This is a genomic window from Lelliottia sp. RWM.1, from assembly GCF_016859735.1.
Taxonomy (GTDB): Bacteria; Pseudomonadota; Gammaproteobacteria; order Enterobacterales; family Enterobacteriaceae; genus Enterobacter.
Genome location: NZ_WLVC01000002.1, coordinates 57,001 through 113,954 on the forward strand (window position 1 = coordinate 57,001; position 56,954 = coordinate 113,954).

Annotated in this window: 56 protein-coding genes and 2 tRNA genes (2 of these 58 only partly in view); 28 read left to right on the plus strand and 30 right to left on the minus strand. The window is 52.7% G+C overall.

The annotated features are described in order from the left end of the window. The 5 genes in view from ureC to ureG are tightly spaced (at most 9 nt apart) and all read left to right on the plus strand, a layout consistent with a single transcriptional unit that may run on beyond the window. On the plus strand, positions 1-1,523 hold the 3' portion of the coding sequence (ureC, locus tag GF617_RS02065) for an urease subunit alpha (protein WP_203450955.1). It extends 181 nt beyond the left edge of the window; the window shows 1,523 of its 1,704 coding nt (coding positions 182-1,704); the start codon falls outside the window, past its left edge; its stop codon occupies positions 1,521-1,523. A gap of 8 nt (positions 1,524-1,531) precedes the next feature. Further along, on the plus strand, positions 1,532-1,990 hold the full coding sequence (ureE, locus tag GF617_RS02070) for an urease accessory protein UreE (protein WP_203450956.1): 459 nt from the start codon (positions 1,532-1,534) through the stop codon (positions 1,988-1,990). A gap of 9 nt (positions 1,991-1,999) precedes the next feature. Next, positions 2,000-2,539 carry a HupE/UreJ family protein gene (locus tag GF617_RS02075; RefSeq protein WP_181620847.1) on the plus strand — a complete coding sequence of 180 codons (540 nt, stop codon included), beginning with the start codon at positions 2,000-2,002 and terminating at the stop codon, positions 2,537-2,539. After that, entirely contained in the window at positions 2,539-3,213 is a 675-nt protein-coding gene (locus GF617_RS02080; RefSeq protein WP_203450957.1) for an urease accessory protein UreF, read from the plus strand. The genes GF617_RS02075 and GF617_RS02080 overlap by 1 nt, the downstream gene beginning before the upstream one ends. Before the next feature lie 9 nt (positions 3,214-3,222). Next, positions 3,223-3,840 carry an urease accessory protein UreG gene (gene ureG, locus GF617_RS02085; RefSeq protein ID WP_181620849.1) on the plus strand — a complete coding sequence of 206 codons (618 nt, stop codon included), beginning with the start codon at positions 3,223-3,225 and terminating at the stop codon, positions 3,838-3,840. 39 nt (positions 3,841-3,879) lie between these two features. On the opposite strand, the gene tsaD is transcribed toward ureG, so the two are convergent. Continuing rightward, positions 3,880-4,893: a tRNA (adenosine(37)-N6)-threonylcarbamoyltransferase complex transferase subunit TsaD gene (tsaD, locus tag GF617_RS02090; RefSeq protein ID WP_203450958.1), complete on the minus strand. Its 1,014-nt coding sequence runs from the start codon at positions 4,891-4,893 to the stop codon at positions 3,880-3,882. Positions 4,894-5,129: 236 nt separating this feature from the next. Between tsaD and rpsU the strand changes: the two genes are divergently transcribed. The 5 genes from rpsU (at position 5,130) to GF617_RS02115 (ending at position 12,548) form a co-directional block, all read left to right on the plus strand. Beyond that, positions 5,130-5,345 carry a 30S ribosomal protein S21 gene (gene rpsU, locus GF617_RS02095; protein ID WP_001144069.1) on the plus strand — a complete coding sequence of 72 codons (216 nt, stop codon included), beginning with the start codon at positions 5,130-5,132 and terminating at the stop codon, positions 5,343-5,345. A gap of 115 nt (positions 5,346-5,460) precedes the next feature. Continuing rightward, on the plus strand, positions 5,461-7,206 hold the full coding sequence (gene dnaG / locus GF617_RS02100) for a DNA primase (RefSeq protein ID WP_181620851.1): 1,746 nt from the start codon (positions 5,461-5,463) through the stop codon (positions 7,204-7,206). A 263-nt stretch (positions 7,207-7,469) separates the two neighbouring features. Further along, positions 7,470-9,317 carry an RNA polymerase sigma factor RpoD gene (gene rpoD / locus GF617_RS02105; RefSeq protein WP_181620852.1) on the plus strand — a complete coding sequence of 616 codons (1,848 nt, stop codon included), beginning with the start codon at positions 7,470-7,472 and terminating at the stop codon, positions 9,315-9,317. 164 nt (positions 9,318-9,481) lie between these two features. Beyond that, the gene (locus tag GF617_RS02110) at positions 9,482-10,540 is read left to right on the plus strand and encodes a YncE family protein (protein WP_203450959.1); all 1,059 of its coding nucleotides are present in this window, start codon (positions 9,482-9,484) and stop codon (positions 10,538-10,540) included. A 10-nt stretch (positions 10,541-10,550) separates the two neighbouring features. Further along, positions 10,551-12,548 carry a TonB-dependent receptor domain-containing protein gene (locus GF617_RS02115; RefSeq protein WP_203450960.1) on the plus strand — a complete coding sequence of 666 codons (1,998 nt, stop codon included), beginning with the start codon at positions 10,551-10,553 and terminating at the stop codon, positions 12,546-12,548. 30 nt (positions 12,549-12,578) lie between these two features. Here GF617_RS02115 and mug read toward each other — a convergent pair whose 3' ends face one another. Further along, on the minus strand, positions 12,579-13,085 hold the full coding sequence (mug, locus tag GF617_RS02120) for a G/U mismatch-specific DNA glycosylase (RefSeq protein WP_203450961.1): 507 nt from the start codon (positions 13,083-13,085) through the stop codon (positions 12,579-12,581). Positions 13,086-13,210: 125 nt separating this feature from the next. Between mug and GF617_RS02125 the strand changes: the two genes are divergently transcribed. After that, positions 13,211-13,286: transfer RNA gene (locus tag GF617_RS02125), tRNA-Ile, on the plus strand. Between the two features lie 367 nt (positions 13,287-13,653). On the opposite strand, the gene GF617_RS02130 is transcribed toward GF617_RS02125, so the two are convergent. From GF617_RS02130 to GF617_RS02180, 11 genes are all read right to left on the minus strand, one after another. Further along, entirely contained in the window at positions 13,654-16,518 is a 2,865-nt protein-coding gene (locus GF617_RS02130) for a phage tail tape measure protein (protein ID WP_203450962.1), read from the minus strand. After that, the gene (locus GF617_RS02135; RefSeq protein ID WP_048994105.1) at positions 16,511-16,630 is read right to left on the minus strand and encodes a GpE family phage tail protein; all 120 of its coding nucleotides are present in this window, start codon (positions 16,628-16,630) and stop codon (positions 16,511-16,513) included. Before GF617_RS02135 ends, GF617_RS02130 begins: the two co-directional genes overlap by 8 nt. 14 nt (positions 16,631-16,644) lie before the next feature. After that, complete coding sequence (locus GF617_RS02140; protein ID WP_045330926.1) at positions 16,645-16,956, minus strand: phage tail assembly protein; 312 nt, start codon at positions 16,954-16,956, stop codon at positions 16,645-16,647. A gap of 367 nt (positions 16,957-17,323) precedes the next feature. After that, the gene (locus GF617_RS02145) at positions 17,324-17,596 is read right to left on the minus strand and encodes an ogr/Delta-like zinc finger family protein (protein ID WP_203450963.1); all 273 of its coding nucleotides are present in this window, start codon (positions 17,594-17,596) and stop codon (positions 17,324-17,326) included. A gap of 5 nt (positions 17,597-17,601) precedes the next feature. Next, positions 17,602-18,153 (minus strand): phage polarity suppression protein, encoded by a 552-nt coding sequence (locus tag GF617_RS02150; RefSeq protein ID WP_203450964.1) that lies wholly within the window; start codon positions 18,151-18,153, stop codon positions 17,602-17,604. After that, the gene (locus GF617_RS02155) at positions 18,150-18,893 is read right to left on the minus strand and encodes a septation initiation protein (protein WP_203450965.1); all 744 of its coding nucleotides are present in this window, start codon (positions 18,891-18,893) and stop codon (positions 18,150-18,152) included. Before GF617_RS02155 ends, GF617_RS02150 begins: the two co-directional genes overlap by 4 nt. Before the next feature lie 400 nt (positions 18,894-19,293). Continuing rightward, entirely contained in the window at positions 19,294-21,966 is a 2,673-nt protein-coding gene (locus GF617_RS02160; RefSeq protein WP_203450966.1) for a TOPRIM and DUF927 domain-containing protein, read from the minus strand. Continuing rightward, entirely contained in the window at positions 21,963-22,346 is a 384-nt protein-coding gene (locus tag GF617_RS02165; protein ID WP_001075583.1) for a DUF5375 family protein, read from the minus strand. The genes GF617_RS02160 and GF617_RS02165 overlap by 4 nt, the downstream gene beginning before the upstream one ends. Then, the gene (locus GF617_RS02170) at positions 22,343-22,627 is read right to left on the minus strand and encodes a hypothetical protein (RefSeq protein ID WP_009309599.1); all 285 of its coding nucleotides are present in this window, start codon (positions 22,625-22,627) and stop codon (positions 22,343-22,345) included. Before GF617_RS02170 ends, GF617_RS02165 begins: the two co-directional genes overlap by 4 nt. Positions 22,628-22,658: 31 nt before the next feature. Then, positions 22,659-23,018 (minus strand): hypothetical protein, encoded by a 360-nt coding sequence (locus tag GF617_RS02175; RefSeq protein WP_203450967.1) that lies wholly within the window; start codon positions 23,016-23,018, stop codon positions 22,659-22,661. Continuing rightward, entirely contained in the window at positions 23,011-23,187 is a 177-nt protein-coding gene (locus GF617_RS02180; protein ID WP_203450968.1) for a host cell division inhibitor Icd-like protein, read from the minus strand. Before GF617_RS02180 ends, GF617_RS02175 begins: the two co-directional genes overlap by 8 nt. Before the next feature lie 175 nt (positions 23,188-23,362). On the opposite strand from GF617_RS02180, the gene GF617_RS02185 reads away from it, so the two are divergent. Further along, positions 23,363-23,539, plus strand: coding sequence for a YlcI/YnfO family protein (locus GF617_RS02185; RefSeq protein WP_203450969.1), 177 nt, complete (start codon positions 23,363-23,365; stop codon positions 23,537-23,539). Between the two features lie 30 nt (positions 23,540-23,569). Here the strand turns inward: GF617_RS02185 and GF617_RS02190 are convergent, their stop codons facing one another. The 3 genes from GF617_RS02190 to GF617_RS02200 form a co-directional block, all read right to left on the minus strand. Next, complete coding sequence (locus GF617_RS02190; protein ID WP_077064514.1) at positions 23,570-23,761, minus strand: helix-turn-helix domain-containing protein; 192 nt, start codon at positions 23,759-23,761, stop codon at positions 23,570-23,572. A 146-nt stretch (positions 23,762-23,907) separates the two neighbouring features. Continuing rightward, positions 23,908-24,522, minus strand: coding sequence for a hypothetical protein (locus GF617_RS02195; RefSeq protein ID WP_203450970.1), 615 nt, complete (start codon positions 24,520-24,522; stop codon positions 23,908-23,910). 164 nt (positions 24,523-24,686) lie between these two features. Further along, positions 24,687-26,087, minus strand: a complete 1,401-nt coding sequence (locus tag GF617_RS02200; RefSeq protein WP_203450971.1) for a site-specific integrase — start codon at positions 26,085-26,087, stop codon at positions 24,687-24,689. Positions 26,088-26,246: 159 nt separating this feature from the next. Here GF617_RS02200 and GF617_RS02205 point away from each other — a divergent pair. Beyond that, positions 26,247-26,323: transfer RNA gene (locus GF617_RS02205), tRNA-OTHER, on the plus strand. Between the two features lie 99 nt (positions 26,324-26,422). On the opposite strand, the gene GF617_RS02210 is transcribed toward GF617_RS02205, so the two are convergent. Next, positions 26,423-26,872: a hypothetical protein gene (locus GF617_RS02210; protein WP_203450972.1), complete on the minus strand. Its 450-nt coding sequence runs from the start codon at positions 26,870-26,872 to the stop codon at positions 26,423-26,425. Positions 26,873-27,109: 237 nt separating this feature from the next. On the opposite strand from GF617_RS02210, the gene GF617_RS02215 reads away from it, so the two are divergent. The 3 genes from GF617_RS02215 to GF617_RS02225 are packed head-to-tail and all read left to right on the plus strand — an operon-like array spanning position 27,110 to position 28,316. Further along, positions 27,110-27,592 (plus strand): Hcp family type VI secretion system effector, encoded by a 483-nt coding sequence (locus GF617_RS02215; protein WP_203450973.1) that lies wholly within the window; start codon positions 27,110-27,112, stop codon positions 27,590-27,592. Further along, positions 27,589-28,068 carry a DUF2778 domain-containing protein gene (locus tag GF617_RS02220; protein WP_181620857.1) on the plus strand — a complete coding sequence of 160 codons (480 nt, stop codon included), beginning with the start codon at positions 27,589-27,591 and terminating at the stop codon, positions 28,066-28,068. The genes GF617_RS02215 and GF617_RS02220 overlap by 4 nt, the downstream gene beginning before the upstream one ends. After that, the gene (locus GF617_RS02225) at positions 28,068-28,316 is read left to right on the plus strand and encodes a hypothetical protein (RefSeq protein ID WP_181620858.1); all 249 of its coding nucleotides are present in this window, start codon (positions 28,068-28,070) and stop codon (positions 28,314-28,316) included. The genes GF617_RS02220 and GF617_RS02225 overlap by 1 nt, the downstream gene beginning before the upstream one ends. 105 nt (positions 28,317-28,421) lie before the next feature. Here GF617_RS02225 and GF617_RS02230 read toward each other — a convergent pair whose 3' ends face one another. Continuing rightward, entirely contained in the window at positions 28,422-28,769 is a 348-nt protein-coding gene (locus GF617_RS02230; protein WP_181620859.1) for a hypothetical protein, read from the minus strand. 273 nt (positions 28,770-29,042) lie between these two features. Continuing rightward, complete coding sequence (locus GF617_RS27430) at positions 29,043-30,569, minus strand: sensor domain-containing diguanylate cyclase (protein WP_203450974.1); 1,527 nt, start codon at positions 30,567-30,569, stop codon at positions 29,043-29,045. Between the two features lie 423 nt (positions 30,570-30,992). Between GF617_RS27430 and GF617_RS02240 the strand changes: the two genes are divergently transcribed. Then, on the plus strand, positions 30,993-32,162 hold the full coding sequence (locus GF617_RS02240; RefSeq protein WP_203450975.1) for a DNA repair protein: 1,170 nt from the start codon (positions 30,993-30,995) through the stop codon (positions 32,160-32,162). Here GF617_RS02240 and GF617_RS02245 read toward each other — a convergent pair whose 3' ends face one another. Beyond that, a complete protein-coding gene (locus GF617_RS02245; RefSeq protein ID WP_203450976.1) occupies positions 32,163-32,927 on the minus strand; it encodes a siderophore-interacting protein in 765 nt (254 codons plus the stop codon). It lies immediately after the preceding gene. Positions 32,928-33,152: 225 nt separating this feature from the next. Between GF617_RS02245 and GF617_RS02250 the strand changes: the two genes are divergently transcribed. Further along, entirely contained in the window at positions 33,153-33,647 is a 495-nt protein-coding gene (locus GF617_RS02250) for a PadR family transcriptional regulator (protein WP_181620864.1), read from the plus strand. Here GF617_RS02250 and GF617_RS02255 read toward each other — a convergent pair. Together GF617_RS02255 and GF617_RS02260 are read right to left on the minus strand one after the other, a co-directional pair. Further along, a complete protein-coding gene (locus GF617_RS02255) occupies positions 33,644-35,203 on the minus strand; it encodes a methyl-accepting chemotaxis protein (protein WP_203450977.1) in 1,560 nt (519 codons plus the stop codon). The genes GF617_RS02250 and GF617_RS02255 overlap by 4 nt on opposite strands. Positions 35,204-35,541: 338 nt before the next feature. Further along, positions 35,542-37,062, minus strand: coding sequence for a PAS domain-containing methyl-accepting chemotaxis protein (locus GF617_RS02260; protein ID WP_203450978.1), 1,521 nt, complete (start codon positions 37,060-37,062; stop codon positions 35,542-35,544). 435 nt (positions 37,063-37,497) lie between these two features. Between GF617_RS02260 and ygjG the strand changes: the two genes are divergently transcribed. Continuing rightward, positions 37,498-38,877, plus strand: coding sequence for a putrescine aminotransferase (gene ygjG / locus GF617_RS02265; protein WP_181620867.1), 1,380 nt, complete (start codon positions 37,498-37,500; stop codon positions 38,875-38,877). A 31-nt stretch (positions 38,878-38,908) separates the two neighbouring features. Here ygjG and GF617_RS02270 read toward each other — a convergent pair whose 3' ends face one another. Further along, positions 38,909-39,511, minus strand: a complete 603-nt coding sequence (locus tag GF617_RS02270; protein WP_203450979.1) for an XRE family transcriptional regulator — start codon at positions 39,509-39,511, stop codon at positions 38,909-38,911. Positions 39,512-39,553: 42 nt separating this feature from the next. Between GF617_RS02270 and GF617_RS02275 the strand changes: the two genes are divergently transcribed. Continuing rightward, complete coding sequence (locus GF617_RS02275) at positions 39,554-40,240, plus strand: B3/4 domain-containing protein (RefSeq protein ID WP_203450980.1); 687 nt, start codon at positions 39,554-39,556, stop codon at positions 40,238-40,240. Positions 40,241-40,252: 12 nt separating this feature from the next. Continuing rightward, positions 40,253-41,101, plus strand: coding sequence for a dihydrodipicolinate synthase family protein (locus tag GF617_RS02280; protein WP_203450981.1), 849 nt, complete (start codon positions 40,253-40,255; stop codon positions 41,099-41,101). A 64-nt stretch (positions 41,102-41,165) separates the two neighbouring features. Here GF617_RS02280 and lsrG read toward each other — a convergent pair whose 3' ends face one another. Genes lsrG through lsrA form a run of 6 tightly spaced genes read right to left on the minus strand, consistent with a single transcriptional unit; the run spans position 41,166 to position 46,853 of the window. Further along, a complete protein-coding gene (gene lsrG, locus GF617_RS02285; RefSeq protein ID WP_181620869.1) occupies positions 41,166-41,459 on the minus strand; it encodes a (4S)-4-hydroxy-5-phosphonooxypentane-2,3-dione isomerase in 294 nt (97 codons plus the stop codon). After that, the gene (gene lsrF / locus GF617_RS02290; protein WP_181620870.1) at positions 41,456-42,343 is read right to left on the minus strand and encodes a 3-hydroxy-5-phosphonooxypentane-2,4-dione thiolase; all 888 of its coding nucleotides are present in this window, start codon (positions 42,341-42,343) and stop codon (positions 41,456-41,458) included. The genes lsrG and lsrF overlap by 4 nt, the downstream gene beginning before the upstream one ends. A gap of 11 nt (positions 42,344-42,354) precedes the next feature. After that, complete coding sequence (gene lsrB / locus GF617_RS02295) at positions 42,355-43,356, minus strand: autoinducer 2 ABC transporter substrate-binding protein LsrB (protein WP_203450982.1); 1,002 nt, start codon at positions 43,354-43,356, stop codon at positions 42,355-42,357. Further along, a complete protein-coding gene (lsrD, locus tag GF617_RS02300) occupies positions 43,353-44,336 on the minus strand; it encodes an autoinducer 2 ABC transporter permease LsrD (RefSeq protein ID WP_181620872.1) in 984 nt (327 codons plus the stop codon). Before lsrD ends, lsrB begins: the two co-directional genes overlap by 4 nt. 1 nt (position 44,337) lies before the next feature. Next, positions 44,338-45,369: an autoinducer 2 ABC transporter permease LsrC gene (gene lsrC, locus GF617_RS02305; protein ID WP_203450983.1), complete on the minus strand. Its 1,032-nt coding sequence runs from the start codon at positions 45,367-45,369 to the stop codon at positions 44,338-44,340. Then, positions 45,366-46,853, minus strand: coding sequence for an autoinducer 2 ABC transporter ATP-binding protein LsrA (gene lsrA, locus GF617_RS02310; RefSeq protein WP_181623840.1), 1,488 nt, complete (start codon positions 46,851-46,853; stop codon positions 45,366-45,368). The genes lsrC and lsrA overlap by 4 nt, the downstream gene beginning before the upstream one ends. 215 nt (positions 46,854-47,068) lie before the next feature. Between lsrA and lsrR the strand changes: the two genes are divergently transcribed. The 3 genes from lsrR (at position 47,069) to GF617_RS02325 (ending at position 51,883) form a co-directional block, all read left to right on the plus strand. Continuing rightward, positions 47,069-48,040 (plus strand): transcriptional regulator LsrR, encoded by a 972-nt coding sequence (gene lsrR, locus GF617_RS02315; RefSeq protein ID WP_181620874.1) that lies wholly within the window; start codon positions 47,069-47,071, stop codon positions 48,038-48,040. 32 nt (positions 48,041-48,072) lie between these two features. Beyond that, positions 48,073-49,692, plus strand: coding sequence for an autoinducer-2 kinase (lsrK, locus tag GF617_RS02320; RefSeq protein ID WP_181620875.1), 1,620 nt, complete (start codon positions 48,073-48,075; stop codon positions 49,690-49,692). 169 nt (positions 49,693-49,861) lie between these two features. Next, entirely contained in the window at positions 49,862-51,883 is a 2,022-nt protein-coding gene (locus GF617_RS02325; protein WP_203450984.1) for an NADPH-dependent 2,4-dienoyl-CoA reductase, read from the plus strand. Positions 51,884-51,996: 113 nt separating this feature from the next. Here the strand turns inward: GF617_RS02325 and rlmG are convergent, their stop codons facing one another. Continuing rightward, entirely contained in the window at positions 51,997-53,133 is a 1,137-nt protein-coding gene (gene rlmG / locus GF617_RS02330) for a 23S rRNA (guanine(1835)-N(2))-methyltransferase RlmG (protein ID WP_203450985.1), read from the minus strand. A gap of 85 nt (positions 53,134-53,218) precedes the next feature. Here rlmG and GF617_RS02335 point away from each other — a divergent pair, with 85 nt between their 5' ends. The 4 genes from GF617_RS02335 to sstT all read left to right on the plus strand — a co-directional run. Then, entirely contained in the window at positions 53,219-53,719 is a 501-nt protein-coding gene (locus GF617_RS02335; protein WP_203450986.1) for a YgjP-like metallopeptidase domain-containing protein, read from the plus strand. Positions 53,720-53,914: 195 nt separating this feature from the next. Next, entirely contained in the window at positions 53,915-54,901 is a 987-nt protein-coding gene (locus GF617_RS02340) for a Gfo/Idh/MocA family protein (protein ID WP_203450987.1), read from the plus strand. A 276-nt stretch (positions 54,902-55,177) separates the two neighbouring features. Continuing rightward, the gene (locus GF617_RS02345) at positions 55,178-56,143 is read left to right on the plus strand and encodes a TerC family protein (RefSeq protein ID WP_203450988.1); all 966 of its coding nucleotides are present in this window, start codon (positions 55,178-55,180) and stop codon (positions 56,141-56,143) included. Between the two features lie 237 nt (positions 56,144-56,380). After that, positions 56,381-56,954: the 5' portion of a serine/threonine transporter SstT gene (sstT, locus tag GF617_RS02350; RefSeq protein WP_181620881.1), read on the plus strand. 668 nt of this gene lie beyond the right edge of the window; the window shows 574 of its 1,242 coding nt (coding positions 1-574); it begins with the start codon at positions 56,381-56,383; its stop codon lies beyond the right edge, outside the window.

Genomic DNA, 56,954 nt, shown 5'->3' on the forward strand with positions numbered 1-56,954 from the left:
CCGCAGAAGAGTGCGTGGATCTGGTCCTGACCAACGCGTTGATCGTCGATCACTGGGGGATCGTGAAAGCGGATATCGGGGTGAAGAACGGGCGGATCTTTGCCGTCGGTAAAGCTGGAAACCCCGATATCCAACCCGGCGTGACGATCCCGATTGGCGCAGCAACGGAGGTGATCGCCGCTGAAGGCAAGATCGTCACCGCTGGTGGGATCGACACCCACATTCACTGGATCTGCCCACAGCAAGCCGAAGAAGCGCTGGTCTCTGGTGTCACCACCATGATTGGGGGAGGAACAGGCCCGGCTGCGGGCACGCACGCAACCACCTGCACACCGGGGCCCTGGTATATCGCCCGCATGCTACAGGCCGCCGACACCCTGCCCGTCAATATTGGATTTCTGGGGAAAGGCAACGGATCGAATCCTGATGCCTTGCGCGAACAAATCGCCGCGGGTGCTATCGGCCTGAAAATCCACGAGGACTGGGGCGCGACGCCTGCGGCAATCAACTGTTCACTGAACGTGGCTGACGAAATGGATATTCAGGTGGCCCTGCACAGCGACACGCTGAATGAATCCGGCTTTGTTGAAGATACGCTGGCGGCGATCGCGGGTCGCACCATTCACACGTTCCATACCGAAGGTGCGGGCGGCGGACATGCACCGGATATCATTACCGCCTGCGCGCACCCCAATATTCTTCCCTCGTCGACGAACCCGACACTGCCGTACACCGTCAACACTATCGATGAACATCTCGACATGTTGATGGTCTGTCACCATCTTGATCCCGATATTGCTGAAGATGTGGCCTTTGCTGAATCCCGTATTCGCCGGGAAACGATCGCCGCCGAAGATGTGTTGCACGATATCGGCGCGTTCTCGCTCACGTCATCAGACTCCCAGGCGATGGGCCGCGTGGGCGAAGTAATTATCCGCACCTGGCAGGTCGCACACCGGATGAAAGTCCAGCGAGGTATGTTACCGGAAGAGTCCGGTGAAAATGATAACGTCCGCGTAAAGCGCTATATCGCCAAATACACCATCAACCCTGCACTCACCCACGGTATTTCACATGAGGTCGGCTCCATTGAAGCGGGAAAGCTGGCGGATCTAGTGGTCTGGTCACCCGCATTTTTTGGTGTGAAACCTGCCACCATCGTCAAAGGTGGAATGATCGCCTGCGCGCCAATGGGTGATATCAACGCCTCTATCCCGACGCCGCAACCGGTGCATTATCGCCCGATGTTTGGCTCGCTGGGTGCTGCACGCCACGCCACGCGCCTGACGTTTGTCTCACAGGCTGCGGCAACCAATGGCATCCCCCAGCAACTGAACTTGCAGAGCGCCATTGCCGTGGTGAAAGGCTGTCGAACAGTAAAAAAAGCCGACATGATCCATAACGATCTACAGCCGAATATCACCGTGGATGCACAAACTTATGAGGTCCGTGTTGACGGACATCTGATCACCAGCGAGCCCGCAGATGTTCTGCCGATGGCTCAGCGCTATTTTCTGTTTTAGGAGCAACGATGATCACCTTAACGCAACGCCTTGACCATGCTCACCCCACGACCGCCAGCGTCACGCTGCCGATTGATGTCCGGGTAAAAAGTCGTGCCCGAGTGGAACTCAACGATGGCCGCGAAGCTGGGCTAATGCTGCCTCGCGGCTTGCTGCTGCGCGGCGGCGACCTTCTGGCGACGGAAGATGGCAGCGAGGTGATCGAAGTGATTGCTGCGCCGGAATCGGTCTCCGTCGTGCATTGCGCCGATCCCTGGTTGCTCGCCCGTGCCTGTTATCACCTGGGTAACCGCCACGTCCCGTTGCAAATCATGCCCGGTGAACTTCGCTACCACCACGATCACGTACTCGACGACATGCTGCGCCAGTTTGCCCTTGAGGTGACATTTGCCCACCTGCCGTTTGAACCCGAAGCGGGCGCTTACACCAGCGACGCTCATAGCCATTCTCACGCCCACTCACATTAAGGAACTCCTATGCGCACGTATTTACCGCTGTTACTGCTGGCTTTTTCCCTTCCGGCGCTCGCGCATCCTGGGCATGGCACAGACAGCTTTCAGGCTGGATTCCTCCATCCCCTGACCGGTTTTGATCATCTGTTAATGTTGACCGGCGCTGGCGTGCTTTCCGCATTAAGCGGGCGCAAGCTGCTGCTGCCCTTTGCCACCCTCGGCATGATGCTGGTTGGGGCGATTGCCGGCAGTCTGTTCGGTGGTTTTAGCGGCATGGAGATGCTGATCATCGCTTCGCTGGCTGTGTGTGGCGTGATGATGTTTAAGACCGAAAAACGGCTTTTATTGGCGGTCCCCGCACTGGCGATGTTCCACGGCTGGGCGCACGGTGTGGAGATGTCCGGCCACAATTTCTGGCTGTTTACCAGCGGTTTCATGCTCGCCAGTGCCACAGTGTTGTGCGCAAGTTTCGCCGCAGGATTACTGCTTCGCCGCCATGATGGCCTGCGCAAAATCTTCGGCGGTGGGCTGATTGTCTCAGCCTTGCTGGCGCTGATGAGCTAATGGAGCACACACGGCAGTGGCTGCGCTTGATGCAACTCTCCAGTAGCAGTTTGCCTGTCGGGTCTTTCACCTGGTCACAGGGGCTGGAATGGGCAGTAGAGGCTGGCTGGGTCACCAGCAGCGATGCGTTCAAACACTGGCAAATACAGCAGATGGATAACAGCTTTTTCTGCGTTGATCTGCCGCTGTTTATTCGTCTGTATCAGGCCTGTGAGCAAGACGATCTTGCGCGCGCAACACGCTGGACGGCATACGTCCTTGCCTGCCGGGAAACGCGCGAGCTACGCGAAGAAGAACGCAATCGCGCCGCCGCGTTTACACGCCTCATCAAAAGCTGGGAACCAGACTCACCCAAAGAGTGGCTACCGCTGTTTTCCCAAAGCCAGTTGTGCGGTATGGCGTGGCTCGGCGTGCGGTGGGGCATTGGCGCGCGCGAGCTGGCATTAAGCCTGGGCTATAGCTGGATTGAAAGCGCGGTGATGGCAGGCGTTAAACTGGTTCCTTTCGGGCAGCAGGCGGCGCAACAGCTCATTATTGAACTGAGCGACCATTTTTCCGCCGGTCTTGAACAGGCTTTTTTGCGCAGGGATGACGAACTCGGTGCAGCAACACCGCTTTCCGCCATCGCTTCTGCGCGACACGAAACACAATATTCACGGTTATTCCGTTCCTGAGGATGCACTATGGCTGATTACAAACACCCCTTGCGCGTTGGCGTGGGTGGCCCGGTAGGGTCGGGCAAGACCGCACTGCTGGAAGCGCTTTGCAAAGCAATGCGCGACACATATCACCTGGCAGTGGTAACGAACGATATCTACACCAAAGAGGATCAACGCATTCTGACGGAAGCGGGCGCACTGGCGCCAGAGCGTATTGTGGGCGTAGAAACCGGCGGATGCCCTCATACCGCGATCCGCGAAGATGCGTCGATGAACCTCGCAGCGGTCGAAGCACTCAGCGAGAAATTCGGTAATCTGGATCTGATTTTCGTTGAAAGCGGCGGGGACAACCTGAGCGCGACCTTCAGCCCGGAGCTGGCGGATCTGACAATCTACGTTATCGACGTCGCTGAAGGGGAGAAGATCCCACGCAAGGGCGGGCCGGGGATCACCAAATCAGATTTTCTGGTAATCAACAAAACCGATCTGGCCCCTTACGTCGGCGCGTCGCTGGAGGTAATGGAGCGCGACACTAATCGTATGCGCGGTGAACGGCCATGGACGTTTACCAACCTGAAAGTGGGTGATGGCCTCGCGACGATCATTGCGTTTCTGGAAGAGAAAGGGATGTTGCGGGTGTAGCCGAATAGACCCTCTCCCTTGTGGGGAGAGGGTGAGAGATTACGCCTCAGGAAGCTCCGCCAACGGCCAGCGTGGACGCACAGAAACGCTCAAATCAGCTCTCGCCTCTGCGTTCAAACGCACCATGCCTGCGTAAGCGATCATCGCTCCGTTATCGGTGCAAAATTCCGGACGCGCATAGAACACTTCGCCGCGACGTTTTTGCATCATCTCTGCCAGTTTCGCGCGCAACGTGCGGTTAGCACTGACACCACCGGCCATCACCAGGCGTTTAAAACCGGTCTGATCCAGGGCTCGTTTGCACTTGATCATCAGCGTATCCACCACCGCATCTTCAAAGGCGCGAGCGATGTCCGCACGGGTCTGATCGTCGTTATCATTGTTGCGGATAGTATTCGCAGCGAAGGTTTTCAGGCCAGAGAAGCTGAAATCCAGACCTGGACGATCGGTCATCGGACGTGGGAAAACAAAACGCCCTTCTGTTCCTTGTGCCGCCATTTTCGAGAGCATCGGGCCGCCGGGATAATCCAGCCCCAACAATTTGGCCGTTTTATCAAACGCTTCACCGGCCGCATCGTCGATAGACTCGCCCAGCAGCTCATATTTGCCAATCCCTGTCACACTGATCAACTGGGTATGGCCGCCAGAAACCAGCAGCGCGACAAACGGAAACTCAGGCGGATTATCTTCCAGCATCGGAGCCAGCAGATGCCCTTCCATATGGTGAACCGGGATCGCCGGAACATCCCACGCAAACGCCAGCGAACGTCCAACGGTTGCCCCAACCAGCAGAGCGCCCACCAGGCCAGGACCTGCGGTGTAGGCTACTGCATCAATATCTTTCGCCGTTAACCCGGCCTCTTTCAGCGCCGCCTGGATCAGCGGAACCGTTTTGCGCACATGGTCACGGGAGGCCAGTTCAGGCACAACACCGCCGTAGTCAGCATGTAATTTCACCTGACTATACAGTTGGTTGGCTAACAGCCCTTTTTCGTCGTCGTAAATGGCAATGCCGGTTTCATCGCAGGATGTTTCAATACCCAGTACACGCATGACTTATTTTACCTCGCTCTAATACCGCGCAGTGTAGGACCAATGCGGGTTGATGTAAAACTTTCCTCACCCCTGGTGCTCAGTTCGTGTATACTCCCTGTCCTTATAAAAGTCCCTTTCAAAATCACGTCGGTGCTTTACAAAGCAGCAGCAATTGCAGTAAAATTCCGCACCATTTTGAAATAAGCTGGCGTTGATGCCAGCGGCAAACCGAATTTATTAAAGGTGAGAGTTACATGCCGGTAATTAAAGTACGTGAAAACGAGCCGTTCGACGTAGCACTGCGTCGCTTCAAGCGTTCATGCGAGAAAGCAGGTGTTCTGGCTGAAGTTCGTCGTCGTGAGTTCTATGAAAAACCAACGACCGAACGTAAGCGCGCTAAAGCTTCAGCTGTGAAACGTCACGCGAAGAAACTGGCTCGCGAAAACGCACGCCGTACTCGTCTGTACTAATTGATTGAGGGCTTAAGTCCTCAATTACAGACAGAGTAATAGTCGTAAGGCCGTGCTTCCGGAAGGAATGCGCGGCTTATTTTCGTTTAAGAGTTACTAAAAATTCACGGGGCCTATGGCAGGACGAATCCCACGCGTATTCATCAATGACTTGCTGGCAAGAACCGACATCGTCGATCTCATCGACGCGCGGGTAAAGCTAAAAAAGCAAGGCAAGAATTACCATGCGTGCTGTCCATTCCATAACGAAAAAACCCCCTCTTTCACCGTGAATGGTGAAAAACAGTTTTACCATTGCTTCGGCTGTGGCGCACACGGTAATGCCGTCGATTTTTTAATGAACTACGACAAGCTCGAGTTCGTTGAAACCGTCGAAGAACTGGCGGCGATGCACAACCTTGAAGTGCCTTATGAAGCAGGCAGCGGCCCCAGTCAGATAGAGCGCCATCAACGGCAAACGCTGTATCAGTTAATGGATGGCCTGAATTCGTTTTACCAACAGTCTCTTAAGCAATCTGCTGCTGAGCCTGCGCGTCACTATCTGACCAAGCGCGGACTGAGCGACGACGTTATTGCGCGTTTCGCTATTGGATATGCACCACCCGGATGGGACAACGTCTTAAAACGTTTTGGTGGCAATAGCGAAGATCGTAAATCGTTGATCGACGCAGGTATGCTGGTCACCAACGACCAGGGACGAAGCTACGACCGCTTCCGTGAACGGGTGATGTTCCCCATTCGTGACAAGCGAGGCCGGGTGATTGGTTTTGGTGGACGCGTGCTGGGCGATGCCCTGCCGAAGTACCTCAACTCCCCGGAAACCGATATTTTTCATAAAGGCCGCCAGCTTTACGGTCTTTATGAAGCGCAACAGGATAACGCGGAACCTCAGCGTTTGCTGGTCGTCGAAGGGTATATGGATGTTGTTGCCCTGGCGCAATACGGCATTAATTACGCCGTCGCGTCGCTGGGAACCTCCACGACAGCCGATCATATCCAACTGCTGTTCAGGGTGACGAATAACGTTATCTGCTGTTACGACGGCGACCGGGCAGGCCGTGATGCCGCCTGGCGTGCGCTGGAAACGGCGCTTCCTTATATGACCGACGGGCGTCAGTTGCGCTTTATGTTCCTGCCCGATGGTGAAGACCCGGATACGCTGGTGCGTAAAGAGGGCAAAGCGGCGTTTGAAGCGCGGATGGAGCAGGCTCAGCCACTCTCCACGTTTTTGTTTAACAGCCTGATGCCGCAGGTAGATTTGAGTACACCGGATGGTCGCGCGCAGCTCAGTACGCTGGCACTGCCGCTCATCACTCAGGTCCCTGGTGAAACACTGCGTATTTATCTGCGCCAGGAACTCGGCAACAAGCTCGGTATTCTGGATGACAGTCAGCTTGAACGTTTAATGCCAAAACTGGCTGAAACAGGCGTGGTTCGCCCCGCGCCGCAGCTAAAACGCACAACCATGCGTATACTGATAGGGTTACTGGTACAAAACCCTGAGCTGGCACCACAAGTGCCACCGCTGGCAGGATTAAACCATGAAAAGCTGCCGGGACTTGGCTTATTTGCAGAACTGGTCAACACTTGTCTGTCTCAGCCAGGTCTGACCACCGGACAACTTTTAGAGCATTATCGCGGCACAAAAGAGTCCGCCACCCTTGAAAAACTGTCGATGTGGGACGATATAGCAGATAAAGATATCGCAGAAAAAACGTTCACCGACTCACTGAACCATATGTTTGATTCGATGCTTGAATTGCGCCAGGAAGAGTTGATTGCCCGCGAGCGCACACACGGTTTAAGCAGCGAAGAACGCCGGGAACTCTGGATGTTAAACCAGGAACTGGCGAAGAAATAAAAAGACAAAATCATTCACGTTGTACCAGGACAGCAAAAGAACGAATTTCCGGGAGTGTACATTAGCGCATGACCAGGATGACAAATCCGCCGGGACAACGTGAAGAATAAAGTATTTAACGGCTTAAGTGCCGAATATCGATCGGGAAGCCCCCGGCAGCCGCACTGAGAGGCAGCGGCACAAATATAAGTACGCCCTCGCTTTAAAGGTTGGCAGCAACACCGCCGACACCAATCAAACGAATTAAGTGTGGATACCGTCTTATGGAGCAAAACCCGCAGTCACAGCTGAAACTTCTTGTCCAACGCGGTAAGGAGCAAGGCTATCTGACCTATGCCGAGGTCAATGACCATCTGCCGGAAGATATCGTCGATTCAGACCAGATCGAAGACATCATCCAAATGATCAATGACATGGGCATTCAGGTGATGGAAGAAGCACCGGATGCCGATGATCTGTTGCTGGCCGAAAACTCCAACAACACTGACGAAGATGCGGAAGAAGCCGCTGCGCAGGTACTGTCCAGCGTAGAATCCGAAATTGGGCGCACGACAGACCCGGTTCGCATGTACATGCGTGAAATGGGTACGGTTGAACTGTTGACCCGCGAAGGCGAAATCGACATCGCTAAACGCATCGAAGACGGGATCAACCAGGTTCAGTGCTCTGTTGCTGAATACCCGGAAGCGATCACCTATCTTCTGGAGCAGTACGACCGCGTTGAAGCAGAAGAAGCGCGTCTGTCAGACCTGATCACTGGCTTTGTCGACCCGAACGCTGAAGAAGACATGGCGCCTACAGCGACTCACGTTGGTTCTGAACTGTCTCAGGAAGAGATGGATGACGACGAAGACGAAGACGAAGAAGACGGCGACGATGACAGCAGCGATGACGACAACAGCATCGATCCTGAACTGGCACGTGAGAAATTTGGCGAACTGCGTACTCAGTACGAACTCGCTCGCGACACGATTAAAGCCAAAGGCCGGAGCCACGCTGCTGCTCAGGAAGAGATCCTGAAGCTGTCTGAAGTGTTCAAACAGTTCCGTCTGGTTCCAAAACAGTTCGACTACCTGGTTAACAGCATGCGCGTGATGATGGATCGCGTGCGTACCCAGGAACGCATCATCATGAAACTGTGTGTTGAACAGTGCAAGATGCCGAAAAAGAACTTCATCACGCTGTTCACGGGTAACGAAACCAGTGAAACCTGGTTCAACGCTGCTGTCGCAATGAATAAGCCGTGGTCTGAAAAGCTGCTTGACGTTAAAGAAGACGTTCAGCGCGGCCTGATGAAACTGCAACAGATTGAAGAAGAAACCGGCCTGACCATCGAGCAGGTGAAAGACATCAACCGTCGTATGTCCATCGGTGAAGCGAAAGCCCGCCGTGCGAAGAAAGAGATGGTTGAAGCAAACTTACGTCTGGTTATCTCTATCGCCAAGAAATACACCAACCGTGGTCTGCAGTTCCTGGATCTGATTCAGGAAGGCAACATCGGTCTGATGAAAGCGGTAGATAAGTTCGAATACCGTCGTGGTTATAAATTCTCCACCTACGCGACATGGTGGATCCGTCAGGCGATCACCCGTTCTATCGCAGACCAGGCGCGCACCATCCGTATCCCGGTGCATATGATTGAGACCATCAACAAACTCAACCGTATCTCTCGCCAGATGCTGCAAGAGATGGGTCGCGAGCCAACGCCGGAAGAGCTGGCTGAACGTATGCTGATGCCGGAAGACAAGATCCGTAAAGTGCTGAAGATCGCCAAAGAGCCTATCTCCATGGAAACACCAATCGGTGATGATGAAGATTCGCATCTGGGTGATTTTATCGAGGATACGACCCTCGAACTGCCGCTGGACTCTGCCACCACCGAGAGCCTGCGTGCTGCGACGCACGACGTTCTGGCTGGCCTGACCGCGCGTGAAGCGAAAGTTCTGCGTATGCGTTTCGGTATTGATATGAATACCGACCACACGCTGGAAGAAGTGGGTAAACAGTTCGACGTTACCCGTGAGCGTATCCGTCAGATCGAAGCGAAGGCGCTGCGTAAACTGCGCCATCCAAGCCGCTCTGAAGTGCTGCGTAGCTTCCTCGACGACTAAAACTGTTCCGGTTCTGAAAAAGCTCCCTTTCGGGAGCTTTTTTTTTGGCATTTTCAGCCCACAGACAAAAATTGGTAGGGTAAATTATTAATAAATGAAATTGTAAATGATATTTATTTTCATTATCATTTTTCTTTTCGTAAACTACTGTAAAGAAAAATTACATGATCCCCTTAATTTTTAAGAATAAAACCCTCTGCGCACTCGCTATCTCCTTGACGCTTCACGCTGGTGCAACCTTCGCAAAAGAATTCTCAGAGAACCATTTCACGTCCCAGGCACTTGGTCATGGGGTTTACGAGCTGGCTTTTGATAAAAACCAAAAAGCGATCTATGCCGCATCAGCGCCCTCCTTTGATAAAGATAAAACAAGCGGAGAAGTCTTCCTGCTCGCGGCCGACTATCTCAAGATTAATGAGCGGATCGCAACTCAACGACGTCCCTTTGCAGTCGCGCTGGATGAACCCAATCATATCCTCTATCTGGGCAATGCGCTGGACGGCTCACTTACCCTGGTTGATACCCGCACCAACAAAGAAGTAAAAACAATCCAGTTGAGTAACGACGCCGATCCGAAGAATAAAGCACACGTCCGTGAAGTGGTCCTGGATAAGAAACACCAGCGCCTCTACGTGTCCGGTATTGGCAGTGAAGACAAAGGCATGCTGTGGATTGTCGATACCCAGAAACAGCAGGAAATGCATGCCCTCACGAAGATGGATCCCGTAGGTTTTGCGGTCGATGAGTCAGGTGACAAGGTTTACGCCGTCACCGGAAAAGGCGAGCTGATCACCCTGGATGGCAAAACGTCGCAGCTCCTCTCCCGCGTAAAAGTTGACCCTTCCGAGGCGAACCATTACTTCCTGAACATTGCCCTGAACACGGCCAAGGGCGTGGGCTTTATCGCGGATACCAACACGCCTGACGTGCTGGTTGTGCAACTCGACTCAGGCAAGCTTATCCATCGTATCAAGACACCTAACTCCATTGCCGCCATCTATAACCCTGCGCGCAACGAAGTGTATGTCACCCATCGCAATGCCCGTCAGATTAGTGTTATCGATGCGAACACCTACGGCCTGAAGCACACCATCAAAACAGCAGCTATGCCAAACAGCATGGCACTTTCTCCTGATAGCAAAACGCTTTATGTCAGCGTCAAACAGGACGAAAAAGCCAACCAGGCTGATTACGTGCTCAAACTCGATTTAACTCAATTCTGAGGATTGCTTTGTGATTAACCAGACACGTACGGCACTGGCGATTTCGCTCGCCCTTGCCAGCCTTCCGGCAGCTGTTTTCGCCGAAGACAAAACACCTGCAAATGAAGATCAGCTTGTGGTCACCGCCACCGGTTTCGCACAGGAACGCCGCGAAGCACCTGCCACCATCTCCGTCGTGGGTGAAAAAGAACTCAATACGCGTTCTAACCAGAACGTCACCGAAGCGCTTCGCGAGATGCCAGGCGTATTAGTGGGGAACGGCAACGGAAGCCTTGCCACGGGTGATGTGCAGATGCGTGGCATGGACTCAACCTACACCTCCTACATGGTGAACGGCATCAAACAAGGGACCCGCGAATCTCGCCCTTACGGACACCATATCGGAACCGAAGCGGCCTTTATGCCGCCGCTTGCCGCTATTGAACGCATCGAGGTGATCCGTGGGCCGATGTCCTCACTATATGGCTCTGACTCCATCGGAGGCGTGGTCAACGTCATCACCAAAAAAGCCTACAACCTGGATAATTGGACGGGCGTACTGGAAGATAATTACTTCTTGCAGGAGAAGAGTGAGTACGGCAACACCAACCAGACGAATGCCTTCCTGATGGGACCCATCATTCCAGGCAAGCTTGGGATGAGCGTGGCGGCAGATTACCTTGACCGTCGCGATGATGACAGCCAGAACGATGAACGCTTTGTTAAGCACCAGGCGGGCAACCTGGACGCGACCATTAATATGTCGCCGACTGATACCCAACTGTGGGATGTGAATGTCGTCAAAGGACATCAGGTAAAATCACACAACGATAAAGCCTGGCAATGGGACTTTGATCGTGATGCCGCATCACTGTCTCAGCACGCGTGGTACGGTGACGGTCTGCTGGAAGCGAAAAACTTCGTCAGCTACGAGAATGCCAAAACCGAATACCGCGTGCCGGGTATGAGCTCGCAGTTTATCAAGCAGCGTAACTACGAGGCCAACAGCGCGAACACCCTTTCGTTGGGCGATCATAAGTTAACGCTTGGGATCAACTTCACCCGTAATGAGCTGGACGACACTTTCGGCATCGAAGACAAAGAAGTTCCGGGTGTGACACCGGTCAGCAAGATCACCCGTAACGGCTGGGCACTGTTTGCCGAAGACGCATGGATGATGGTTCCGGACTTCACCCTCACCACGTCCGCACGTCTGGATCACGACAGCTACTTTGGCTATCACGTCACGCCAAAACTCTACGGTAACTGGACGATTGATGAAAGCTGGGCGCTGAAAGGCGGGGTATCGGCGGGCTATAAGAAGCCCGACCTGCGTGAAAACAACGAAGGCTTTACCAGCGTCTACGGCGCCTATCCTTATTCGTTTATTGGGATCGGTAACGACGACCTGAAGCCGGAACAAAGCGTCAACACCGAGTTGGGCGTCTACTGGCAACAGGACACGCTGGAGCTGGATGCCACCGTGTTCTTCACCAAATTTAAAGACAAGATCAGCGACTACACCATCTGCACCGCATCGGGCACGCAGAAATGTATCTACAACGGGTACGAAGCTGAAGAAGTCTCCCAGTATTTCAACGTCAGCGACGCGGAAATCTACGGTCTGGAGCTGAACGGCGACTGGCAGGTCACACCATCGCTGAAGGCTAACGCAAACTACACCTATACTCACAGCGAGCAAAAAAGCGGTCAGTACAAGGGCGAGGCGCTGAACGAATTCCCGAGCAGCATGGCCAACCTGTCACTGACGTGGAATGCGCTTAATGACCTGGAGTTGTGGTCTAAAGCCAGCTGGCGCAGCAATACGCCGGACACGGGTAAATCGACATCCACAGAGGCTTATGCCCTGGTTGATTTAGGTCTACGCTACCATCTCAATAAAAACATCACACTGATGACGGGTGTCTATAACCTGTTCGACGTGAACCCGATTTACAAAACGTCCTACAACCAGTCCTCGATACTGGAAGGCCGCCGCTACAACATGGGCGCACGCTTCGAGTTCTGATAGTGACGCCGGAGCCTCAGGCTCCGGCAGTTACAGCCCCCGCACGATAAGTGCTTCATCCAGTTCCCGGTAGGATTCGACCAGCTTATCCAGCGTTGCCCTGTTCAGGCCACTCGGATTTGGCAATACCCACACCTGCGTGACGCCGATGGTAATGCTCTGCTTGCCCCATTGCACACCACGCTGATTAAATGCCTGCTCGTAGGCCTGCTTGCCGAGGATCGCCAGTGCCGCTGGCTGGTAGTCTTCAATCTTTCTAATAAGCTCCTGTCCGCCGCTGCGCAGTTCAAGCAGATTCACTTCACTCGCCTGCACCGTTGGGCGTTCGACCAGCATGGTGATCCCGCAGCGCGTATCGAGCAGATGCTGCTCCTCTTCCGGCTTTAACAACCTGTCAGTAAAACCAGCCTGGTGGATCACTTTCCAGAAGCGATTGCCCGGATGAGCGAAGTGAAAACCGGTGTGTGCTGAAGACTTTCCGGGGTTGATACCGCAGAACACCACCCGCAGGCCAGGGGCCAGAATATCGTTGATCATGTTTACTCCCGATCGATACATCGTTGCGGAAGTATAAAGGATTGATAATGCGTTGTTTATAAAAACAGCAGGCAGGTGTGAATGGCTGGATTGCGACGTAGAGTTACTCTATAATTCACCGCCACGGCCCCTTAGCTCAGTGGTTAGAGCAGGCGACTCATAATCGCTTGGTCGCTGGTTCAAGTCCAGCAGGGGCCACCAAATAAAACAAGGACTTGCGAGAAATCGCAGGTCCTTTTTGTTTTATTAAGGCTACTTATAGGCTACTTTTTTCGATTATCACTGATTATTTAAACAGCAAAAAACCTACATGAATTCACTCTCATCTTGAAAAATGTAAAGATAATCTCTAAATAAAAAGTCACGAATTCTTTGATTACATCTGTCGGCTGAAAAATGATCAAAAAAGTTATCACACCCCACGCATTATACAATGCTGCTCGCAAACCAGCGTCAATCCTGACTTGAGGGGGTATACCCCTGAATGTATTTTAGGTATACCAAATGTGATAAAAACACGAAAAAAGCCAGCGTTCATGCTGGCTTGCCCGTGTATACACGCATTCTGTTATAAATCGTATCCTCCCTGATCGCTGTAGTTGCTTCGGGCGCGGGATGCCAGTTGCCGCTGTTTCGCTTCAATGCGTTTCATCACTTCATCAGCAAGGTCTGCGGAGCTTTGGCCTGGTAATTGATGAATATGAATCTCGACTTTCCCTATAGAAGAACTCTGGACAGGTGCAACAACCGGAGGCGATGGCGGCTTTTTATACTCCGATTTTGGCAGACTGTACGGATGCATTGGCTTTGCTTCTGCAGGCACAGATGCGACACCCATAACGCCAGCGACGACTGTAGCCAGAAGCATCTGACGCGCAGGAAACCCACCACCTGAAAAACCAGTATTATTTTTCAGGATATTAGCCGGGTTCATCGACGCTGCGAGCTGTGCCAGCTCAGCAGTACGTCTCCGGCTGGTTACTTTTGCCGGACCGTTCACTATCTCAGGCCCGTTCTCTCCCACAATGCCAAACTGACCGCGAGGAATAACGCCTCCACTGTCATACATCCCGGCGAACGGAACCGAAGCAGGCGCACTGCCAGACACCTGTAATTGCGCTTTACCCGTTATTTTATCGTTTCCCGTCATCCAGTCGGGCAAATAATCGGTGACGGATGAAAGTTTGTTTTTGAGTGCCTCCCATCTGGCATTAATTCCATTGAGAATACTGTCAATAATGGCGCTGCCCATGTCCTGAAATTTAGCAGGAAGCGCGGCAACATCAGCCAGGATCGAATTCCATTTATCGCTGATTGATTGCCTGATACCGGCCCATGCCTCAGTAACGCCAGATTTTATTGCATCCCAATTTTTAGCGATTAATCCCGGCAGGGTATAATTAAAGAACAGCGATTTAATTCCTTCCCACGCAGTGCCGGCCTTTTCTTTGATCCAGTCCCATGCCGCACCTGTGGCATTACATACGGCATCCCACATGGCTTTAAACTTCGGTCCCAGCGTATCCCAGTTCCGCCAGATATAAACAGCACCAGCGGCGATCAGCCCAACGACAGCCAGTATAGGGTTTGCAAACATCAAACGGCCCAGCCATAACACGGAGCTGCCCACTGCTCTGACTGCATTACCAATAAGGCCAAATGCAGATGAAAATTTCAGCCCCAGCACGCCTGCACTCATTCGCACAACTGCCATCGGCCCCAGCACAGAAGCCAGCGCAAGCGAGGCAACCCCTGCACCAGTGGCAACAACCGCAAATCCTGCCGCCAGTTTAAACAGCGCAGAAGTCAGTTGCGGGTGTCGCTTGACAAAACCATCCAGACGTGACGCCAGCTCCCCCAGCCAGTCAGCCAGTTTCTTTAATGCCGGGGCAACTGTTTCACCAATGCTTGCCATAGCATTGGTGAAGGAGCCGGTAGCGGCTTCCCATTTATTACCCAGGGTATTCAGGGACGCATCGACGCGTTCCCGCAGTGAAGCCTGATTTTCAAGTTTGGCGGCAGTTTCACGATAGCCATTAATACCTTTTTCAATCATGGTGTTAAGGACTTTCATGACTTCCGCATCATTACCGAACAGATCCTTAATCGTTGCCATCCGGGTTTCATCGTTGAGCTTACTAAGCTTTTCCAGCTGGGCGTACATATTTTCCAGCCCGCCGAATCCACCTTTACCATTGGAAAAATTGAAGTTGATACCGGTGCCTTTCAGATCGTCGTTGACTGACTGAATATTTTTTGAATCCAGCGCTGCCTGGAAAATTTTTCGGTAAGCATTACCTGCAGACTCACCAGCCATCCCGCTCTGATCAGCCATCACCAGCAACGGAGCAAAAGTTTTAGCTGCTTCAATCCCTTTTTGATTAATAATGCTCATGGCGCTGCTGATATTAGAAAATCCCTGCAGCATATTCCCGGAGTCAACACCGGCATAAAAACCCTTCTGGATCAGATCCATCAGGCTCATCATGTCTTTTTCTGAGGTCTGTGTTGCATCCTGCAATTTTGCGGCAAACTCAGCCGCGGCAGTGGGAGCCATCTGCAACTGCACCCCCAGATAAGCCGCCGATTCCCCCAGCCCGCCAAGAATGACCTGTGCTGACATCCCCTGACGACGCAGCATTGTCATCATGTTCTGGAAATCTGCAGTGGTTCCCGGCAGCCTGTCTCCAAGCGCTACCGCCAGCTGGTTAATTTTCTCAAATTCAGGTGCGACCTTTCCGCCCGGCCCCATCATTGAACCGGCGAGCTGATTAGCGGCATTTTCAGATTCAGAGTAGGCTTTCACCGGCGCAAGCAACGTCATACCTGTCGCCATGCCCGCAGCCACAGCACCGGCCCCATTTCCGGCAAGTTTATTTCTCAGATCATAGGTTTTATCTGCTCTTGCCCGGATCGCATTCAGCTTTTGCTGGCGTTCTCCTGCTTCCCGCAGTCGGCGCTCCTGCTCTGCCAGTTGCCGGTTGTATCGCTCAGTTTCGCGGGTGATACGCGAGGTTTCCCGCGCTCCGCCGCCTGCAGACAGCCCCAGCCGGTAGAGTTCGGCTCTGGCTGCCGCCATCTGCCGGGTTTCCTGCTGCTGCTTTTGCTCCAGAGTCGATACCGCACGCCACTGCGCTTCAAGCGCCTGTGTTTGCTTTTTGGTTGGTGACTCCAGTGACGACATTTCGCGCGTTAACATCTGCGCCCGCAGCCTCGTCTGGTCCAGTTCTGCGCTGGTCCGGCTGAGACTTTGGGTAAGATTATCAAAGGACTGCAGACGGGCACCGGCGTCAGTCAGATTTTTAATCTGCTCACGGGTTTGTCGAATTGCAGAAGCCAGCTCTTTAGAGCCAGCCTGGGCATTTTTGAAGGGGCGGGTCATTTTATCCACCGCCCCCAGAACGACCTGCAGACGCAGGTTATTATTACTCATCGCTGACTCCGCTTCTCACGATCGCTTTATGCCGCCATTCCAGAACCTCAGTCAGCGGCATGACGTCAGTGATGGACGGCGACCAGTGAAAGATGGTGGCAATATCTGCCACCAAATCATCAACCGTCAGGCTGGCAGGGAACCCGACAACACCGATTTCGGCAGCAAAAAAGCCACAACCTCCAGCGCCAGCGCTGAAAGATCGGCAGGGTCCAGCTCCGCCATCTCCTGCTGGGTCAGCGCCGGAGTCGAGATACGCGGGATCACCGTCATCATTGCGGTAACGTCCATCTCCATAATAGCGTGCAGGCGGAGGCCTCTCAGCGCCCCGGACTGTGGTTTACGCAACACGATTTCAGTAATGGCTGTGTCACCACGTTTAACTGGCGTATCCAGAACAACAGTGGTTTCATTTTTAGCGGTAACAGTTTCGCTCATAATACGATCCTCAATGGCTGTCAATGTGCTGGCAGTGTAACGTGTTCAGCACAACCATTCGGGGTTGGGAGATTGTTCCGCTGACTATACAACTGCAGCGGCGGACAACCAGCCGGAGAACGTACTTTCCCCCCTCAGCGCGCGCTGCCCCGCCCGCCTGCCCGCTTCGCTTAACAGACTGGTTTTCATGCACCCCGTAAATCGCCTCAGAAGCCACCATCCAAGGGCTTTCGCGTCAAAAATGGTGCATAAGACTCATGCGTTTTCATGCGCCATAGACATGCACTCATGCGCTCTGAGGCCAGCCAGATAAAAGACGTAAAAAATCCCGGTACTGGACCGGGATTGCGTGGGTGTTTTTTGCTAATCAGACAGGGATTTGCTGACGGCCTGACAGCTTTGACGCGGAGCCATAGCGATTGAGCGTTTGCTGTTGTTTTTCCGGCATTTGTGCCTTGTCTGATTCCTGTTCATTGCGCCGGGGCTTCATAATTATCGTATCCACACTCTCCAGTGCCGTAAACGTGCAGGAACATTCCAGGTTCTGGCACTGATACCATGAGCGTTTAACCGATGGTGCTTCATAGGCGGAGGTTCTGGCGTGTGCCGTCGTACCGCATTCAGGACATTTAAGTGCCATTAATATCACTCCTGCATATCGTTAATGTCATTCAGGCGTTGCTGAAAGCGCAGATGTTGTGCCGGAGTGTAAGTACCCTGGCAGTCACGAACCATCATGGGGTCAGGCATCACACCGGATTCATCCAGAATCTCACGATAATCCCCGGCAATTTCAGGCGGGGTTATTGCCAGCTGATGAGCCAGGGCACTGCGTAACATACGGGACGCAACTTCCAGCCCTCCGCGCCCCTTAAGAAACGGAGCCAGCGCAGATGTCAGAGCCGCTCCGTTCGCCTGCATAAAATTGCTGAGAGCGTCTTCTGTGCATGCTTCCATCAGTAAATGCTGCGAGTAAATACACTCACGCGCAGCACAGTTAATTTGCCATTTCAGCACATCCAGACGTTCCCGCTGTAATTGGAGCTGTCGGGCATAATCTGCTGGTTTTTCCGTGGCAGTGAGGAGAGATTCTATCTGTTGTTCAACGACTTTTCGGCTCTCACTATGTCCGGCCCACAGAATACGGGCATTTCGAAAACTGGTAAGCGCCTGGTCTGGAGTCGCTCGGGTCGTCATACTGATTTCTCCTTCTCAGCCCGTTCCTGACGAACCTTCATTTTATGAATAGCTGCTGGAGAGGGTTGATTACTGAAATCCAGACGGGCCGCATAATCCGGCGCAACGCCCGCCAGTTTAAACACAGGGTCCTGTTCCGGCATCGCAGCGTTAGTAAGAGCCGGTTTGGTGATATGTTTGTGAATAAAGTCTTTCAGCAGTGTGTCCGGGTCATTAACTGAATGCACCACACCGACAACTGCGCTGGCTTCCCGGCCCATTGTGGATTTGAGCAGGCTCAGTGTCTGGATTAGCGCCTTACCATGCGACTGCATAAAATCTTCCCAGATTTGTTTTGCGCGAATACCCACAAGGGTGTCGTGCGCGTGGATATACTTTCCGGCTAATTCCGCAGCCTCCTGCGGCAAAAGTGCATTTTCGCATTCCTGAGCCGCCAGCAGCTCATCAAAATCCTCAAGCGTTTCGCGTCCCAGCGCAATTTCCGTGCGCAGCTTTTTCATTTCCTTTGAGACTACGCCCTGACTTTCACGAAACAGCGTGCGCCACTCCTCGTTCAGTGCGTTCGTCGAGGCTTCCATTTCAGCGCGGCGCTGGCGGATTGTCGCAATATTATCCGCTGCCGCTTTCTGCTGACGACGAGCTTCAAGCCATGCGTTTCTGGCTGTGTTCAGGGTTTCCAGTGCCCGCTGCGTTACAGCCGGAAAAGTGGAAAGGTTGGTATTCTCTGCGGTGTTGTTCATGACTTCTCCTGTCGGGTTGGTTCGTTACGTCAATTGTGTCGTGGCTGACACAAGCGCACTATCGGTGCTCAGTGTGTGGTGGCTGGCACAACGGGCGTTTGCGGTTATTAAGACGCGGCTATGACAGCCAGCCAGATAAAAATGTCTCTGTTTCAGTCTGCTTTATGTCCCCGGTGCGGTGGAACAGGTGGAACATGTGTTACAGCCTTGTTTTGCAAAACATTTATAGGTACAGCACAGGTGGAACATCGCGGGTAACAAGGTGGAACAGCGGATCGGCTGACGTTCCACCTGTTCCACCTCACTATTTCAGAAGGTGTAACAGGTTCAGCCCTTGTAAAATACGGTTGTTCCACCTGTTACACCTGTTACCCTTAATAAATAAGACTCACGCAAAGCCTTAACCCGGAACCTCGCTGTTGAAGACATAGAGCCTGCGGGGATTCATCTCTGGCGGGCGAATGTTTGTCTGCAACTTGCCATCGGTGGAGGGCAACAGATATCCACGATCCGCGCACAGACGCGCCACCTTGCGCGGGTCAAATCCCCGGCAGATTTCTTTCCAGCCGGACGGCATGACGTAGAACGTGGTGACAGCTTCCGTGCCCTGCGCGGTACTGCCTTTCTCCACCCTGCGCCATCCCACCATATTGCCGGGGCGGTTACGCTCGTCGTGCCAGTCAGCAAAGCGGCTGTACTGATTCGCGGTAAAGAAGCTGCGTACCTGCTCCAGTGCGGCAATATCTTCCTGATTGGCGGTGTGCCCGCGATCTTTCAGCCATGCGTTCAGGCAGACGCGGGTTGCCCGCAGCGCTTCTCCCTCAGGCCAGCCGGTGATACCCAGACGGGTTGCCAGCTCGCCTGCCATCGCCACCAGTGCAAAGCGGTTCACAGCCCGTCCCACCTGATTGCCCGCATCTTTCGGGGTCAGGGCGGCGGTATATTCCTTCATCAGTGACTTTGCCTGTGCCGTCAGCCCGTTAAGATCAGCGGTCAGAGCTTTCAGCCACTCCCGGAACGGCGAACCGTAGTAACTGGACGTGGCCCATTCAAGATGCTCCGCCAGAGCCTTGCCGCTGTCGAAGCCGTGCAGCTCCTCAAATACGCCAAATTTCCCGGAATCGCTGGGGATCTGGATCATCCTGACTTCCATCCCGGCAAAGGTACGCTCCCCGGCTTTTGCCGCATGTTCGGTCAGTGACAGCTCGCCGGTTGAAAAGAACAGCAGCCGCCACTGCTTACGGGTGCGCAGCTCACCGTCCGTACCGGCACGGCCCTTGCCCTGACCGTTTGCCAGCATGTAGGCGATATTGCCTGCCTCGCGTCCGTCCACCTCCCGGATCTCATCGAGCATCATGGCGGCATCGTTGCGGCGGCTGGCGCATCCCTCCAGCGCGTTGCCGGTTGCCCGCCAAGTCTGCCAGTAGTCAGGCCCGCCGCAGACGGAGGTTGCCGCTTTCATGGTGGTGGTCTTACCGTCCGTCGATTCCCCCTTGAGGTGGTAGCCGCCGCCGTCCATACCAACCAGCCGTAACAGTGGTGCAGCAAAAGCCAGACTGACGGCAAACGCCACGCGGGAGTTGCCGGTGCAGTAGCGTGAAACGTGCTCCCGCCATTCCTCCGTTGTGCCCGACACGCGGAAATCGCGCCCCTGCACGGAAGTGGTCTGGAGAATGACACCCTCTGCACCTTCACCGCTGACCTCATCCTGAAGGACGTAAACCTGACCATGCCAGCCCGTGCGGCTGACGCAGGTCACGCGGCGTTCCGGTTTACACAGCGAGATATATTCCATCAGGCGGGCGCGGGCCTCACCGGTGGTGCTGATATAGGACAGCCCGTTAACCAGCAGTACCCGGCGCAGCTCCTCACCGCTGCCGCTCAGCATTTCCATCGGCATCGCCCAGCGGCGACGCTCACCCCACGTATCTTCCCACTCCAGCAGTCGCCCGAAGTTACCGCCATCGGCATCGCAGGTGATTGCCGTCACGCGCAGCGGGTTGCATATTTTGACGTTCTGGATCTCCGTCTCACCGTTGCGCTGTACCTGTTTTTCATACCAGAGATATTCCTGGGTAAGACGGAACCCGTGCGGCAGCTGCGTGCGTCCTTCCCCGCACAGCACCAGACCGTTACGAAAGGCTTCACGGGCACGGGTAATACCGTGCTCCCGATGGAAATCATTCCAGTCAGCCTTAATCTCTCCCGGTGGCAGCGTCATCCAGCCGCCGACGGCTTTTGCCGCCCGTTCAGCAAAGGATCTGCCGGGATTCTCGCCCCCGTCCTGAAAATCGTTATCACCGGCGATGATAATTTTTACCTCAGGCCAGCGTGCACGCAGCGACTGCGCAACGTTGGGCAGGTTGCCCGCAGATATGGCAGCCACTACGCATCCGGCGGTGAGCTGGCTTACCGTCAGCGCCGTGGCGTAACCTTCGGTAATCACCACCTGTACCGGTGGTTCCGACGGTAACGGGCTGAGCGCCACGAACGCGCCTTTCATCGTGCTGCCGGGCAGTATGCTTTTTTCACCCGTCGGGGCGATAAGCTGTGCACCGGTCACGGCTCCGGCATTGGTCGTGAGCGGTAACAACAGGGAACCGGCAGGAAAATCCTTACCGCTGATATGCTGCACGCTCCCGGTCAGGGAGGCCGGGTATCCGGCGAACCCTTTTCCGGTCAGATAGGGGCTTTCTCCCGTGTGGCTCTCTTTCATCAGCGCCGCCACGGTAAGGCTCATGTCGCGTTTAGGGGCTTTTTGCCTGGCGGGCTTAACAGGAAGTTCCTGCACATCCGGCACATTAAGCACCTGCGCCACCTCCTGCGCGGCCTTTCTGACGCCGTAACCGGTCATGAGCTTAACCAGATCCAGACCGTCACCATTGCCGCACTGGCTGCAAATCCACGTCCCGCGCCCGTCAAGGTCATCGAGGCGAAAACGATCCTTGCCCCCACATTTCGGGCAGGGACCGTGCCTGCCGTTTTCAGGTACATCAATACGCAGCATCTGCAGAATAACGGGCCATTTCCCCCGCGCAGCGGCTGAAATCTGCGTAACCGTCTGTGTTGTCATACTTCCCCCTGATACAGCGCCACACCCGTGCTGCAGAAGTCATCAAAGGCCGCCGGAAGCGTGCGGTACAGCTCCGCCATCACTTCACAGCCGCGCACGGTCAGTACCGGCGGCGCGGTCAGCAGTGACGGCTCCAGCATGTCAGTCAGCAGTGCCAGCGCGGCAGCGGCTCCCTGTGCTTCGCCGTACTCGTTAATCAGTGCGCATTCGATATGCAGCGCAATGGCCATTTCAATACGCTCAACCGTCAGGCTGTGCGGACCATATTGATCGCTGCCGGTTTCGTTCAGCGTTTTTTGCCGCCATGCCGAAGCAATCGCCCGCCGGTACAGCGCGGTGGTCATTTCTGCCGGGAAAATGGAAACCTGCGGCTGGTTCATCTGGCACCTCCTTCAATCAGTGCGCAACTGTGCGCAATATCCGTCAAATCTGCCCGCAGGTACTCCATCAGCGCGGCGACACCCGGCGCACAGCCTGTATCGAGCGCTCCGACCTGAGACGGGTATTCAGAAAAGAGAAGCTGGAGCAGGTCGCAGGCATTTCTTGCGCGGGTCAGCTTTCCGAAACCGTCCTCTGACAACCCATAGGCAAAAGCACCGGTATTGTGTTTTTCAGGCAAAGTGTGGCCCTGAGCACTGTTGTGCCCGTTTGAAATATTCATCATGGATTACTCCGTTTTCAGCGGTGTTTTGTCAGAGAAACTTTGAATAGTGACTGTCGTCAGGTTCAGCAGAACGCCGTATGCTGCGCTCCCGCCAGCGGGTAAATACCACTGACGGATGCAGTGTCAGCGGGCCGGAACCACTACCGCCCGCCGGAGCTGGCGAAGGTTTAAAGAGCGGCGCATCAAACAGGCGCGTATACCGCTGTTCAAACCATGCCAGAGGGCAGGAAGAAAGCTGGTTGTCGCTGTCATGACGTATCAGCACTTCACAGCTGAATTCAGGGCTAACCAGCGCTACGGAGGGAGACGCTTCAATTAATCGGATGATTGTTACGGTCCAGCCACGTTCATGCTGCCAGCGTTCGCCGGGTTGCGGATAATTACGCATGTTCACCTCCGCAGGGAATGCGACCGGCAAAGCTCAGCACATAGTCCGGGGCAAGTCTGCGCCGCGCTGACCGCTCGTTATCTGCGGTGATCATTAACATCACAGGACGGGCATTGCGTTGACTGCGGTTGATCGCCGCAAATAACCAGGTACACTTCTGTTTAGCCATCTTCGTTACCTCTTATAACGGTTGGTTAAATGCCTCTAGGGTGATTCCACGCAACCTAGAGGCATTGCAACTAGGTGTCGGACACAATGTATTTCAAGGTGTCCGACACGTCAAGTGTTGCAACTGTTCTTTTTTTGGCTATCATTGTCCGACACCTACCTTAAAGGACAAATTAATGGCGACTAAATCTATCAATGCAAAATCAAAAAGATTCGATGTGCGTGTGCCTCATGAAATAGCTGATGCCGTAGAAAAACTTAAAAATAAGGATGAAAGCACAGGCCAATTTGTCGTTGCAGCCCTAGAGGCAGAAATAAAGAAACGCCAATCTACCATTTCCCAAAAAAAATAAAATCCGTGCATGGGCATTACAATGCCCATATTAAGCATGCATTCTTTTTGTTGAGCTTATAAATTCATCTAAATCTGTACGTAAATATATTACCTTTTTCAAACCCGCTTTATAGAATGGTATACAGACTTTACCTGTGCTAGCCCAATTCGCCATGGTGGCTGGTGTAACACCAATATATTCAGCAGCTTCTTTTCTTGTGAGTCGTTCTTTCAAGTGCATCGTTGTCACCTCTTGTCATGCTGGTTTTGATGATTAGAACGATAAATCGAAAGTTAGCTCAGTAAAAGAATCATTAGCCAAATAGTATGATCATTATAAGAAAATAGGTATACTCATTGGCTAATGATCATTTATAAATCAACACCTTAAGATGTTATTAACTTGAAGCGTCTTGTATATGGCTCTTGAGGAATCTGACATAACTCACAACGGATATCTTGCACCCATCTCATCAATGTTTGCTTGGAAGGTGAATACTCATGATTTGCAAAATGTACAGCCAACTTATTACTTAGCGAGTAATGTGATACATCAGGGTATTCTCCAATCGTCAAGCAAACTATTCTGTACACATCTTTATAATTTTGGTTCCTTGGTCCTCTTTTTGTAGGAACTGATTTTTCTGTGCCTTGGAAAACATCATTATTACTATTCAAATAAGAAGATACGACTCTTCTAAACTGTGACTTATAGTAATCAAGATAAACCTTTCTTAATACTCCATCTTTCAAAATAATTAGAATATCTTCCGCTTGCGAGGTATAGCCCTGCTCCTTTAAAAAAACAAACATAGATAACGCGCTCAACTCATGCTCATTAAAAGATAATGAACAATCTTTAGCTGCGAACTTTATATTATTTAACACAAAATCAAAGTCTAAAATATTACCAGAGAAATCTCTTCCTCTTGTATTTTTCAAGACCCTATCAAAATTGAAATTTATATCTCTTTTAGATGCGCTTTCAATAATAGCAAGCAAAGTTTCGAATACAAAATTTGTATCATAATGGTTAATTAATGATTGATTTACTGCATTATTAAAGCATTAAACAGTTTGAGGTGATAATATTCCTGACTGTTCTGAACACCCCATCAAAGCCTTTATAGTTTCGTTTATAAATGGCTTAACATCAAAATCAGTGTTCATTTTCTCTCCCTTAGTAATTCTTCAAGAAGTTTAGATTTATCTTCATCAGATAATTTAGATAACAACTCCTTAGTATTAATAAATGGAATTTGAATACCAGCTTCTTGCATAATTTTCATTTCTATCCTTGCAGCTGGCTCAACTAATTCTTCGACAGGAAGACTTATATAACCAGCTGTCACATCTGAAACCCTGCCTGATTTGTGATTCATAAGCCTTTTCAAAATATAAGTTCCTACACCACTCAACTCTGCTATTGTTGCAAATGTACGCCGAGCATCATGGCAAGTGAAATTAATAGGTGGCTCACCTTCAAATTCACCTGATGCTGTAGCCATAACAATTTTATCTATAACTTTACGGGGATCGGTGATCACTCCACCTCTCAATGCAGGGAAAACAAATTTTGAGCTTTTGTTTTTAAAAGCTAGACGTCTTTCAAAAATAGCCTGTAGTGTTTTAGTAATGGGTAATTCTAACGGTTCCCCATTTTTAGTTTTATCAATCCAAAAATAACCACCTGCTAAATTAACTCTTTCCCATTCAAGTCCGAATACTTCACCTCTTCGTAAACCAGTAAATAATGCCATATCGATAGCATCACAGATAGATAATGCGTGATCATCCCTTATGTTCATAGCATGCTTTCGAACAAATTCAACGGACTTCAACCAACGACCTAAATCTTTATTACGAATACGTGTATTCTTTCTGACCAAGCCATGCCATTGCCGCTTGCTACTTAAAACTACCGTTGGTGGCTCAGGGAGTAATTTGCTACCAAGTTGATCTCTATAGTTATCATTTGCAAAATTATAAACAGCTCTTAATGCACGACCCCAAAGATCAGCTTGAGAGCGGCTACCTTTACCTACTCCTGTTCTGAATTTAGATAAGCGTTCCCCAAACCAAACAGTACCATCTGTAATATTTTTATGACGGTTAAATACATCGTCACGTGAGATATTTGCCATAGGCCTATCTAACCAATCACCAGAAAAGTTCTGTAATAGTCCTCGATACTGATTCGCAGTTGCCGATTTGAGTCGATGCCCACGAGTCTTGATGTACAACTCAAGAGCGTCACGCAGAGTTACATTAGAAAGACTTTCCTCACGAGATACAACATTTGGGTTTCGCCCTGTCATACCAATGTCACCAAGCTTATCCAAAGCCTTAGCTCTGGCTTGCTCAATCGTGATTTCAGGAAATCTCCCTAAGCTCGCACGAATGAATGCGCCTTTGACTTTCCTAACTACGCAGAAAGTTTTGATTCCTGAAGCTCCAACTCGTAACCGCAGCCCTTTGACGTGAGAATCATGATAATCAACTTGTTTGCCTTTAGGGGCGGCTGGTAGCTCTGCAAGCTTTGACTTTGTAAACTTGAATGGTTCCACGACGCGGTATCCTAGATTCTTAAAAATCGCCTTAAAATCGCTTGGCCTAAGCCAGGATTCCCTTAGGCTACCTCACATCATGATTTAAAGGGAACTACGTAGAATCAAGATTAATCTTCAAAAACAACTAACCATATGAAAATTATAGCTAAATAAGAAAAATTATTTATGGTTATTATATTGAGCAGTATCTCATAATCGCTTGGTCGCTGGTTCAAGTCCAGCAGGGGCCACCAGATACAGCAAGGGCTGGAGAGAAATCTCCGGCCCTTTTGCTTTTTACGGGGAGACTTTCAAACGGGAAATATGGTGATACATGGTTAAATAATGACCGCTCAGCCAAAATATCCGTAATAGACCCGGTAAACAGCCATGAAGATGTCACGGACATCCCGGCCATCGACCAAAAAATAAGAGCTGTTCAGTGAATCTCCGCACTTCATCAGGCCAACTGGGGAGTCGATAATCTCAACAGTCTTATGCTCCCGGTTTCTTTTCGGATCACACGAGTAATGTTTAGTGTGATTGCACAACGAGCGAACCACCAGGTAATCAGGCAGCTCCTGCAGTGCTTTATCAAGCGCTTCCTCCCTGCTCAGTTTGCCGCAGGGCTTCCCGTCATAATCGATTTTCTTGCCCTGAAAAATCCACTCACGAAGGTGGTACATGGGAAACAGCGTATCGATCAGCCCCTCTTCGGTCGGGTGCTTATAAAAATTCACCCACTTGCTTTGAAGATGCTCGAACATCGCCCCTGCATCACACTTGTTGAATAAACCTGCCATAACGTTACTTCGCCTCCTGCAAAAAATTATCGCGATTTTATCTGTCCGATGGCTCGGGGTTCGTATTCTTCAACCAGAAACAACAACTCAAACCACAAATAATAAGGTAACAATATGTTTTATAACGTTTTAATTTCTCACATGATAGTGATTTATCCCATTAATTAATCTATGTACAGAACAATATAACCATCTTAAAATTATGGTTTTACTTAACTCAAATGGAAATTGAGGTTTATGGCTATTCCAGCTTATTTATGGCTCAAAGACGATGGCGGCGCAGACATCAAAGGTGGTGTAGACGTGCGAGATCGTGAAGGTAGCATCGAGGTGTTAGGATTCGGGCACGGCCTGTTTCTCCCGACCGACAACAACACGGGCAAAATCACCGGGACGCGCGTACACAGCGCCATCAATTTTGAAAAGGAGTTTGATTACTCAAGCCCCTATCTCTACAAAGCTGTTGCCACCGGCCAGACGCTCAAAAGCGCCGAATTTAAGTGGTACAAAATCAACGACGCGGGCCAGGAAGTGGAATACTTCAACATGCTGCTGGAAGGCGTCAAAATCGTGTCTGTTTGCCCTCTGATGCATAACTGTAAAAACGAGAGCACTGAGAAGCACAATCACCTGGAAGGGATCGCCCTCCGGTACGACAAAATCACCTGGAAGCATTGCGATGGCAATATCATCTTCTCTGACTCATGGAACGAAAGATGATCCGGTGTACATTCAGATTGAATGGAAACGGCTTATCAAACCTCAGTTGCCCAGGTATTGGTTTCTTCCCTGCGTATTCCGGATACGAAGGGAAACACAGAAATAATCCTGATTCCGTGAATGTTCCGAATGCTGGCCCGTTGCCACCTGGCAAATATTATATAGTCAGTCGTCCGACTGGAGGCTTAAGAACTATGATTCAGGATTGGGCTGCCAGCGAGTACACTGGTTCAGATCGTTCAATTTGGTTTGCCCTGTATCGAGAAGACGGGAAAATTGATGACTGGACGTTTATAGATAAAGTAGAGCGCGGTCATTTCCGGCTACATCCGGCAGGGTATAAAGGCGTTAGTGAAGGATGCATCACATTGCCCAGTCCGTCTCATTTTGCTGTTTTACGCGAGGCTTTGCTGAGAACGCCAACAATGCATGTCACGTCTATGCTCACCGCTTACGGCACTGTGCAGGTTTACTGATGAAAGCTATTCATATAGCCCTGATGTGGGCCGCGTCATTTGCTGTGTATGCGGTTGTTTTGATCCTGATGTATGCATTCGTGCCCCAAGGAACGTTGTTCGCGTTTTACAACGATATTGCTGGGCCGGTTCCCGGTGCTGAATGGGATAGTATTATCAGCAATGTGATCATTCTGGGAAGCGCGGTAATAACATTCTTGCTGGTCTGGCTCGTTGCATATTTTGCCATGAAAAAACGGCCCAACTAACCACCACCAACCCGGTCATTTCATTCTGGCCAGGTTACTCTTCCCTTCCTCTCCGTAGTTCGCAACAATAACCTTTTTATTGAATGGATAGTTGCACTCCCCCCCTCAGTTACAGCGAACCGTACCAAACGAGTCGCGGCGGCACGTCGTTGTGCTGCCGTCGCTGTGTGTTGTCCGGCTGGTTCCAAAAGCGTCCGTTCGGGTAACGTCGCCATTGCTGCCACGGGTCGTGCCGAAACTATCCGTGCGCCAGCTGTTCCCATTGTTATCACGGGTCGTACCAAATGAATCAGTGCGGTACGTACTACCATCGCTCCCCCTGGTGGTTCCGAAAGAGTCCGTTCGATACGTTGTGCCGTTGTCACAGCGCGTGGTGTTGAAACTGTCAGTACGACAGGTTGTCGCCTGTACGGTACTGGTTATCAGTGCCAGCGCGATAATCAGATATTTCATTTCATCATCTCCATGTTTACTGCCTGGATTAGCGTGCAACGTCTTCCACGCGAAGATCTGCCAGACGTTTTTGTGAGGGGGTGAACGAACTGACGTTTGTATGCTCGCTCTACGTCGTAATTCGACCTCGTAAATTCATCCCATTGTGGCTTTCTGTGCCGCAGTCATCACCGCGATAACGTATTTCAAGACTAGCCCTGTCAGTGCATCATCAACGTTTTTATCTAAACCAGGTTACCTGGCTCGTTCGTTTTTCCTGTAAGTACTCAGCAATTATTCACCGACAATACGATTTTTACCGGTCTTTTTAGCCTGATAAAGTCTTGCATCCGCTTTTTTCAAAAGTTGTTCCGCTGATTCATCATTTGTATGTTTCGCAATGCCTGCGCTGAATGTCACATGCAAATCTGCCTCCCGCCATTTCCGAATAGACACCATCTGTAACCATGTATCAATCATTTGATAAAAATAATCATAATCTTCACCAGCATAAATGACACAGAGTTCCTCCCCACCGAACCTGTAGAGGTTATGTTCATTACCTACTACCTGGCATCCTGTTTTACTGACAGTTTGTAAAACAATATCGCCGGTATCATGACCATATGTGTCATTTATAACCTTAAAATTATCTATATCTATTATTGCCAACCAGAAGGTTTCCTCACTTTTAATGAGATGATGAATGTCATCCTCAAACTTCCTTCTGTTAAATATTTTCGTCAACCCATCAATAGTAGAATCATAAACAGCCTGCTCAAGATACTCTTTATTTCTCCTGATATCAGCATAGATAGAGCTTATTGTTATCTTATCTTTTTTGGGGTCAATCCCGTTTATCCCCATATACAACTTTGATATTATTTGCTCCATATACAGCTTAGCTAGAAAAATTATAATCATGTAAAGCACCAGACAGGATAACGTCACAATCCAGAACGTTTGTTTGGCAACGCTTGTAATATCGTTATAATCACTTTCATTTACAACAGTAAACGCAAACCAGTCGGGATTCATGTATGTCTTATAGAAAACAAAAACCTTCTCTTTGCTATCATAAAACTCGCCCTCAACGTTAGAAGCCCGCTCAATCCAAGAAAGAGGAACCTTTTTTCTTAGAATCTCTACCTTGTTCTCGCTCAGAACCACGTCCCCCGCAGCCGAAGTAATTAAAAACTTTCCATTATAAGGAGGCATTTTATTATTTATGTTTGAGCTTATTGACTTTAAATCCAAATCAAAGGCTATATTCCCAATAAAATCAGAATGTTTGTTAAACAGATTCATGCTCGCCGTGATGGACTTCTTTTTTAACTTCGAGGTTCCACTTATATCATCAAGAATGGATGAATACGGTTCTGAGTAACTAATAAAATCCTTTGTAGCCGTTAAAGGATACCATGGTCTTGAACGAGGAGAAAATCTCTTTAATTCAACACTTGGGTATATTTTATAATTATCTTTAGAATCTGAAATGATGACATTACTGAAAAAAACAGTTGAGTCTGTTATCGCGGGTATAACCGTATTCAAATCAGTTTGCTCACCTTTTAAGTACTTTGTGATATCCTTTTCATCGATATTAGCCGATAAACTTCTGAACATTAACTTTATTTCATTCAAAGGTGTTTCAATATTGGCCCTTGATGCGTTTGTCGTAAATCGGGACATGGTGCTTTTAAATTCCTTCTTACTACTATAATCAATATAGAGGTATGTATAAACACACATGATGACAAAAGGAATGAGTAATATAAAAACTAAGCTGCCGATTGCTTTGTTCGTGTTATAGGATTTCACGCTGGCCATCTCATCACAAAGTATGTGGTTATTCTATCATGAAGAATTTAGGATAAATATTAATTACGGTGCGCAATCATTCGTTCGTTGTTTTTTTAAACGCCGAATGTCTACACCCTTTTCTTACACCTTGTCCCCTCGCATGATACATATTGGTCCTATCTGTTTTATTCGATGTCCACATGCGAGACACGGTATCAGCAACAGCCCTGCACAGGTTTCGCTTGCTCTTCGAAGTCCCAATTGCCCTTCTGCGAGTCATCTTCCAGAATGAACACAAGCGAATCATCACTCCCCCTCACAAACCACAAAAACTAAAGAAATCCCCCATCGCGCCGATCATCATCCATGTGTATTATTTCCTGTAGCTTTCTCAACAACTAACCTTAACTCAAATACTTAAGCGCCAAAGCGAAAGGCATCATGAGCACACCGATTAAACGGCTAGAAATCATTAAAAATGCCATTGAACTGGAAGATGACGACATCATTCAGAGCCAGCTGATACGGCTGAAAAATGAAGCGTTTGACGATGAGCTACAGGCAATCGTCGTGGCGCTTGAGAAGAAGAATTACACCGCAGCGCTGGCGGCTATCGTCCGTTGGTTACAGAGCCAGCGTGCAATCACCCAATGGCGTGACCCGCAGGTCGCCGCCAGTAAGCTGGAACTGAAAGCACTGGAAGAGCGACTGCGCGATCTCATTGACCGTCGCAATGCCCGAGTGCAGCAGCTTGACGAGTTCAATGACCTCTACTTCTCCCGCCTGGGTCCGCTGATGCAGCAGATCCTCTCCCTGCGCAAAACGCTGGCAGAGCTGAATCTGCGCCGTCAGCAGGCGGAAGCCCGGCGCCGGGAAGAGGACTATCGCCGCTGCCAGCAATATATGGCGCAGGCCGTCGAATTACTGGCGACACTCACGCAGCGATGGCGCGATCTCCCGGCTGATTCCATGCAGGCCGCGGACGCGCGCAAAAATCTTCAGCAGCAAAGCAACCTGATTACCAACCTGCTGGCCGAAGCGCTGGAGCTTGAAAGCGGTTTAACACGCGAAGAAGAACCGGCGCGTCAGGCGCGTGACCATGCCAATGAAGAGTACGACAAGTATCGCGAGCAGCATCAGGATGCCGAAGTCAGGCTGCGCAAGGACAAAGATCTGTCCGAAGAAGATCAAAACGAACTCAAACGGCTCTGGCGTCAGGCGAGTAAGCTCTGCCACCCGGATCTGGTGGCGGACGATCTGAAAGAAGAAGCCAACACCATGATGGTACAGCTAAACCAGGCGAAGCAGCGCGGAGATGTGAAAGCGATTCGTTCCCTGGTAGCCCGTTTACAGCAGGGCTTTGAGCCGCTGATGGCAAGCGACAGGCTGAACGATCTGGAGCGAATTCGCAAAAAAATGGCGCAGGTTCGCGAGCAAATCGACACGCTCGTGAATGAGCTGGCAGAGCTGGAAAAAGAGGAATCCTGGTTGCTCGTCTCATCGCTGAACAATATGGAAGCCTATTTCACCCAGCAAGAGAGGGCGTTACACGATGTGCGCGCCTCGCTCGAACATCAGGTGAGCGAAGCGCAGCTGGATTCAGCGGCGTAGCTATTTGGCGTGCCAGTATGCACTGGCACGTACCAATTGCTGATCCACCGGGTCGCTTTCAAACTGACGGCTCAGGTTTTTCACCACCTTCCCTTCTCCGGTCAGCCAGATGAAGTAATCCTCAGCAGGAACGGTCAGTTGTGCCAGATTGTCGGCAATCGCCTGTTCATTGTGCCCAACAACCCAGGTGATATTAAAATCACTCAGGTGCGCCAGATAGTCCTTATAAGATTCATCACCGACGGTCACGATCGCATGAATTTCCGGGCAAACCGGCAGTGTTGCAATGCCCTCTAAACGACGACGCAATGCCGGCATCCCGGACTCATCACACACATACAGCTGCCAGGCGTAATCTTCCGGCACAACCAGCGAGCCACGTGGTCCGCCAATGGTGAGCTTGTCGCCCACTTTCGCCTGTACTGCCCAGGTGCTGGCAATACCGCCGTCATGAACAAAGAAATCGAGCATCAGTTCGTGGTGAGCTTCGTCATACAGTGGCGTGTAATCACGCGCCTGCGGGCGCACGCCCTCTCCCCAGTTAATACCTTCATCGGTGACAACAGGTGCTACAAAGGTTACTCCCGGTTCCGGGAAAAAGACTTTGGTGTGGTCGTCGAATCCGCGGGAGCTAAAGCCCTCCAGCGCTTCTCCGCCCAGGACGATACGCTGGAAACCCGCACTGATGCGTTCAACGCGAAGTACATTCAGCTCGCGAAAGCGCAGGTCATTACGGACACGTTGTGGGTAACGGGTTGATGTCATTTTTATGCCTTCATGAAGTGAATACGATATATCGAAATAAATTTTAAATGATAATGATTGCTAACAAACAAGATTGCAAGTTTTTTTTTGATATAGTCATTACATTGAAATGCAATCAAAAATAAATACATAAAAATCAATAAATTAAATAAAATAACAATGTAATTATTGCTAGAGGCATCAATTTAGATATAAATTAGATATATCAATTTATAAGGATGAACTATGCGACACGCACACGAAGGCGGCGGACGCCGTCAGCGCTTTTTTGGTCACGGCGAGTTAAGGCTGGTGATTCTGGAGATCCTGACCCGCAACGCCAGCCACGGCTACGAGCTGATCAAAGCGATCGAGACCATGACGCAGGGGAATTACACCCCAAGCCCTGGTGTGATCTATCCGACCCTCGATTTTTTGCAGGATCAGTCGTTTATCACCATCACGGAAGAAGAGAATGGGCGTAAAAAGATTGCCATCACCGTTGCCGGGCAACACTGGCTGGATGAAAACCAGGAACATCTGGAACACATTCAGGCACGTATTAAAGCCCGCTGCGTAGGCTTTCAGTTACGTAAAAACCCGCAGATGAAGCGGGCTTTGGACAATTTTAAGGCCGTATTGGATCTGAGAGTCAATCAGGGAGAACTCAGCGACGCACAGTTGAAACAGATCATCGGGGTGATTGACCGCGCAGCGCTTGAGATCTCCCAGTTAGATTAAGCCAGCGCGCGGTCACTCACGCGGAAGACACGTACCAGCTCTTTCAGGTGCATCGCCTGTTCATTCAGCGATGCCGCCGCCGCCACCGACTCTTCCACCAGCGCAGAGTTCTGCTGGGTAGTGGCATCTATCAGGCCAATCGCACTATTAATCTGCGAAATACCCTCTGTTTGTTCATGGCTTGCCTGGCGGATCTCACGCAGGATCACGTCCATCTCTTCGACGTTACCGACCATCCCGTTGATCAAGCCGCTGGCTTTCTCAACAAGGTTCATCCCGTCCTGCGTCTGGCTGGACGAGCTTTCAATCAGTTGACGGATCTCACTGGCAGAGGAGGCACTCTTCTGCGCCAGCTGGCGCACTTCACCTGCCACCACCGCAAAGCCACGGCCATGCTCACCGGCACGTGCCGCTTCCACCGCGGCGTTCAGCGCCAGGATGTTGGTCTGGAAGGCAATGGCGTCGATCAGGTCGATAATGTCGGACATCCGGTTTGATGTCTCGTTAATCAGGCGCATTTTACTGGTCACCTGCTTCATCATTTCGCCGTTATTTTTGACCACTGCTGCCGCATCCGCTGACAGGTTAGTGGCTTCGCCGGTATGTGAGGCCGTGTTTTTCACCGTGGCGGTGATCTGCTCCATTGAAGCGGCCGTCTGTTCCACGGAGCTAGCCTGCTCTTCCGTGCGTGCGGCCAGATCCTGGTTGCCTGCCACAATTTGTGCTGCAGCGCTCGAGATATTCTCCGAGCCGGTCTGCACCTGCTGCACAATCTCCAGCAGGCGGGTTTTCATCTCCATCAACGCATGCAACAGCAGGCCTGTTTCATCTTTGCCGTGCGAGGTGATGCTCCCGGTGAGATCGCCCTCAGCAATAGCTTCAGCAAACGTCACCGCCTGGCCCAACGGACGCGTAATGGAACGCACGATGTACCAGCCAATAATGCTGCCTACCGCCACGCTGAATAGCGTGATCACAATCAGCAGCAGACGGTTGGTTCTGAAATCACCGTCTACCTGCATACCGGCATTTTGCATCTCGCTGTTTTGAATCGTAATCAGCTCCTGCACTTTCGCCTTGTAAGCCTGCTGCAAATTAATGGTATTGGTCATCATCTCCTGAAGCGCACTCGCGCGATCGTTGTTCTGCACCGCCTGCAAAATGCGATAACGCGAGTCAAGGTACTGCTGGCGTACCCCACGGATATCCGTCAGGACTTGCTGTGATTTTTTATCACGCAGAGAGTTGTTCAGGTCACCCAGAATCACAGTGATGTGTTCACTGATCTCTTTCAGATGCTGCTGCGACTGCGCGGTGTACTTGCCCTGTTCATCCAGTAACATGAGCTGTTGAGTGCTTACAAATTCCTGAAACTGATCAATTAACTGGTTGGCTTTTACCGTTGTCGGGTAATCATTTGTAATGATGGATTGCATCCCGTTGTTTGCCCTGTTCAGGCTTAACAGCGATAAACTGGCGCTAAGCACCATCAATACAATAAAGAATCCAAACGCCAGAAATAATTTTGTGCCGATCTTTACGTCATGTAAGAACATATTTACTCCATCGATGTGATTATTTCTCAGACGATCACCGTTATCGGTAACGAAGCCACTAACTTTATGACTTTGATCGTTTTTTTATTTCATAACCATCATAATGGATAGGTGCAGGCTATTAATATGACCACATTGATCGTTATACATCCACCAGAGTATAGGTTTGTGAAATAGCATCGGGATAAACTGACTTAGGCACAGATAAATAACCAAAGCGGTTTTTTTAGTTATTTAATATCCAATTAACATTAGATCGTATTAATAATTACAAACCGCCAAATAGCAAAGCCGCTTATCCCTTACGAAATAAGCGGCTTTTCTGGAACTTTACAGACTCAATGAAGCACAGTCACGGCGTCTTCGAGTCGTCCTGCGCGGTGCTTAACCATGGCGGAGATCTGGGCGCTCTCTTCCACCAGGTCCGCGTTTTTCTGGGTGATGCTGTCCAGCTCGGCAACGGCACGAGTTAGCTCCGCAAGGCCGGTAGCCTGTTCAGAGGTCGAATGGCTGATTTGCGCGATCAGCTGCGTCACATTCTTCACCTGCTCAACAATACCATCCATAGTGCGCCCTGCGGCGTGAACCTGATCGGAGCCAGACTGCACCTTGCTGGCGCTGGCATCAATAAGCTTGCGGATGTCGTTGGCTGCATTCGCGCTCCGGCTCGCCAGGTGACGCACTTCTCCTGCAACCACCGCAAAACCTTTCCCCTGCTCGCCTGCTCGTGCCGCTTCTACCGCGGCATTCAGCGCCAGAATATTGGTCTGGAAGGCGATGTCATTAATCAGCGAAGTAATGGAGCCAATACGCTGGGTACTGTCAGCAATATCATCCATGGTTTTTACGACGGTCTGCATGGCATGTCCGCCTTCCGTTGCCGCGCTGCTGGCCGCCATCGAAAGTTTATCCACTTCAGCAGCCGTTTCAGAGTTACTCTGCACAGATGCCGCCATCTGGTTCATTGTGGCGACAGTCTGCTGCACATTTGTAACCGTCTGGCGCGTACGATCATTGAGATCTTCATTGCCTTGCGCCAGCCTGTCACTACCGTCACGCACGCTGACAACCTGGCTTGAGACATCATGGATCAGCCAGCGGCACATCAAACCCAGTTGCCCGACGGCACGTAAAGTCAGCCCCAGCTCATCACTGCGGTTCAGATGCTGAACGGTATTGCGTTCGCCGGTCGCCACGTTTAGCGCCTGACGCGCCACATTTTCAACCGGGCGGACAATCTGCTGCTCAAACAATACGGTTCCCAGAAGCATCACCAGTGCACTGGTTCCCAGCGCAACCAGGCCGCCTTCGGTCATGTAAAGCGCGGCGGCAAGTATCACGAAAAGCGCCGCCATGACACTGCGAACACGCCAGCGTAGCGGCATCGCGGGCAACTTCCCGAGCCAGCCCTTACGTACCACCAGCCCTTTATGAACGCGTTTGTTACAGCGACCTTCATTCAATGCCTTATATAAAGGCTCGACCGCTGCAATCTCTTCGGCCGTCGCTTTTGCGCGAATCGACATGTACCCCGTCACCTGGCCATTACGCACCATTGGTACGGCGTTGGCTCGCACCCAATAGTGGTCACCATTCTTGCGACGGTTCTTCACAATCCCGCTCCAGGGCTCGCCTTGCTGCAACGTGTACCACATGTCGGCAAAGGCGGCTTTTGGCATATCCGGATGACGCACAAGATTGTGCGGTTGGCCCAGCAGTTCATTTAGCTTGTAACCGCTCACTTGCACAAAAGTGTCGTTGGCGTGGGTGATGTAGCTGTGAAGATCGGTGGTGGACATTAAGGTGGTGTCATCGTCCAGAGGATATTCATTCTGGGTGACATAGGATGGAGAGGACATTATGGGCATCCCTTGCAGGTTATTTGAATGTTAATTTTGTGGATTAATCTTTTTTCGGCGGTAAACAATTTATCTTTAGTTGTTAAATTTGATTGAGATCGCAAATTTAAGTTAAACCGCACTTTTTATACGTTTTTATAATTGATTGATTTCAAATACTTTCGTTGAGAAATTACCCACGAAGCATGACCTGTTAACGCCCACTAAAGAAGCAATGACTGCACCACACGAGTGCAATTGACGCTTTCACGCGCATGACCTACCCGTTTTGGTCTGCCGCTTAATCCCGTTTCGATGGCGTCGGCATGATTAAATTTCGCACAACATAATGTTAACCAGGCGTTTATCCCGATTTTCGTTAAGTCACCGGAAGTGGCGTAATCCCTGCAATACTTACTTCAGTATCATGTGATACGCGATCCCCGGGAGCACATTTTGAACAGGTTACCTTCCAGCGCCTCGGCTCTTGCCTGTACCGCGCACGCATTGAATCTCATTGAGAAGCGAACGCTTGATCATGAGGAGATGAAACAACTTAACCGAGAGGTTATCGACTACTTTAAAGAGCATGTGAATCCTGGGTTTTTGGAGTATCGCAAATCTGTTACCGCCGGCGGGGATTACGGAGCCGTAGAGTGGCAAGCGGGAAGTCTGAATACGCTTGTCGACACCCAAGGACAGGAGTTTATAGATTGCCTGGGTGGTTTTGGTATTTTCAACGTGGGGCACCGTAATCCAGTTGTGGTTTCCGCCGTACAGAATCAACTTGCGAAACAACCGCTTCATAGTCAGGAACTGCTGGATCCGCTTCGCGCGATGCTGGCAAAAACGCTGGCGGCTTTAACGCCCGGCAAACTGAAATACAGCTTCTTTAGCAACAGCGGGACGGAATCGGTCGAAGCGGCACTAAAACTCGCCAAAGCGTACCAGTCACCGCGCGGCAAATTCACCTTCGTCGCAACCAGTGGCGCGTTCCACGGCAAGTCATTAGGCGCACTGTCAGCAACGGCTAAATCAACCTTCCGCAAGCCGTTCATGCCACTTCTGCCTGGCTTCCGCCATGTGCCGTTTGGCGATATTAACGCGATGCGCACCCTGCTCACCGAATGCCGTAAAACCGGTGATGACGTGGCTGCGGTGATCCTGGAGCCAATCCAGGGAGAAGGTGGCGTGATCCTGCCACCGCCAGGGTATTTGCCCGCCGTGCGTAAGTTGTGTGACGAGTTTGGTGCACTGCTGATTTTCGACGAAGTGCAAACCGGGATGGGGCGTACAGGTAAAATGTTTGCCTGCGAGCATGAGAACGTTCAGCCGGACATTCTGTGCCTGGCGAAAGCGCTCGGCGGCGGCGTGATGCCTATCGGGGCGACGGTTGCCACTGAAGAGGTGTTTTCAGTTCTGTTCGATAACCCGTTCCTCCACACCACTACCTTCGGTGGAAACCCGCTGGCCTGTGCGGCGGCGCTGGCAACCATCAATGTTCTGCTGGAGCAAAATCTGCCTGCTCAGGCGGAGCAAAAAGGTGACATGTTGCTGGACGGTTTCCGTCAGTTGGGGCGTGAATACCCGGATCTGGTCCAGGATGCACGCGGCAAAGGCATGCTAATGGCGATTGAGTTTGTCGACAATGAAACGGGCTACAGCTTCGCGAGCGAGATGTTCCGCCAGCGAGTGTTGGTTGCCGGTACGCTCAATAACTCCAAAACCATTCGCATTGAACCGCCGCTAACGCTGACCATTGAACAGTGTGAGCTGGTGCTAAAAGCCGCACGTAAAGCGCTGGCCGCCCTGCGGGTAAGCGTAGAAGAAGCGTGATATCACTCCCCCTCCGCCCGGAGGGGGAATTTTAACAGTGAAATTCCGCCACCGTCATCGTAAACCTTAAGAGACCTTCGCCCTCATTGGCATAGCGATGTGCGGCTTCCGTTTTTGCTACAGCAGACGATCCGGCGTTAACCCGCGTAACCGTCTCCTCCACGTTGAGCGTTAACACCCCTTCTTCAACATGCAGAAGTTCGAACGTGCCGGCAGGATGTCCCGATGACGTAAAGCATTCGCCCGGATACATCTCCCAGCGCCAGAGCTCAATCATGTCCGGGCCTGCTGTACCCGCCAACAGCCGGGCACATCCGCCCCGCTCTCCCTGCCACAACACCGGAATCGCCGAACCTTCAATCACATGAACGAAGGGTTCGCTCGCAACATTGACGATCTCCGCAACAGAAACACCTAGCGCCGCCGCCAGCTTACACAGAATGGCAATACTGGGGTTCGCCGCGCCTTTCTCAATCTCCACCAGCATCCCTTTACTGACGCCCGCACGACGCGAAAGCTCATCCAGAGACATCTTTTTTGTTTTGCGCCAGTTGCGGATACGGCTGGCGACCGCCAGGCTTACCTGGGCAATATCTGCACCCGAATCGGTCATTATATTGACTTTATCAGTCATTGGTCATTACCATGGTATAAAACAGTCAATACAGGATTATTTATGTCTCTCGTCACGCCGTCAATAGATCCGCGTCTCACCGGAATTGCGCCTGGGTTTCGGGCACTGAGCATTCTGGTTGAAGCAGCCCCAATTTTGCACCCCGACGTTGCTCCTGCCGCACTGGCAAAGGCCTGTCAGCAGGTGTTGAATGATGATGTGCCCTGGGCCGATGCGCATCTCGCGGCCTGGGATGACGCATTTAAAGCCTTTGGCGCAAAACCTAAACGCACTCCCTGTTCAGCCGCGGCTCTGCGTAAGCGGGTGCTAAAAGAGGGGTCACTGCCCTCGCTCGATCCGGTCGTCGATATCTACAATGCCATCAGTATTCGCTACGCGATCCCCGTCGGCGGGGAGAATCTGGCCGCCTACTGCGGCACGCCACGCCTGACGCTTGCCGATGGCAATGAACCGTTTGATACCCTCAAAGAGGGGCAAACCGTTGTGGAGTATCCGGATGCAGGTGAAGTGATCTGGCGCGATGATGCAGGCGTAACCTGCCGTCGCTGGAACTGGCGGCAAGGCGTTCGCACACGTCTGGACAGCCAGGCGCAAACCATGTGGTTTATTCTGGAAAGTCTGCCTGCGATGCCATTCCCGGCACTGGAAGAGGCGGGTGACGAGCTGGTACGCAACCTGCAAAAACTCATGCCAGGGGCAACGGCACATATTCAACGGCTGGAACGGTGAGAGGAAAAAAACATGTTTCACGGGTTAAGCGCCTTTCCGTTAACACCACTGAAAGACGGCAAATTTGACGAACGCGCCTTCACTCATCTGCTGACACCGCTGGTCGATGCGGGTGTCGATTCGCTAGGGATCCTCGGTTCCACAGGGAGTTACGCTTACCTGACACTGACTGAGCGTGCGCACATCACCCGTTGTGCCGTCAGCCACGCCAATGGCATTCCTGTCATGGTCAGTATTGGCGCACTCCGGCTCGACGATATTCTGCGCCTGGCGGAAGAGGCTCAGGCGGCAGGCGCCGCCAGCGTCCTGATGGCTCCGGTCTCCTACCAGCGTCTGACCCATGATGAAGTTTACCGGCTCTATGACACCGTCACTCATCAGCTCTCCGTTCCGCTGTGCGTATACGATAATCCCGCCACCACCGGGTTTGAGTTTAGCGACGAGCTGATGTTTGCGGTCGCGGCCTTACCCCATGTCGGTTCCGTGAAATTTGGCCACGTGCCGGAGAATGTTGCGCAGCTGCGTGCGCGTCTTCCGGATACCGTCTCGATGGGGATCAGCGGAGACTGGCGCGCCGCTTCCGCCCTGCGGGCCGGGTTTGACGTGTGGTATTCCGTTCTCGCCGGATTATTCCCGCACACGGCACTGGCGCTTGCACGCTCAAAAGAGGAGGGGCAATCCGAACGTCTGGAACCACTGTGGGCGCTGTTCCGCCGTTACGGCAGTTTGCGGGTCATTGCCGCCGCTGCCGAGATGATGGGGAAAGTCGCGACACCGGCATTACCCTTCCCGTTGCAGGCGATTCATGGCGAGCCACGGGAAGAGCTTTCTGCGATACTTGCTAAACTGGAACTGGCCTGAAAAAAGCCGGGTAGCGCTGTGCTTACCCGGTCGCCCCCCAGCAGCGCCTCATAACCCAGGACCGTTACTCCGGCAACAACCCGACAAAACTGCGTTTTTTGCGCGGCTCCGACATGAGCTCTTCGAGCTTATCGACACACGCCAGATAGTGCGGCATTTTCTTATGCGCCAGCACCGCCTCTTCGTCTTTATAAGCCTCGTAGATAAAGAACCGGGTCTTCACCCTTGGGTCCTGCAATACGTCAAAACGCAGGTTTCCCGGCTCCCGGATCGCGCCTTCGTGGTTGGCGCGAAAGACTTCCAGAAACTCATCCACCCGCTCGGGTTTGATGTTGATCTCCACTAACGTCACATTCATTTTACCTCTCCCTGTTTTTCTTCCTGCCAGAACTGGAATGCATCGCGGGCATTCCAGTTCTCATGTACCACTTTTTTCACTGCTTTCAGCATGGCAAGCGGTGCGCTGGACTGGAAGATGTTACGCCCCATATCCACGCCGGACGCCCCCTGATCGATCGCCCGCCAGCACATCTCCAGCGCCTCGTGCTCCGGCAGTTTTTTGCCGCCCGCAATCACAATCGGTACAGGGCAGCTGGCCGTCACTTTTTCAAAGCCGTCATCGGTGTAGTACGTTTTCACGAACTGCGCCCCTATTTCGGCGGCAATGCGGCTGGCAAGCGAGAAGTAACGTGCATCACGGGCCATCTCTTTGCCCACCCCCGTCACCGCCAGCGTCGGGATGCCGTAGCGGCTACCCGCATCCACCAGTTTGATGATGTTGTTGATCGACTGATGCTCAAATTCACTGCCGATATAAACCTGCGCCGCCACTGCGCAGACATTCAGACGCAGAGCATCTTCCATCGCCACCGCGACACACTCGTTGGACAGCTCACCTAAAATGGAATTGCCGCCTGAGGCACGAAGCACAACAGGTTTGTTGGTCGCTGGCGGAACCTGGCTGCGCAAAATACCGCGCGTACACATCAGCACATCGGTTTCCCCGAACAGTGGCGCAATAGAGAGATCGATACGCTCAAGCCCGGTCGTCGGCCCCTGAAAATAGCCATGGTCAAAGGCCAGCATCACCGTGCGGTTGCTTTTCGGGTTAAAGATGCGCGCCAGCCGCGACTGCATCCCCCAGTCCAGCGCGCCACACCCTTTCAGAGTGAAGGGCACGTTTTGCTGCGGTGTGCCGATGCCAAAATCTTTGCCGTCTTTGATGTCGTCTAAATCAGCCATTTGCTCCCCCGTCAGAAATCGTATTTGTTGATGTTCTCTTTGGTGAACACCACGCGCTCCGGCAGTAACACAATGCCATTGCCTTTCGCCTCATACTGGTAACCCTGAACGCTGTTCGGCTCGACCTTCAGCGTCCCAATGTCTTTTACGTCCACGCTGTCGCCAACGTTAAGATCGCCCTTTTTCAACAAATGATCGGCGACATTGACCGCAATTTTTCCCTGCTGTACGACATCCCACAGGCCGAACGCTTTCACCGTACCGCGCTCAACGTAAGGACGCATCACGTTCGGGGTACTGAATCCCACAATCGCCACGCCTTCACGCTTTAGGTTTTCTGCTGCCTGTGCTGCGGCGGGCAAGGCGTTGGCATCCGGGGCGATGATCGCGTCCAGATCCGGGTAGGCTTTAAAGATCCCTTCGGCGGTTTGCAGGGATTTGGTCGCGTCGTTGTAGCCAAACTGGGTGGTAACAATTTGCCACTGAGGATGATCTTTCTCGATTTTAGCTTTCGCCTCTTTCACCCACTGGTTCTGGTCCGTGACGGTGGGGCTTGAGTAGAAGAAAGCCACTTTGGCATTGGGTTTGCTGACTTGTTTACCTGCCATCTCCACCAGCAGGCCGCCGAGCTGTTCCGGGGTCCCCTGGTTGATGTAAATGCTGCGGCATTCCGGTTTGGTATCAGAATCCCAGGTGAGAACTTTCACGCCGCGCTGCATTGCCCTCTTCAGCGCCGGGCAGAGGCCGTCAGGCGACACGGCGGAGACGATAATGGCGTTATAGCCCTGGTTCACAAAGTTATTGATGAGCTGCACCTGACCAGAGACGCTCGGTTCGGTCGGGCCATCGTAGGTCACGTCTGCGCCAAGGGCTTTCCCGGCCTCTTTCGCACCATTACCCCCGCTGGTAAAGAACCCCACCCCCACTAGCTTAGGAATAAAGGCAATGCGGTCTGCCGCCTGCGCCGATGCGAAGCTGAGTGCCATCGCCAGGACTATCAGTTTTGTTTTCATCTTACGCTCCGGGTAGTTTTGAGGAAGAAATTGCGCACCCATTCACGGTGCAAGCTCAGCGACCGTCCCATTACCACGACAACCAACAGCGCCCCTGACAGCGCGCTCGACACCTGGCTGGGGATGCCGACCATCTGTAAACCTTGTTGCAGATACCCCACCAGCAGCGCCGCCAGTGCCGTACCAATAACCGAACCTGAACCGCCATAAATATTCGCTCCGCCCAGCACGGCGGCAGTGAGTGCTGGCATGAGCAAATCACGCCCTAAATCGGAGCGCGCGGAACCGAAATACGAGACCATCACCAGCGCAGCAATCGCGGACGCCACACCCACCAGGCCATATAGCGCGTAAGGCATACCGTTGACCGACAGCGCCGCATAGCGCGCTGCACGAGGGTTTTGCCCAATCAGAAACAGATGCCGGCCAAAGCGCCCGCGATGGGTGATGAGCCAGAAGAAAAAGGTGATCACCGCAAACAGCACCAGCGGGATCGGCAGACCGAAAACGGTGAGGTTGGCGAATGCCGTGAAGCTGTCCGGGAAGCCGCCGATACCCTCATACCCCGTCGCCCCCGCCATGCCGGAGAGCAGCAGCGCGCCGCCGCCATAGAGATAGAGCGTCCCCAGCGTAATCACCAGTGGGCTGATGCCGGTGTAGTGGATAAGAGCCGCGTTGAACAAACCGCACAGCAGACCAAGCAGAAGAGTGAGCGGGATGGCGACAGCCATCGGCCAGCCCGCCTGCATCATCACGCCCAGCGCAATAGCGCACAGACCAATGGTCGAGCCAAGGGAGATATCAATCCCGCCGCTGATGATCACCAACGTCAGAGGCAGTGCCACAATGCCAATGCAGATAAAATCACTGGTGCTAAACAGCAGCATGTTGATATCCAGCATCCTCGGGTTAATCGCCCCGAAAAGCAGGATCTCCACCACCAGCAAAATCAGCAGCGCACTTTCCCAGCTACGTTTCATTTTACGCCACCTCTTTTTTGCGCTTCGGGAACGGTGTGACGTGCTTTCCCCCTTTATGACCCGGCTGGAAACGGCTGTATTTCAGCGCGCGCTGATGCCGTGCCAGCGCCTGTCGCAGACGTCCATCAAGTACCAGAACCCCCAACAAAACCAGCCCGGCGATAAAGTCATTCCACCAGGCCGGAAGCCGGAACAGCACCAGGACGGTATCGATTTGCGTGAGAAAGAATGCCCCGAGAAAAGCGCCAATTAATGTGCCCGTCCCGCCCAACAACGAAATGCCGCCCAACACGCAGGCAGCAATGGCTTTCATCTCCAGCCCACTCCCCGTCTGGTTCGGCACAAAACCAATCTGCGAGGCAAAGACAATCCCGGCGCAGGCTGCCAGAACACCGTTCAGGGTGAAGGCAATCATGCGGGTACGGTTCACTGCCACGCCCAGCTGACGCGCAGCGGCGAGGTTATCGCCCACGGCATAAAAGTCACGGCCAAACACGGTGCGCGACAAGATCCACACCCCCACCGCAGATAAAATCAGGACACCTGTGCCAATCGGTGAAATCCCCATGAAAAGCGGTTCCGAGAGAGATTTGAGGCTCGACGGTAAACCTTCAATCCACTTACCTCCCGTCCAGAGCAGCATGCCGCCGCGATATAACCCCAGCGTACCCAGCGTGGCAACGATGGCCGGGATCCGCAGCCCCACCACCAGTAAACCGTTAAATGCTCCCGCCAGTGCGCCAATCGCCAGGGCAAAAAGCATTGCAACCGGCAGGCTGTAGCCGCTGTTCAGGGCGACCCCGACGGCAATCGCGCACAGGCCAACGGTAGAGCCTACCGACACGTCGATATTGCGGGTTAACATCACCAGCGCTGCTCCGATCGCCAGCAGGATCAGGATCTGACTGCTGGCGAAAATCATCCCCAGCGTCTGAAAACTCAGATAAGCCGGGTTAAGGGCGACCAGTACCGCAAACAGCGCAATGATCGCCAGCAACGCGCTGAGTTCACGGTTTTTCAGTAACGTCTTCATGATTGCCCTCCGAACGCCAGCGCCATCATGCGGTCGAGGCTGACGGCATGGCGCGGCAACTCGCCGCTGAGTACGCCCTGATGCATCACCAGCACGCGGTCCGCCAGTCCGGGGAACTCGTCGAGATCGCTTGAGATCATCAGTACCGCCACGTTTTGTGCCGCCACGCTTTTGATCAACTGGTAGATATCCGCGCGAGCTGACACATCCACGCCGCGCGTGGGTTCATCGACAATCAGCAACAGTGGATTGGCCTCCAGGCAGCGCGCCAGCAATACCTTCTGCTGGTTGCCTCCCGAAAGCGTGCGTACAGTTTGATCAGGATGATTAAGCTTGATCCCCAGCGCCCGGTGATAACGCTCCACCACTGCGGCTTCGCGCTTACGCTGTTGCCATAGCGACGGCTCATTCAGGGCGACGGTGTTCCATCGAATCGGCGCATCCAGGAACAAGCCGGAAACCTGACGATCTTCGGGCAGATAAACCAGCCCTTTGTCCAGCCGCGAGAGAATGGAGTCTCCCGTAATATCCTGATTTTCCAGCCAGACGCGACCGCCGCGTACCGGACGCAGGCCATAGAGCGTTTCGGCAAACTCGGTGCGCCCGGAGCCCACCAGTCCGGCCAGGCCGACGATCTCACCGGCGTAGATCTCCAGGCTTAAATCAATAAACCCTTCTCCTGTGAGATCGTCCACGCGCAGCACCGGAAAATCCTGCGCCTGCGTGCGCCGGTTTCCCGGCAGCGCCAGCCACAGCTTTTGTGTATCACTCAACCCCTGCTCGCGACTGACTGGCGTCATGGCCGCGATCAGCGCATTGTCATCAAACCGCGCCGTTTCCCCGCTCAGGACCACCGCGCCGTCGCGCATTACCGAAACGTGGCTCGCCAGCTGGCGGATCTCCGGCAGCTTATGCGAGATGAACACGATGCCGACACCCAGATCCTGCAAGGCGCAGATCTGGCGAAACAGCCGTTCGGTTTCCCCTGGTGTCAACGACGCGGTGGGTTCATCCAGGATCAGGATCGTGGCGTTACGCATTAGCCCGCGCAGGATCTCCACCATCTGTTGATCCGCAACTTCCAGCGTACTGGCAGCAGCATCAAGGTTGATCTGGCACTGCAACTGCTGAAGTTTGTCAGCCAGCTTCTGTTCAAGACCCGGTTCACGCGGCAGGCGAAAGAGGATGTTTTCGCGTACGGTCAGGTTGGGAAACAGCATCGGCTCCTGCGGGACAAGGTAAATGCCCAGCTTATGCGCCTGCCCAGGATTGAGCCGCGCAAATGCCTGCCCTGCGACGGAAAGTTCACCGCTATCCGGCGTCTCGACCCCGGCAATAATTTTCATCAGCGTTGATTTTCCGGCCCCGTTCCCGCCCATCAGCGCATGCACCTGGCCCGCCAGCAGTGTGAAATCAATGCCTTTCAATACCGGCACGCCGGAAAACTGCTTGCAGATATCGCGCGCTTCGATCAGTGGTGTCATCATCGCTCCGCCATTGAACAAATGATTTTTAGATTTAATAATGTTCAAAAGCGTAGACGGTGAACTATATTTACAACCGTGCAGGGATCACAGTTTTATCGATTAAGATCCAGATAAACCGGAAACAATCTAAAAGATCTGTTTTGCCGCGTGGCTCACATTTTCCGCCCGCGCCATCACGAACATATGATCTAAATTTTTATAAGAGTTCAAACATGAGCGATAAACGCATTGCGGAAGAAAGCCGGTTTGCCGGGCTGGCACTGGCAGAAGAAGAACTGGTGGCTCGCGTCGCCTGGTGCTACTACCACGACGGGTTGACGCAGAACGACATTGGCGAGCGCCTGGGTCTGCCGCGTCTGAAGATTTCGCGTTTACTGGAAAAAGGGCGTCAGTCTGGCGTCATCCGCGTGCAGATCAACTCCCGTTACGAGGGTTGCCTGGCGCTGGAAACAGAGTTGCAGCAGCACTTTGGGCTGAAACTGGTGCGCGTAATGCCAGCCCTGAATACCCCACCAATGAACGTGCGGCTAGGCATTGGTGCAGCACAGTCATTAATGGGTGTACTGGAACCTGGACAGTTACTGGCAGTGGGATTTGGCGAAACGACCATGAGCTGCCTTCAGCATTTAAGCGGGTTTATTAGCTCACAACAGGTTCGCCTGGTGACGCTCTCCGGTGGCGTGGGGCCGTATATGACCGGTATCGGCCAACTTGATGCCGCCTGTAGCGTCAGCATGATCCCCGCCCCGCTTCGTGTGTCATCCGCCGAAGTCGCGGGGATCTTACGACGAGAAACCAGCGTTCGGGATGTGATCCTCGCGGCTACCGCCGCCGATGTTGCCGTGGTGGGGATTGGCGCAGTGAATCAACGCCGTGATGCCACCATTTTGCGATCCGGCTATATCACTGAAGGTGAACAGCTGATGTATGCCCGCAAAGGCGCAGTGGGCGACATCCTTGGCTACTTCCTCAATGCCGAAGGAGAACGGGTCGACGAGCTTGCGATCCACCGTGAATTACTGGGGGTCACGCTGGACGAACTGGCACAGCTACCCACTATCGTTGGCGTCGCCGGTGGAGAAGAAAAAGCCGATGCGATTTATGCCGCACTGAAAGGTCGCCGTATCAATGGCCTGGTGACGGAAGAGACGACAGCCCGCGCGGTGCTGGCTCTGGCGAAGTAAGAGCTTGCCCTGCGCCTGACACGAGGCATGCCATGAGTTACCTTTTAGCGTTAGATGCAGGGACCGGAAGCGTTCGCGCTGTGATTTTTGATCTGCACGGCAACCAGATAGCCGTCGGCCAGGCAGAGTGGATACACCTGAGTGTGGAAAACGTGCCGGGCTCAATGGAGTTCGACCTTGAGACGAACTGGCGGCTCGCCTGCCAGTGCATTCATCAGGCGCTGGAACGCGCCCATCTGAACGCCGCTGATATTCAGTCCATTGCCTGTTGTTCAATGCGGGAAGGCATCGTCCTGTATGATCGTAACGGTGATGCCATCTGGGCCTGCGCCAACGTTGACGCCCGCGCCAGCCGCGAAGTGGCAGAGCTGAAAGAGATCCACGACTACCGTTTCGAATCCGAAGTGTATGACGTTTCCGGCCAGACGCTGGCGCTGAGTGCCATGCCGCGCCTGCTGTGGCTGGCACACCATCGCCCGGATATTTACCGTAAAGCGGCGACCATCACCATGATCAGCGACTGGCTGGCGGCAAAACTTTCCGGCGAGCTGGCGGTTGACCCCTCTAACGCCGGAACCACCGGCATGCTGGATCTCTTCACCCGCGACTGGCGTCCGGCACTGCTGGACATGGCCGGGCTACGGGCCGATATCCTCTCCCCGGTAAAAGAGACGGGAACATTACTGGGGGCGGTTACGCCTGCAGCAGCACAGCAAAGTGGTCTGCGGGAAGGTACGCCTGTCGTGATGGGCGGCGGAGATGTGCAGCTTGGTTGTCTGGGCCTGGGCGTGGTGCGTCCCGGACAAACGGCCGTACTGGGCGGCACGTTCTGGCAGCAGGTGGTGAATCTGCCACAGGTACGTACCGATCCGGAAATGAACATTCGCGTCAATCCACACGTTATTCCCGGCATGGCGCAAGCTGAGTCGATCAGCTTCTTCACCGGGCTGACGATGCGCTGGTTCCGGGACGCCTTTTGTGCAGAAGAAAAACTGATCGCCGGGCGGATGGGGATGGATACTTACTCCCTGCTCGAAGAGATGGCGAGCCGCGTCCCTGCGGGTTCGCACGGCGTGATGCCGATTTTCTCTGATGCGATGCACTTTAAGCAGTGGTATCACGCTGCCCCCTCGTTTATTAACCTCTCCATCGACCCGGAAAAATGCAACAAAGCGACCCTTTTCCGTGCGTTGGAAGAGAACGCAGCAATTGTCTCCGCCTGCAACCTGGCGCAGATTTCCCGCTTCTCCGGTGTCGCGTTTGAAAGCCTGGTGTTTGCGGGCGGAGGGGCTAAAGGCGCGCTATGGAGCCAGATATTAAGCGATGTCACCGGGCTACCGGTGCGTGTGCCTGAAGTAAAGGAAGCCACTGCGCTGGGTTGTGCCATCGCAGCGGGAACCGGGGCTGGACTGTTCAGCGATATGGCCAGTACAGGCGAGCACCTGGTGAAATGGAGCCGGGAGTTTATGCCAAACCCGCAACACCGCGAGCTGTACGACGGCATGATGCAGAAATGGCAGGCGGTTTACGCTGACCAGCTTGGGCTGGTCGACAGCGGGCTAACCACGTCAATGTGGCAGGCCCCGGGGCTGGTGCGTTCCCCCTCACCCCATAGAGCCGAGGGGGAAAATCAGACCAAACCCGCCCTTTAAGAACACACCAGACTGTCCCCTTTCCCCTACAGGGAGAGGGGTTGAGTGAGGAACGCCTTTCTTTGAATCCCATCACAATCATTTGATCCCGCTTTTACCTTTCTTCTGCCGCTGGCTAAATTAATAACTCATCCGACCACATAACAATAATTTTACACTGGAAGAGATTATGAGCCGCTATCCGTCGTTATTCGCCCCGCTTGATCTGGGGTTTACCACCCTCAAAAACCGCGTACTGATGGGGTCCATGCATACCGGTCTTGAAGAGCATCCGGATGGGGCTGAACGTCTGGCCGCCTTTTATGCCGAACGCGCCCGCCACGGTGTCGCACTGATTGTGACCGGCGGCGTCGCCCCTGCCTCATCCGGTGTTGGTATGGAAGGCGGTGCGGTGTTGAGTGACGCCAGCCAGCTAGCGCACCATCGCATTGTGACCGACGCGGTGCACAAGGAAGGCGGTAAAATTGCCCTGCAAATCCTGCATACCGGCCGTTATAGCTATCAGCCAAATCTGGTTGCACCTTCCGCTATCCAGGCGCCGATTAACCGCTTTAAACCACACGCTCTCAGCCATGAGGAGATCCTGACGCTGATTGACGACTTCGCCCGTTGTGCTGCGCTGGCGCGTGAGGCTGGCTATGACGGCGTTGAAGTGATGGGCTCAGAAGGTTATCTGATTAACGAGTTTCTGGCGGCGCGTACAAACCAGCGTGATGACCCGTGGGGCGGAGACTACACACGTCGTATGCGTTTTGCCGTGGAAGTCGTGCGCGCCGTTCGTGAACGTGTCGGAACCGATTTTATTATTGTGTATCGCCTGTCGATGCTCGATCTGGTGGAAGGGGGCGGGACATTCGAAGAGACCCTCCAGTTGGCCCTGGCTATTGAAGCCGCAGGCGCGACCATCATCAATACCGGGATCGGCTGGCATGAAGCGCGTATTCCGACCATCGCAACCCCCGTGCCGCGTGCCGCATTCAGTTGGGTGACACGCAAGCTGAAAGGTAAAGTGTCGATCCCGCTGGTCACTACCAACCGTATTAACGACCCTCAGGTGGCTGATGACCTGCTGGCAAAAGGCGATGCTGATATGGTGTCGATGGCACGCCCGTTCCTCGCTGATGCCGAGCTGCTTTCAAAAGCGCAAAACGGCCGTGCCGATGAGATCAATACCTGCATCGGTTGTAATCAGGCCTGCCTCGATCAGATCTTCGTTGGAAAAGTCACCTCCTGCCTGGTCAACCCTCGTGCCTGCCACGAAACCAAAATGCCGGTTGTGCCAACGGTGCAGAAAAAGCATCTGGCCGTTGTCGGTGCAGGCCCGGCAGGGCTGGCGTTTGCGGTGAATGCCGCCTCACGCGGGCACAGTGTGACCTTATTTGATGCAGCAGCCGAGATCGGCGGGCAGTTTAATATTGCCAAACAGATCCCCGGCAAAGAGGAGTTCTATGAAACTCTGCGCTACTACCGCCGGATGATCGACCTGACGGGTGTGGATCTGCGTCTGAATCAGTTTGTGAGCGCAGGCGATCTTGCGGCGTTTGACGAGGTGATCCTGGCCTGTGGGATCGCCCCACGCACGCCGGAGATCGACGGCATTACCCATCCGAAGGTACTGAGCTATCTCGACGTGCTGCGCGACAAAGCTCCGGTCGGTGAAAAGGTGGCAATTATCGGCTGCGGCGGGATCGGCTTTGATACGGCGATGTATTTGAGCCAGCCGGGGGAAGCCACCAGTCAGAATATCGCCGAGTTTTGTGTGGAATGGGGGATCGATACCAGCCTGAACCAATCCGGTGGGTTGCGCCCGGAAGGTCCGCATCTGTCAAAAAGCCCGCGCCAGATCGTCATGCTTCAGCGCAAGGCCAGCAAACCGGGTGACGGTCTTGGAAAAACAACGGGCTGGATCCACCGCACCACCCTGCTCTCGCGCGGCGTGAAAATGATCCCGTCGGTAAGCTATCAGAAGATCGACGACGACGGTCTGCACGTGTTGATCGGCGGTGAAGCGCAGCGACTCCACGTGGATCATGTGATTTTGTGCGCCGGACAGGAGCCACGTCGTGAACTGGCCGAGCCACTGCGTGAAGCGGGTAAAACGGTGCATTTGATCGGCGGATGTGATGTGGCGATGGAGCTGGATGCCCGCCGCGCAATTGCGCAGGGGACTCACTTGGCCCTGGCGATTTAACGGCATTGCCAGATAATCAGGACAAAAGCAAAACGGCAACCAGGTTGCCGTTTTTAGTGTTTGTGCCCTCTTCCCATGAGAGGATTGGAATGAGGGTATCACGCCTCTGTAGGTTAGCGGCGGCGGCCCAGCTTAACGGCTTTCAGCACCACGAATTTATTGTTGGTCGCAATCGTGGTGCAGTTACCGAAGATCTTCTTCAGATTGTGGAAGTAATCCAGATGACGGTTCGCCACAATGTACAGCTCGCCGTTAATTTTCAGGCAACGACGCGCATGGTGGAACATCTCCCAGGCGACGTTATCCGTCAGCGCATGCTTCTGGTGGAACGGCGGGTTACACAGCACCGCGTTGAAGCGGAACGGCTCCACGCCAGAAAGTGCGTTGTTAATCATAAACTCGCAGCGGTCCAGCGCCTCTGGCATGTTGGTTTCCACGTTAAGACGGCTGGAAGCCACGGCCATTGGCGATTCATCGCTAAAGACGACGCTGGCTTCTGGATTCTTCGCTAACAGGGTCAGGCCAATAACACCGTTACCACAGCCCAGATCGACGATCTCACCTTCCAGATTTTCCGGCAGATGCTCGATAAAGAAGCGAGCACCAATATCCAGACCGGTACGGGAGAAGACGTTCGCGTGGTTGTGGATCGTCCAGTCTGTGCCATCCAGTTTCCAGCACAGCGTTTCAGGCGCGTCGGCCAGTTCTGGCGCACTGAACGTACAGTTGATCAGACGCGCTTTTTTCCACGCCAGTGTGGTCGTTGTCGGACCGAGCACTTTCTCGAACAATTCCAGCGTGGAGTTATGGATATCACGCGCCTTTGCGCCCGCGATAATACGGGTTTGCGGAGTGACGACTTTACGCAGTGCGCGCAATTGCTGTTCCAGCAATGCCATGGTTTTAGGCACTTTAATCAGCACCACGCCCGGCGCCTGTGGGTATTCCGCCGTGCTGTCGAGGAACTTAACGCTGGCTTCCTCGATGTCGTTGTGGCGCAGGTTTTCACGCGTCGCCAGCTCGCTTAAATAGGAATCACCGATGCTGTAAGGCGTGTGTTCAGCCAGGGCACAGCCCAGCGCGCCAAACGCGTCATTCAGGATCAGAACCGGGCCGCTGATTTCGGTCTCATCCAACTGTTGCAGCAGATATTCATCCGCCGCTTCCCACGCCATAAGCGGGTTCACGTCGTCCGTTTCCGGGAAACGTTTAAGGTTGAGTGAACGGAAACCGTTGTCTAAGTGGCTCATCGGCCCTCCTGAGTGGTAAAATTTCGGCGTTATCCCTGAAAAGGGTGCGTGAGTATATACTCTTTATTGTCGATTTGGGGCTTTGATGAACCAACTAACTTATCTCCAGGGCTACCCGGAGAGCTTACTTTCCCAGGTTCGCACGTTAATTTCCGAGCAAAGGCTGGGTGACGTGCTGGAAAAACGCTACCCCGACTCACACGGCATTACGACCGATAAAGCTCTCTGGCAGTATACGCAGGATATGAAAAACCGGTATCTGAAGAGCGCATCCCCCATTAATAAAGTGATGTATGACAACAAGATCCACGTATTGAAGAACGCGCTTGGTCTGCACACGGCCATCTCCCGTGTGCAGGGTGGTAAGCTGAAAGCTAAAGCCGAGATCCGCGTGGCAACCGTATTTCGCAATGCGCCGGAAGCATTCTTGCGCATGATTGTGTTACACGAGCTGGCGCATCTTAAAGAAAAAGAGCATGACAAAGCGTTTTATTCCCTGTGCTGCCACATGGAGCCGCAGTATCACCAGCTGGAGTTCGATACCCGTTTGTGGCTTACGCATTTATCGTTAAAGGCTCTCCCCTAAAGTATTCAGGTTGCCGTAAGGCGGCGACGCAGTGAATCCCCAGGAGATTACATCAGCAAGTGGTTGGGGTGAGCGAGGAAAGCCAACGCAGCGGCAGCCTGAATAATGACGGGGATGCGCAATAGCGCACTCGTTTTGTCATGATGACGTGCTACAGTGGCTAAAGGTTCCCAGCTACGGAGTACGTAAACGTTTATGATACGTTTCGCAGTCATTGGTACGAACTGGATCACGCGCCAGTTCGTCGACGCCGCCCACGAAACCGGCAAATATAAGCTCACCGCAGTCTATTCCCGCAGCCTTGAGCAGGCGCAGACCTTCGCGAATGACTACCTGGTCGAACATCTGTTCACCTCGCTCGACGCGATGGCGCAAAGTGATGCCATTGACGCGGTTTATATCGCCAGCCCAAATTCTCTGCACTTCCCGCAAACAAAGCTGTTCCTCAGCCATAAAAAACATGTGATTTGCGAGAAACCGCTGGCGTCGAATATTCAGGAAGTGGAAGCCGCTATCGCTCTTGCCCGTGAAAATCAGGTGGTGCTGTTCGAAGCCTTCAAAACCGCCTGCCTGCCAAACTTCCTGCTGTTGCAGCAGTCGTTACCGAAACTGGGCAAAGTGCGTAACTACTGCCAGTATTCATCGCGTTACCAGCGTTATCTGGATGGCGAAAACCCGAATACCTTTAACCCGGCTTTCTCTAACGGCTCGATTATGGATATCGGTTTTTACTGCCTGGCCTCCGCCGTTGCGCTGTGGGGCGAGCCACACAGCGTCACCGCCACGGCCAGCCTGCTGGAAAGCGGCGTGGATGCACACGGTTTAGTGGTGCTGGATTACGGTGATTTCAGCGTAACGCTGCAACACTCAAAAGTCAGTGATTCCGTGCTGCCAAGCGAAATCCAGGGCGAAGCAGGATCGCTGGTGATCGAGAAAATTTCCGAGTGCCAGAAACTGAGCTTTGTGCCACGTGGCGGTAAAGCGCAGGAGCTAACGCAGCCTCAACATATTAACACTATGCTCTATGAGGCAGAGGTCTTTGCGCGTCTGGTAGAAGACAAAGAAGTGAACCACCCAGGTCTTGCGGTAAGCCGCACCACAGCGAAGCTGCAAACGGAGATCCGCCGCCAGACGGGCGTGGTGTTCCCGGCAGACGGCGTGGGTGCAGAAGTTATCGCGTAAAGCTATGTAATGAAATTGTACAAACCATTGACGAAACCGATGGTCTGACATATTTTGTTACCCGCAAAGGGGAGTAACTTCCTTGCCGGTGGATCGTCATTACGATGCGTGCAATACCGCATCCGGTCGCCGGGCAACCAAAAAGGGATACATTGTGTATTCTTTTTTCGTTGTAAGTGAGACCTTGCCGGAAGGCGAGGTCTATGCATAAAAAGCTAACGGCTATCGTCTTCTGACCATAGCCGTTTTTGTTTTTTTATGTGGAAGGAAAATAGTATGCATTCTGTCGGCACTCCCATGTTGTGGGGCGGATTCGCGGTTGTCGTGCTCATCATGCTGGCAATCGACCTCTTTTTACAGGGGCGTCGCGGTGAGCATGGCATGACAATGAAACAGGCTGCGGTCTGGTCGTTGGTATGGGTCACGCTCTCCCTGCTGTTCTGCGCTGCCTTTTGGTGGTATCTGGCCTCAACTGAGGGCCGCGCTGTCGCGGACCCACAGGCGCTGGCATTCCTTACCGGTTACCTGATCGAGAAAGCGCTGGCTGTCGATAACGTCTTCGTCTGGCTGATGCTGTTCAGTTACTTCGCTGTACCGGCTTCGCTGCAACGCCGCGTGCTGGTCTACGGCGTACTGGGCGCGATCATCCTGCGTACCATCATGATCTTTGCGGGAAGCTGGCTGATTACCCAGTTCGAATGGCTGTTGTATGTCTTCGGCGCGTTCTTGCTGTTCACCGGTATTAAGATGGCGCTGGCGAAAGAAGATGACGCAGGCATTGGCGATAAGCCGCTGGTGAAGTGGATCCGTGGTCATCTGCGTATGACCGACAAGATCGAAAACGAGCACTTCTTCGTGCGAAAGAACGGCCTGCTGTTCGCCACGCCGCTGCTGCTGGTGCTGATTCTGGTCGAACTGAGTGATGTCATTTTCGCTGTAGACAGCATCCCGGCGATCTTCGCGGTGACCACTGACCCGTTTATCGTACTGACCTCAAACCTGTTCGCTATTCTCGGCTTGCGTGCGATGTATTTCCTGCTGGCAGGCGCGGCTGAGCGCTTCTCAATGCTGAAATACGGTCTGTCGGTCATTCTGGTATTTATCGGTATCAAGATGCTGATTGTCGATTTCTATCACATCCCAATCGCGATTTCGCTGGGTGTGGTATTTGGCATTCTGATCGTTACGCTAATTATCAACACCTGGGTTAACCGCCAGCACGATAAAAAACAGCAGGTTTAGTCAGTCTGGGGGCAACCTGGCAGGCTTACCCCGGCCCTCTCCCCATGGGAGAGGGCGATATCAAAATGTAATTTAATAGTTAAAAAATATGATGCAACACGTAAAGTTCAGCATTTTACGCTTCCCTCACTCTGTACTTTCCCTATACTCACCCAGGCAAACATTTACTTACATCCGGAAATAAATGTGACTAAGAGCACATCCGGGATGGAACGCAATTTCACTTAAGGAACATTCATGACCATGCAATCCTCTGGTCTGCTGGCGCGCCTGTCGCGTGGCAGCCTTGTTAAGCAAATACTGGTTGGCCTGGTGCTTGGTGTCGCGCTGGCACTGATCTCAAAGCCTGCCGCAGAAGCGACTGGCCTGCTCGGGACGCTGTTCGTCGGTGCACTGAAAGCCGTCGCACCTGTTCTGGTTCTGACCCTGGTGATGGCATCTATTGCCAACCACCAGCAGGGACAAAAAACCAATATCCGCCCTATTTTGTGGATGTACCTGCTCGGGACATTCTCTGCTGCGCTGACAGCGGTGATCGTGAGCTTTTTCTTCCCATCAACCCTGCAACTGACCACCGGTGCGACCGATATCACCCCCCCAGCGGGCATTGTTGAAGTGATGCACGGCCTGCTGATGAGCATTGTCGCCAACCCCATTCATGCGCTGATTAACGCGAACTACATCGGTATTCTGGTGTGGGCAGTCGGTCTGGGTTTTGCTCTGCGCCACAGCAATGACACCACCAAGAACCTGATTAACGATCTCTCAAGCGCGGTCACTTTCATTGTGACGCTGGTGATCCGCTTTGCCC

Coding starts and splice junctions, on each gene's coding strand:
- ureE (WP_203450956.1), top strand. CDS start 1,532: ATGATCACCTTAACGCAACGCCTTGACCATGCTCACCCCACGACCGCC.
- GF617_RS02075 (WP_181620847.1), top strand. CDS start 2,000: ATGCGCACGTATTTACCGCTGTTACTGCTGGCTTTTTCCCTTCCGGCG.
- GF617_RS02080 (WP_203450957.1), top strand. CDS start 2,539: ATGGAGCACACACGGCAGTGGCTGCGCTTGATGCAACTCTCCAGTAGC.
- ureG (WP_181620849.1), top strand. CDS start 3,223: ATGGCTGATTACAAACACCCCTTGCGCGTTGGCGTGGGTGGCCCGGTA.
- tsaD (WP_203450958.1), bottom strand. CDS start 4,893: ATGCGTGTACTGGGTATTGAAACATCCTGCGATGAAACCGGCATTGCC.
- rpsU (WP_001144069.1), top strand. CDS start 5,130: ATGCCGGTAATTAAAGTACGTGAAAACGAGCCGTTCGACGTAGCACTG.
- dnaG (WP_181620851.1), top strand. CDS start 5,461: ATGGCAGGACGAATCCCACGCGTATTCATCAATGACTTGCTGGCAAGA.
- rpoD (WP_181620852.1), top strand. CDS start 7,470: ATGGAGCAAAACCCGCAGTCACAGCTGAAACTTCTTGTCCAACGCGGT.
- GF617_RS02110 (WP_203450959.1), top strand. CDS start 9,482: ATGATCCCCTTAATTTTTAAGAATAAAACCCTCTGCGCACTCGCTATC.
- mug (WP_203450961.1), bottom strand. CDS start 13,085: ATGATCAACGATATTCTGGCCCCTGGCCTGCGGGTGGTGTTCTGCGGT.
- GF617_RS02130 (WP_203450962.1), bottom strand. CDS start 16,518: ATGAGTAATAATAACCTGCGTCTGCAGGTCGTTCTGGGGGCGGTGGAT.
- GF617_RS02140 (WP_045330926.1), bottom strand. CDS start 16,956: ATGAGCGAAACTGTTACCGCTAAAAATGAAACCACTGTTGTTCTGGAT.
- GF617_RS02145 (WP_203450963.1), bottom strand. CDS start 17,596: ATGGCACTTAAATGTCCTGAATGCGGTACGACGGCACACGCCAGAACC.
- GF617_RS02150 (WP_203450964.1), bottom strand. CDS start 18,153: ATGACGACCCGAGCGACTCCAGACCAGGCGCTTACCAGTTTTCGAAAT.
- GF617_RS02155 (WP_203450965.1), bottom strand. CDS start 18,893: ATGAACAACACCGCAGAGAATACCAACCTTTCCACTTTTCCGGCTGTA.
- GF617_RS02160 (WP_203450966.1), bottom strand. CDS start 21,966: ATGACAACACAGACGGTTACGCAGATTTCAGCCGCTGCGCGGGGGAAA.
- GF617_RS02165 (WP_001075583.1), bottom strand. CDS start 22,346: ATGAACCAGCCGCAGGTTTCCATTTTCCCGGCAGAAATGACCACCGCG.
- GF617_RS02170 (WP_009309599.1), bottom strand. CDS start 22,627: ATGAATATTTCAAACGGGCACAACAGTGCTCAGGGCCACACTTTGCCT.
- GF617_RS02175 (WP_203450967.1), bottom strand. CDS start 23,018: ATGCGTAATTATCCGCAACCCGGCGAACGCTGGCAGCATGAACGTGGC.
- GF617_RS02180 (WP_203450968.1), bottom strand. CDS start 23,187: ATGGCTAAACAGAAGTGTACCTGGTTATTTGCGGCGATCAACCGCAGT.
- GF617_RS02185 (WP_203450969.1), top strand. CDS start 23,363: ATGGCGACTAAATCTATCAATGCAAAATCAAAAAGATTCGATGTGCGT.
- GF617_RS02190 (WP_077064514.1), bottom strand. CDS start 23,761: ATGCACTTGAAAGAACGACTCACAAGAAAAGAAGCTGCTGAATATATT.
- GF617_RS02210 (WP_203450972.1), bottom strand. CDS start 26,872: ATGGCAGGTTTATTCAACAAGTGTGATGCAGGGGCGATGTTCGAGCAT.
- GF617_RS02215 (WP_203450973.1), top strand. CDS start 27,110: ATGGCTATTCCAGCTTATTTATGGCTCAAAGACGATGGCGGCGCAGAC.
- GF617_RS02220 (WP_181620857.1), top strand. CDS start 27,589: ATGATCCGGTGTACATTCAGATTGAATGGAAACGGCTTATCAAACCTC.
- GF617_RS02225 (WP_181620858.1), top strand. CDS start 28,068: ATGAAAGCTATTCATATAGCCCTGATGTGGGCCGCGTCATTTGCTGTG.
- GF617_RS02230 (WP_181620859.1), bottom strand. CDS start 28,769: ATGAAATATCTGATTATCGCGCTGGCACTGATAACCAGTACCGTACAG.
- GF617_RS02240 (WP_203450975.1), top strand. CDS start 30,993: ATGAGCACACCGATTAAACGGCTAGAAATCATTAAAAATGCCATTGAA.
- GF617_RS02245 (WP_203450976.1), bottom strand. CDS start 32,927: ATGACATCAACCCGTTACCCACAACGTGTCCGTAATGACCTGCGCTTT.
- GF617_RS02250 (WP_181620864.1), top strand. CDS start 33,153: ATGCGACACGCACACGAAGGCGGCGGACGCCGTCAGCGCTTTTTTGGT.
- GF617_RS02255 (WP_203450977.1), bottom strand. CDS start 35,203: ATGTTCTTACATGACGTAAAGATCGGCACAAAATTATTTCTGGCGTTT.
- GF617_RS02260 (WP_203450978.1), bottom strand. CDS start 37,062: ATGTCCTCTCCATCCTATGTCACCCAGAATGAATATCCTCTGGACGAT.
- GF617_RS02270 (WP_203450979.1), bottom strand. CDS start 39,511: ATGACTGATAAAGTCAATATAATGACCGATTCGGGTGCAGATATTGCC.
- GF617_RS02275 (WP_203450980.1), top strand. CDS start 39,554: ATGTCTCTCGTCACGCCGTCAATAGATCCGCGTCTCACCGGAATTGCG.
- GF617_RS02280 (WP_203450981.1), top strand. CDS start 40,253: ATGTTTCACGGGTTAAGCGCCTTTCCGTTAACACCACTGAAAGACGGC.
- lsrG (WP_181620869.1), bottom strand. CDS start 41,459: ATGAATGTGACGTTAGTGGAGATCAACATCAAACCCGAGCGGGTGGAT.
- lsrF (WP_181620870.1), bottom strand. CDS start 42,343: ATGGCTGATTTAGACGACATCAAAGACGGCAAAGATTTTGGCATCGGC.
- lsrB (WP_203450982.1), bottom strand. CDS start 43,356: ATGAAAACAAAACTGATAGTCCTGGCGATGGCACTCAGCTTCGCATCG.
- lsrD (WP_181620872.1), bottom strand. CDS start 44,336: ATGAAACGTAGCTGGGAAAGTGCGCTGCTGATTTTGCTGGTGGTGGAG.
- lsrC (WP_203450983.1), bottom strand. CDS start 45,369: ATGAAGACGTTACTGAAAAACCGTGAACTCAGCGCGTTGCTGGCGATC.
- lsrA (WP_181623840.1), bottom strand. CDS start 46,853: ATGACACCACTGATCGAAGCGCGCGATATCTGCAAGCAGTTTTCCGGC.
- lsrR (WP_181620874.1), top strand. CDS start 47,069: ATGAGCGATAAACGCATTGCGGAAGAAAGCCGGTTTGCCGGGCTGGCA.
- lsrK (WP_181620875.1), top strand. CDS start 48,073: ATGAGTTACCTTTTAGCGTTAGATGCAGGGACCGGAAGCGTTCGCGCT.
- GF617_RS02325 (WP_203450984.1), top strand. CDS start 49,862: ATGAGCCGCTATCCGTCGTTATTCGCCCCGCTTGATCTGGGGTTTACC.
- rlmG (WP_203450985.1), bottom strand. CDS start 53,133: ATGAGCCACTTAGACAACGGTTTCCGTTCACTCAACCTTAAACGTTTC.
- GF617_RS02335 (WP_203450986.1), top strand. CDS start 53,219: ATGAACCAACTAACTTATCTCCAGGGCTACCCGGAGAGCTTACTTTCC.
- GF617_RS02340 (WP_203450987.1), top strand. CDS start 53,915: ATGATACGTTTCGCAGTCATTGGTACGAACTGGATCACGCGCCAGTTC.
- GF617_RS02345 (WP_203450988.1), top strand. CDS start 55,178: ATGCATTCTGTCGGCACTCCCATGTTGTGGGGCGGATTCGCGGTTGTC.